General features: G+C 74.2%; 46 protein-coding genes and 1 pseudogene (1 of these 47 running past the window's edge). 32 read left to right on the plus strand and 15 right to left on the minus strand.

Annotation, left to right across the window (positions count from 1 at the left end; all coding sequences use genetic code 11):
- Window positions 1-527: 527 nt before the first annotated feature.
- Window positions 528-1,295: an imidazole glycerol phosphate synthase subunit HisF gene (gene hisF, locus ACGF4F_RS31715; protein WP_393083208.1), complete on the plus strand. Its 768-nt coding sequence runs from the start codon at window positions 528-530 to the stop codon at window positions 1,293-1,295.
- Between the two features lie 153 nt (window positions 1,296-1,448).
- On the opposite strand, the gene ACGF4F_RS31720 is transcribed toward hisF, so the two are convergent.
- A complete protein-coding gene (locus tag ACGF4F_RS31720; RefSeq protein WP_393083211.1) occupies window positions 1,449-1,910 on the minus strand; it encodes a hypothetical protein in 462 nt (153 codons plus the stop codon).
- Between the two features lie 140 nt (window positions 1,911-2,050).
- Window positions 2,051-2,728, minus strand: a complete 678-nt coding sequence (locus ACGF4F_RS31725; RefSeq protein WP_357435225.1) for a hypothetical protein — start codon at window positions 2,726-2,728, stop codon at window positions 2,051-2,053.
- A gap of 58 nt (window positions 2,729-2,786) precedes the next feature.
- Here ACGF4F_RS31725 and ACGF4F_RS31730 point away from each other — a divergent pair, with 58 nt between their 5' ends.
- The 3 genes from ACGF4F_RS31730 (at window position 2,787) to ACGF4F_RS31740 (ending at window position 8,190) form a co-directional block, all read left to right on the plus strand.
- On the plus strand, window positions 2,787-4,244 hold the full coding sequence (locus ACGF4F_RS31730) for a PLP-dependent aminotransferase family protein (RefSeq protein ID WP_357435226.1): 1,458 nt from the start codon (window positions 2,787-2,789) through the stop codon (window positions 4,242-4,244).
- Between the two features lie 58 nt (window positions 4,245-4,302).
- Window positions 4,303-6,759 (plus strand): low temperature requirement protein A, encoded by a 2,457-nt coding sequence (locus ACGF4F_RS31735; protein WP_393083214.1) that lies wholly within the window; start codon window positions 4,303-4,305, stop codon window positions 6,757-6,759.
- A gap of 117 nt (window positions 6,760-6,876) precedes the next feature.
- Complete coding sequence (locus ACGF4F_RS31740) at window positions 6,877-8,190, plus strand: low temperature requirement protein A (protein ID WP_393083217.1); 1,314 nt, start codon at window positions 6,877-6,879, stop codon at window positions 8,188-8,190.
- Between the two features lie 82 nt (window positions 8,191-8,272).
- Here ACGF4F_RS31740 and ACGF4F_RS31745 read toward each other — a convergent pair whose 3' ends face one another.
- From ACGF4F_RS31745 to ACGF4F_RS31755, 3 genes are all read right to left on the minus strand, one after another.
- Window positions 8,273-10,099 carry an AMP-dependent synthetase/ligase gene (locus tag ACGF4F_RS31745; protein ID WP_393083219.1) on the minus strand — a complete coding sequence of 609 codons (1,827 nt, stop codon included), beginning with the start codon at window positions 10,097-10,099 and terminating at the stop codon, window positions 8,273-8,275.
- Between the two features lie 140 nt (window positions 10,100-10,239).
- Window positions 10,240-11,190 (minus strand): terpene synthase, encoded by a 951-nt coding sequence (locus tag ACGF4F_RS31750; protein ID WP_393083223.1) that lies wholly within the window; start codon window positions 11,188-11,190, stop codon window positions 10,240-10,242.
- A gap of 126 nt (window positions 11,191-11,316) precedes the next feature.
- A complete protein-coding gene (locus tag ACGF4F_RS31755; protein WP_357435233.1) occupies window positions 11,317-11,946 on the minus strand; it encodes a TIGR03085 family metal-binding protein in 630 nt (209 codons plus the stop codon).
- A 215-nt stretch (window positions 11,947-12,161) separates the two neighbouring features.
- On the opposite strand from ACGF4F_RS31755, the gene ACGF4F_RS31760 reads away from it, so the two are divergent.
- On the plus strand, window positions 12,162-14,036 hold the full coding sequence (locus ACGF4F_RS31760; protein ID WP_393083226.1) for an ABC transporter ATP-binding protein: 1,875 nt from the start codon (window positions 12,162-12,164) through the stop codon (window positions 14,034-14,036).
- 55 nt (window positions 14,037-14,091) lie between these two features.
- Window positions 14,092-15,876 carry an ABC transporter ATP-binding protein gene (locus tag ACGF4F_RS31765; RefSeq protein WP_393083229.1) on the plus strand — a complete coding sequence of 595 codons (1,785 nt, stop codon included), beginning with the start codon at window positions 14,092-14,094 and terminating at the stop codon, window positions 15,874-15,876.
- Window positions 15,877-15,958: 82 nt separating this feature from the next.
- On the opposite strand, the gene ACGF4F_RS31770 is transcribed toward ACGF4F_RS31765, so the two are convergent.
- The 3 genes from ACGF4F_RS31770 to ACGF4F_RS31780 all read right to left on the minus strand — a co-directional run bounded on the left by ACGF4F_RS31770 (window position 15,959) and on the right by ACGF4F_RS31780 (window position 18,175).
- A complete protein-coding gene (locus tag ACGF4F_RS31770; protein ID WP_393083232.1) occupies window positions 15,959-16,570 on the minus strand; it encodes a TetR family transcriptional regulator in 612 nt (203 codons plus the stop codon).
- A 71-nt stretch (window positions 16,571-16,641) separates the two neighbouring features.
- Window positions 16,642-17,397, minus strand: a complete 756-nt coding sequence (locus ACGF4F_RS31775) for an ABC transporter permease (protein ID WP_393083235.1) — start codon at window positions 17,395-17,397, stop codon at window positions 16,642-16,644.
- Between the two features lie 58 nt (window positions 17,398-17,455).
- Window positions 17,456-18,175 (minus strand): ABC transporter ATP-binding protein, encoded by a 720-nt coding sequence (locus tag ACGF4F_RS31780; protein WP_393083238.1) that lies wholly within the window; start codon window positions 18,173-18,175, stop codon window positions 17,456-17,458.
- A 105-nt stretch (window positions 18,176-18,280) separates the two neighbouring features.
- On the opposite strand from ACGF4F_RS31780, the gene ACGF4F_RS31785 reads away from it, so the two are divergent.
- The 6 genes and pseudogenes from ACGF4F_RS31785 to ACGF4F_RS31810 all read left to right on the plus strand — a co-directional run bounded on the left by ACGF4F_RS31785 (window position 18,281) and on the right by ACGF4F_RS31810 (window position 23,225).
- Window positions 18,281-18,670, plus strand: a complete 390-nt coding sequence (locus tag ACGF4F_RS31785; protein WP_357435242.1) for a MerR family transcriptional regulator — start codon at window positions 18,281-18,283, stop codon at window positions 18,668-18,670.
- Complete coding sequence (locus ACGF4F_RS31790; RefSeq protein WP_393083241.1) at window positions 18,667-19,671, plus strand: aldo/keto reductase; 1,005 nt, start codon at window positions 18,667-18,669, stop codon at window positions 19,669-19,671. The genes ACGF4F_RS31785 and ACGF4F_RS31790 overlap by 4 nt, the downstream gene beginning before the upstream one ends.
- Window positions 19,672-19,831: 160 nt before the next feature.
- A pseudogene (locus tag ACGF4F_RS31795) lies at window positions 19,832-20,482 on the plus strand (phosphoribosyl-AMP cyclohydrolase); the annotation flags it as partial.
- 180 nt (window positions 20,483-20,662) lie between these two features.
- Window positions 20,663-21,097 carry a phosphoribosyl-AMP cyclohydrolase gene (gene hisI / locus ACGF4F_RS31800; protein WP_073833941.1) on the plus strand — a complete coding sequence of 145 codons (435 nt, stop codon included), beginning with the start codon at window positions 20,663-20,665 and terminating at the stop codon, window positions 21,095-21,097.
- Window positions 21,094-22,647 carry an anthranilate synthase component I gene (locus tag ACGF4F_RS31805; RefSeq protein WP_357435246.1) on the plus strand — a complete coding sequence of 518 codons (1,554 nt, stop codon included), beginning with the start codon at window positions 21,094-21,096 and terminating at the stop codon, window positions 22,645-22,647. The genes hisI and ACGF4F_RS31805 overlap by 4 nt, the downstream gene beginning before the upstream one ends.
- Window positions 22,644-23,225: a Trp biosynthesis-associated membrane protein gene (locus tag ACGF4F_RS31810; RefSeq protein ID WP_357435247.1), complete on the plus strand. Its 582-nt coding sequence runs from the start codon at window positions 22,644-22,646 to the stop codon at window positions 23,223-23,225. Before ACGF4F_RS31805 ends, ACGF4F_RS31810 begins: the two co-directional genes overlap by 4 nt.
- On the opposite strand, the gene ACGF4F_RS31815 is transcribed toward ACGF4F_RS31810, so the two are convergent.
- Window positions 23,218-23,493, minus strand: a complete 276-nt coding sequence (locus tag ACGF4F_RS31815) for a hypothetical protein (protein WP_357435249.1) — start codon at window positions 23,491-23,493, stop codon at window positions 23,218-23,220. The genes ACGF4F_RS31810 and ACGF4F_RS31815 overlap by 8 nt on opposite strands.
- A gap of 386 nt (window positions 23,494-23,879) precedes the next feature.
- On the opposite strand from ACGF4F_RS31815, the gene trpC reads away from it, so the two are divergent.
- The 3 genes from trpC (at window position 23,880) to trpA (ending at window position 26,840) form a co-directional block, all read left to right on the plus strand.
- Window positions 23,880-24,683 (plus strand): indole-3-glycerol phosphate synthase TrpC, encoded by an 804-nt coding sequence (trpC, locus tag ACGF4F_RS31820; protein WP_357435327.1) that lies wholly within the window; start codon window positions 23,880-23,882, stop codon window positions 24,681-24,683.
- Between the two features lie 38 nt (window positions 24,684-24,721).
- Window positions 24,722-25,960, plus strand: a complete 1,239-nt coding sequence (gene trpB / locus ACGF4F_RS31825; RefSeq protein WP_357435251.1) for a tryptophan synthase subunit beta — start codon at window positions 24,722-24,724, stop codon at window positions 25,958-25,960.
- Window positions 25,961-26,036: 76 nt separating this feature from the next.
- Window positions 26,037-26,840, plus strand: a complete 804-nt coding sequence (gene trpA / locus ACGF4F_RS31830) for a tryptophan synthase subunit alpha (RefSeq protein ID WP_387271982.1) — start codon at window positions 26,037-26,039, stop codon at window positions 26,838-26,840.
- Between the two features lie 201 nt (window positions 26,841-27,041).
- Here the strand turns inward: trpA and ACGF4F_RS31835 are convergent, their stop codons facing one another.
- Complete coding sequence (locus ACGF4F_RS31835) at window positions 27,042-27,566, minus strand: NUDIX hydrolase (RefSeq protein ID WP_393083247.1); 525 nt, start codon at window positions 27,564-27,566, stop codon at window positions 27,042-27,044.
- Between the two features lie 102 nt (window positions 27,567-27,668).
- Between ACGF4F_RS31835 and lgt the strand changes: the two genes are divergently transcribed.
- Together lgt and ACGF4F_RS31845 are read left to right on the plus strand one after the other, a co-directional pair.
- Complete coding sequence (gene lgt / locus ACGF4F_RS31840) at window positions 27,669-28,862, plus strand: prolipoprotein diacylglyceryl transferase (protein ID WP_393083250.1); 1,194 nt, start codon at window positions 27,669-27,671, stop codon at window positions 28,860-28,862.
- 11 nt (window positions 28,863-28,873) lie between these two features.
- The gene (locus ACGF4F_RS31845) at window positions 28,874-30,061 is read left to right on the plus strand and encodes an NAD(P)/FAD-dependent oxidoreductase (protein ID WP_357435257.1); all 1,188 of its coding nucleotides are present in this window, start codon (window positions 28,874-28,876) and stop codon (window positions 30,059-30,061) included.
- 22 nt (window positions 30,062-30,083) lie between these two features.
- Here ACGF4F_RS31845 and ACGF4F_RS31850 read toward each other — a convergent pair whose 3' ends face one another.
- Entirely contained in the window at window positions 30,084-30,929 is an 846-nt protein-coding gene (locus tag ACGF4F_RS31850; RefSeq protein WP_393083253.1) for a GNAT family N-acetyltransferase, read from the minus strand.
- A gap of 148 nt (window positions 30,930-31,077) precedes the next feature.
- Between ACGF4F_RS31850 and gltB the strand changes: the two genes are divergently transcribed.
- From gltB to ACGF4F_RS31865, 3 genes are all read left to right on the plus strand, one after another.
- Entirely contained in the window at window positions 31,078-35,805 is a 4,728-nt protein-coding gene (gene gltB, locus ACGF4F_RS31855; RefSeq protein WP_393083256.1) for a glutamate synthase large subunit, read from the plus strand.
- On the plus strand, window positions 35,798-37,306 hold the full coding sequence (locus ACGF4F_RS31860) for a glutamate synthase subunit beta (RefSeq protein WP_393083259.1): 1,509 nt from the start codon (window positions 35,798-35,800) through the stop codon (window positions 37,304-37,306). Before gltB ends, ACGF4F_RS31860 begins: the two co-directional genes overlap by 8 nt.
- A gap of 200 nt (window positions 37,307-37,506) precedes the next feature.
- Window positions 37,507-39,129, plus strand: coding sequence for an MFS transporter (locus ACGF4F_RS31865; protein WP_393083262.1), 1,623 nt, complete (start codon window positions 37,507-37,509; stop codon window positions 39,127-39,129).
- 210 nt (window positions 39,130-39,339) lie between these two features.
- Here the strand turns inward: ACGF4F_RS31865 and ACGF4F_RS31870 are convergent, their stop codons facing one another.
- A complete protein-coding gene (locus ACGF4F_RS31870) occupies window positions 39,340-40,803 on the minus strand; it encodes an MFS transporter (protein ID WP_393083265.1) in 1,464 nt (487 codons plus the stop codon).
- 347 nt (window positions 40,804-41,150) lie between these two features.
- On the opposite strand from ACGF4F_RS31870, the gene ACGF4F_RS31875 reads away from it, so the two are divergent.
- Window positions 41,151-41,744 carry a helix-turn-helix domain-containing protein gene (locus ACGF4F_RS31875; protein WP_357435266.1) on the plus strand — a complete coding sequence of 198 codons (594 nt, stop codon included), beginning with the start codon at window positions 41,151-41,153 and terminating at the stop codon, window positions 41,742-41,744.
- A gap of 171 nt (window positions 41,745-41,915) precedes the next feature.
- On the opposite strand, the gene ACGF4F_RS31880 is transcribed toward ACGF4F_RS31875, so the two are convergent.
- Window positions 41,916-43,343 (minus strand): alkaline phosphatase PhoX, encoded by a 1,428-nt coding sequence (locus ACGF4F_RS31880; protein WP_393083269.1) that lies wholly within the window; start codon window positions 43,341-43,343, stop codon window positions 41,916-41,918.
- 1,140 nt (window positions 43,344-44,483) lie between these two features.
- On the opposite strand from ACGF4F_RS31880, the gene ACGF4F_RS31885 reads away from it, so the two are divergent.
- The 5 genes from ACGF4F_RS31885 to ACGF4F_RS31905 all read left to right on the plus strand — a co-directional run bounded on the left by ACGF4F_RS31885 (window position 44,484) and on the right by ACGF4F_RS31905 (window position 49,074).
- On the plus strand, window positions 44,484-46,169 hold the full coding sequence (locus ACGF4F_RS31885; RefSeq protein WP_393083388.1) for an FtsK/SpoIIIE domain-containing protein: 1,686 nt from the start codon (window positions 44,484-44,486) through the stop codon (window positions 46,167-46,169).
- Window positions 46,170-46,236: 67 nt separating this feature from the next.
- Complete coding sequence (locus ACGF4F_RS31890; protein ID WP_393083272.1) at window positions 46,237-47,139, plus strand: hypothetical protein; 903 nt, start codon at window positions 46,237-46,239, stop codon at window positions 47,137-47,139.
- Between the two features lie 190 nt (window positions 47,140-47,329).
- On the plus strand, window positions 47,330-47,593 hold the full coding sequence (locus ACGF4F_RS31895) for a DUF6244 family protein (protein WP_148796684.1): 264 nt from the start codon (window positions 47,330-47,332) through the stop codon (window positions 47,591-47,593).
- Window positions 47,594-47,600: 7 nt separating this feature from the next.
- Window positions 47,601-48,047 carry a hypothetical protein gene (locus ACGF4F_RS31900; RefSeq protein ID WP_393083275.1) on the plus strand — a complete coding sequence of 149 codons (447 nt, stop codon included), beginning with the start codon at window positions 47,601-47,603 and terminating at the stop codon, window positions 48,045-48,047.
- 229 nt (window positions 48,048-48,276) lie between these two features.
- Window positions 48,277-49,074, plus strand: a complete 798-nt coding sequence (locus ACGF4F_RS31905) for a lipase family alpha/beta hydrolase (protein ID WP_393083278.1) — start codon at window positions 48,277-48,279, stop codon at window positions 49,072-49,074.
- An 82-nt stretch (window positions 49,075-49,156) separates the two neighbouring features.
- Here ACGF4F_RS31905 and ACGF4F_RS31910 read toward each other — a convergent pair whose 3' ends face one another.
- Window positions 49,157-49,780, minus strand: a complete 624-nt coding sequence (locus tag ACGF4F_RS31910) for a hypothetical protein (protein WP_393083281.1) — start codon at window positions 49,778-49,780, stop codon at window positions 49,157-49,159.
- A gap of 148 nt (window positions 49,781-49,928) precedes the next feature.
- On the opposite strand from ACGF4F_RS31910, the gene ACGF4F_RS31915 reads away from it, so the two are divergent.
- The 5 genes from ACGF4F_RS31915 to ACGF4F_RS31935 all read left to right on the plus strand — a co-directional run bounded on the left by ACGF4F_RS31915 (window position 49,929) and on the right by ACGF4F_RS31935 (window position 54,754).
- Complete coding sequence (locus tag ACGF4F_RS31915; protein WP_393083284.1) at window positions 49,929-50,294, plus strand: YciI family protein; 366 nt, start codon at window positions 49,929-49,931, stop codon at window positions 50,292-50,294.
- A 240-nt stretch (window positions 50,295-50,534) separates the two neighbouring features.
- The gene (gene pyk, locus ACGF4F_RS31920; RefSeq protein ID WP_357435279.1) at window positions 50,535-51,983 is read left to right on the plus strand and encodes a pyruvate kinase; all 1,449 of its coding nucleotides are present in this window, start codon (window positions 50,535-50,537) and stop codon (window positions 51,981-51,983) included.
- Between the two features lie 179 nt (window positions 51,984-52,162).
- Window positions 52,163-53,032 carry an acyl-CoA thioesterase gene (locus tag ACGF4F_RS31925; RefSeq protein WP_393083391.1) on the plus strand — a complete coding sequence of 290 codons (870 nt, stop codon included), beginning with the start codon at window positions 52,163-52,165 and terminating at the stop codon, window positions 53,030-53,032.
- Between the two features lie 71 nt (window positions 53,033-53,103).
- A complete protein-coding gene (locus tag ACGF4F_RS31930) occupies window positions 53,104-53,574 on the plus strand; it encodes an Rrf2 family transcriptional regulator (protein WP_357435281.1) in 471 nt (156 codons plus the stop codon).
- A 205-nt stretch (window positions 53,575-53,779) separates the two neighbouring features.
- On the plus strand, window positions 53,780-54,754 hold the full coding sequence (locus ACGF4F_RS31935) for a sulfite exporter TauE/SafE family protein (RefSeq protein ID WP_393083288.1): 975 nt from the start codon (window positions 53,780-53,782) through the stop codon (window positions 54,752-54,754).
- Window positions 54,755-55,175: 421 nt separating this feature from the next.
- Here ACGF4F_RS31935 and ACGF4F_RS31940 read toward each other — a convergent pair whose 3' ends face one another.
- Window positions 55,176-55,766 carry a hypothetical protein gene (locus tag ACGF4F_RS31940; protein ID WP_393083291.1) on the minus strand — a complete coding sequence of 197 codons (591 nt, stop codon included), beginning with the start codon at window positions 55,764-55,766 and terminating at the stop codon, window positions 55,176-55,178.
- A gap of 620 nt (window positions 55,767-56,386) precedes the next feature.
- Between ACGF4F_RS31940 and ACGF4F_RS31945 the strand changes: the two genes are divergently transcribed.
- Window positions 56,387-57,671, plus strand: the 5' portion of a protein-coding gene (locus ACGF4F_RS31945; RefSeq protein WP_393083294.1) for an RNA-guided endonuclease InsQ/TnpB family protein. It continues 65 nt past the right edge of the window; 1,285 of the gene's 1,350 nt are visible here — the first part of the coding sequence; its start codon is at window positions 56,387-56,389; its stop codon lies off the right edge, out of view.

A 57,671-nucleotide genomic window follows, 5' to 3' on the forward strand; every position in this document is an offset into this window, starting at 1 on the left:
CACGGCGCCTGGCGGCGCATCGCCGCCCGCGGCCTCACCCACCAAGCCAAAACCGTCACCGACAAGACCAGCGGACACATGGTGATCCGCACGGTTGTCGACGAGCTCGAGGCCAGCGCCGTCGTCACCCCGAGCTCCCATGCCAGCCGGGGGGACCGGTCGAAGGCCGGCCCCACCCGGCCCCGCACCCCACGCCCCGCACCCCACGCCCCGCGCCCAGGCGACGCAGGGCACCCTCCCCCACCCGGCCCCACGGCCGGGTGGGTAAGCGTCCGGAGGGACACGCACCAACGGACCGGATGAGGCTGCCCCGCGCAGCCCACCGACACCAGGGCGTAAACACGATCAGCACACCCACCGCCGGCCACCGGCCACGAGGAGCAGCACTGGGCGCGGGATTCCATCTCCACGCCCACGCGACTCCACCACGGTGGGAAACGATCCCGGAAACTCAATCCGACTCAGGATCGCTAAGCTGATCAGGGACGCTGGCCGCTGGCGGAAACGGGGAAGGATAGGCTCGCGACATGACGGTGGCGGTACGGGTGATCCCCTGTCTGGACGTGGACGCCGGACGGGTGGTCAAGGGGGTCAACTTCGTCGACCTCCGGGACGCCGGCGACCCGGTCGAGCTGGCGGCCGCGTACGACCGGGCCGGCGCGGACGAGCTGACCTTCCTCGACGTCACCGCGTCCGTCAGCGACCGGGGGACCATGCTCGACGTGGTCCGGCGCACCGCCGAGTCGGTCTTCATCCCGCTCACCGTCGGCGGCGGCGTACGCACGGTCGCCGACGTCGACACGCTGCTGCGGGCGGGCGCGGACAAGATCGGCGTGAACACCGCCGCGATCGCCCGGCCGGAGCTGATCGCCGAGATCGCCGACCGGTTCGGCCGGCAGGTGCTGGTGCTCTCCCTCGACGTGCGGCGGGCGCCGGACGGCACCACGCCGAGCGGCTTCGAGGTGACCACCCACGGCGGCCGCCGGGGCACCGGCCTCGACGCGGTCGAGTGGGCCCGGCGCGGCGCCGAGCTGGGTGCGGGAGAGATCCTGCTCAACTCGATGGACGCCGACGGGACCAAGGCCGGCTTCGACCTGCCGCTGATCCAGGCCGTCCGGGCGGCCGTCGACGTGCCGGTGATCGCGAGCGGCGGGGCCGGCGCGGTGGCGCACTTCCCGCCGGCGATCGGCGCGGGCGCCGACGCGGTGCTCGCGGCCAGCGTCTTCCACTTCGGCGAGCTGACCGTCGGCGAGGTCAAGGACGCCCTGCGCACCGCCGGCCACCCGGTCCGCTGATCCACCCACCGGCCCGCCCTGACCGGACCCGGGTCGCCGCGCTGGCGGTGTCGTGCCGGCCCGGACACCGCCAGGTCGCCGAGCTGGCGGTGTCGTGCGGGTCCGGATGCCGCCCGGGTCGCCGAGCTGGCGCGGCCAGACGGGGCGGCGTGCTCAGGGGCGGCCGGAGTGGCCCTCGGGGGAACGGCGCGGCATCGGGATCGACCGGACCACGTACTCCTGGACGGCGGCGGCGTGGTCGTCCTCGGCGAGGCTCCAGTCGGACGTGCCCGGCGTGTGTCGGCGGGTCAGCACGCCTTGCACGGTGTCGACGGTGGTCCCCAGCCCGGCGCTCGGCCGGGTGCGCCACAGCCGCTCGCCGTCCGGGGTGATCCGGAACCAGCCGTCGGATACGGTGACCAGGCCCGCGCCGAGGAGCCGGCGGACGGCGCCCTCGACCTCGTCCCGCTCTGGGATGGACCGGTTGAGGTGGTCGGCGGTGGAGAGGACGTCAGCCAGGCGGACACCCTCCGGGCGCCGGGTGGCGGCCGCCCGGCGATGCCGTCCGGCACCGCTCGCGATCACCAGCGAGACGAAGATCCAGGCGTCGGTCCAGCGCCATCCGTTCTCCCCCATGAACGAATGATGCCCGGCGTTGCCGGCGGAGAAAACACCTGGTTTCGACGCCGGCCGTCGGCGCAGCTCAGCCGGGGTGCGGTCCGGCCCATCCGGTGGCGGTCGGCGTGGCCGGGGTGGCACCGCGTGGTGACCCCGGCTCAGGCCGCCTCGCCGGCCGGGCGCGGCGTGGGGCCCACCGCCGGCTCCACGGCGGGGCCCTCCGACTGCTGCGGGGGCACCGCGAAGAGCGGGATGAACAACTGGGCGAGCGGCCCGATGGCGAGCGCGTACGCGACCGTGCCGACGCCGACCGTGCCGCCGAGCAGCCAGCCCAGCGCCAGCACGGTCACCTCGATGACGGTCCGGACCAGCCGGATGGAGCGGCCGGGGCGGCGGGCGACGTACCCGGTCATCAGGCCGTCGCGCGGGCCAGGGCCGAAGGCCGCCCCGAGGTAGAGCCCGGTGGCCGCGCCGTTGGCGACGATCCCGACGACCAGCAGGCAGATCCGGAGCGGCAGGCCGCCGCCGGCCGGCACCAGGGCCAGGGTGGCGTCCACCACCAGCCCGATCACCACCACGTTGCTGACCGTGCCCAGGCCGGGGCGTTGCCGCAGCGGGATCCACAGCAGCAGCACCAGGGCGCCGACCGCGATGGTGACCGTGCCGAAGGAGAGCCCGGTCTGCCGGGCGAGGCCCTGGTGGAACACGTCCCACGGGTCGAGGCCGAGGCCGGACCGGATCATCAGGGCCATGCTGACGCCGTAGAGCGTGAGCCCGGCGTAGAGCTGGGTCAGTCGCCGGGCGGGCCGGTACCGGAAATTGCCAATCGGTGCCATGCATGCCACCCTAGGGTCCAATCTCGCCCGCGACAGAGCCAATTCCGGAGGGGTGGCCATGACGAGTCAGGTGCGCGGTGTCCAATTGGCTCGGCTCCTCGGCCAGTGGCATGCGCTGCCCGGCCGCCGACGCAGCCCCGACTACGCCGCACTCGCCGCCGCGGTCCGCGGCCTGCTCGCCGACGGCCGGCTCCCCCTGGGGGTACGCCTGCCCGCCGAGCGGGAGCTGGCGGAGGCGCTGCGGATCAGCCGTACCACGGTCACCGCCGCCTACCGGGAGCTGCGCGAGAGCGGCCACCTGGCCAGCCGGCGCGGGGCCGGCAGCTGGACCATGCTGCCCGGTACCCACCGGGTGGCCAGCACCGGGCTGTGGACCCCGCTGGACGACCGGGACATGATCGACCTCGGGGTGGCCGCGCTCGCCGCCCCGCCGCAGCTCGTCCCGGCCGCCCGGGCGGCCACCGAGGACCTGCCCCACTACCTGGGCGGGGCCGGCTACCACCCGACCGGCATCATCGAGCTGCGCGAGGCGGTGGCTCGGGCGTACACCGAGCGGGGGCTGCCGACCAGCCCGGAGCAGATCATGGTCACCAGCGGCACCCAGCACGCGCTGGACCTGGTGCTGCGGCTGGCCCTGTCGCCGGGCGGCGGGGTGCTGGTGGAGTCCCCGACCTACCCCAACGCGCTCGCCGCGCTGTCGGCCCGCCGGGCCCGGATCAGCACCCACGGCCTCGCCATGGACGACCTCGGCTGGGACGCCGACCTGCTGCTGGGCAGCATCCGGCAGGCCCGGCCGAAGCTGGCGTACCTGATCCCCGAGTTCCAGAACCCGACCGGCCACCTGATGGCGACCGAGTTGCGCGAGCGGCTGGTCGCCGCTGCCCACGCCGCCGGGACCGACCTGGTGATCGACGAGTCCTTCGTGGACCTGCCGCTGGACGGCACCCCGCTGCCGCCACCGGTCGCCACCTTCGACCGGCACTCCCGGGTGATCAGCATCGGCGGGATGAGCAAGCCGTACTGGGGTGGCCTGCGGATCGGCTGGGTCCGGGCGTCCGCGCCGCAGGTGCAGCGGCTGGCCGCCGCCCGGGTCGGCGTCGACATGGCCAGCCCGGTCCTCGACCAGCTCGTCGCGGTGCACCTGCTCGCCGAAGCGGCGACCATCGTGGCCGCGCGGCGGGCGCAGCTCGCCGCCCAACGGGACGCGCTGGTCGGCGCGCTGGCCGAGCGGCTGCCCGACTGGCGGGTCAGCGTGCCGCGCGGCGGCGTGACGCTCTGGGTCGAGCTGGACGGCCCGGTCTCCAGCGCCCTGGCCCGGGCCGCCGAGGAGGTCGGCGTACGCCTGGCGCCCGGACCCCGGTTCGGCCTGGACGGCACCCTCGAGCGGTTCCTGCGGCTGCCGTTCACGCTGCCCGCCGCCGACCTGGTGGAGGCCGTCGGCCGGCTCGCCGCGGTCCGCTACGACCTCGACCGGACCGGCCGCCCGCAGTGGCGGGAGCCGTCCGTCATCGCCTGAGCCGGGCGGGCTTGCCGGATGCCCCGCGCGGGGCACCGCCGCCGGGCAGACTCAAGCGATGGCCAGCGGTAGGTCGAGGGGACTGTCCGATCGGTTCCAGATGGTCGCCGAGAGCGGCGGGGTGACCCGGCTGGAACTCTTCCTCGACCTGGTTTTCGTCTACGCCTTCCTCAACGTGACCAGCGTGGCCGCTGCCCATCCCGACCTCTTCGGGATCGTGCGCGGTCTGCTGCTGCTCGCGCTGCTGTGGTGGTGCTGGGTCTCCTACGCCTGGCTCAGCAACTCCATCCGGTTGGACCGGGGGATCATGCCGATGGTCGCCTTCGGCCTCATCGCGATCATCTTCGTGGTGGGCGTGGCGATTCAGGAGGCATTCGTCGACCGGCCCGGTGGGCTGCCCGGCCCGCTCATCTTCGTGCTGGGCTACCTCGCCGCGCGGGCCGGCGCCCTGGCGGTCGCGATGATCTGCGCCCGGTCCGACCCGGTCTCCCGGCAGCGGGTCCGGCGCGGCTGGCTGCCCCTGTTCGGTGCCGCCCCGCTGCTGCTGCTCGCGGCGCTGCTGGCCAGCCGGTTGATCGATGTCGAGATCCATCCGTGGGCCCGCCTGGGGCTGGTGCTCCTGGCGATCCTCATCGAGTACCGCGGTGGGATCCTCACCGGCGCGGTCGGTGGGCGCGACATCCCGGTACGACACTGGGTCGAGCGGCATTCCCTGATCGTCATGGTCGCGTTCGGCGAGACCATCATCTCCGTCGGGGTCAGCCGGGGCATCGGCTCCACCGCACCGATCACCTGGCCGCTGGTCGCCGCCATCCTGCTCAGCATGAGCGTCGTGGGTGTGCTCTGGTGGACCTACTTCGACCTCGCCCGGTTCGCTGCCGAACTCGCCCTTGAGCGGGTGTCCGGGGCGGCCCGGATACGGCTGGCGCGGAACGCGTACAGCTTCCTGCACCTGCCGATGATCGGCGGTCTGATCCTGCTCTCGCTCGGCCTCGAGAAGGCGGTGGGGGCCGTCGGCGAACCGGCGCCGCTGCCCGCGCTGTCCCTGCTCGCACTGTACGGCGGCGTGATCCTCTACCTGGTTGGGCTGCTCGCCTTCGAAGGGCGCACGATGCACATCGTGGGCCGGGGGCCGCTACTCGGCCTCGTCCTGCTCGCCCTCGGCATACCGGTGGCGGCCCAGGTGCCGGCGCTGGCCGCGCTCGCGATTCTCGCCGGCCTGGTGGCCGTGCTCGTGCTCGCCGACCGTACCGTCTTCCGGGACCGGCACCAGGTCCTGCACCGCGCGATCCAGCCCGCCGTCCAGCGGGCCGTCGGTGTCGCCCCGAAGGAACTCTTCTTCGATCTGGTCTTCGTCTACGCGTTCATCCAGGTCACCAGCCTGATGGCCGCCGATCCGACCTGGCACGGGCTGGTCCGCGGGCTGGCGGTGCTGGCCGTACTCTGGTGGGCCTGGAACGTGTTCGCGTGGCTGTCCACCGCGCTGCGCACCGACGAGCCGGGAGCTCGCCTGGTTTACGTCGCCGTCGCGGCGAACATCCTCATCATCGCGATCGCGATCCCGGTGGCGTTCTACGACCCGTCGCCGGTCGGGCTGTATGGGCCGCTGATTTTCGCGACCTGCTACGGCGTCGTCCGGCTGCTGCACCTGGGCTCGTTCTGGGTGGTCGCGCGCGGCAATCCCGGCTTACGCCGCCAACTGCTGCTGCTCGCCCTCGCGGCCGGGCTGGCGACGCTCCTGCTGCTGAGCGCCGCGCTGCTGCCCGAACTGGTCGGCGCGCGGGGACCCTACAGCCCGCTGCGGATCGCCCTGTGGCTGGCCGCCATCGCCGTCGACTACAGCAGTCGGTACCTGGTGAAGGTCAGTCAGTGGCAGATCAGTTCGGCCAGTCACTGGGCGGAGCGCTACGGCCTGATCGTCATCGTCGCGCTCGGCGAGGCGATCATCGCCACCGGACGTGCGATCGCCGACCAACCGATATCCGGGCTGGTGGTCATCGGGGCGATCCTCGGCACGGCGCTGGTAGGGACGCTGTGGTGGACGTACTTCGACATCGACGCCATCGCCGGGGAACGCGCCGTGGAGACCGCTGCGGGGGGCGACCGCAGCCGGCTGGCCGCCGACGCGTACACCTTTCTGCACCTGATCATGGTGGCCGGCATCGTGCTGGTCGCGCTCGGTCTGGGCCAGACGCTCGCGCTGGCGCACCGCAGGCCCGGGCTGGCCGCGGGGTTGCCCACCCTGGCCCACCTCGCCCTCTACGGCGGGGTGATCCTCTATCTGATCGGCGATCAGGCCTTCTGGTGGCGGACGCAGCACCGCATGCGGTGGATCCGCGGCATCACGACCCTGGTGTTCGTCGCGCTGGTCCCGCTGGCCGCTCCGTGGGCCGGGCTGGTGGGCCTCGCTGTCCTCGTCACCGTCGCCATCATCTTCTTGATCGTCGAAGCGGTGCGTACGGCGCAGCTCAGACGGGTGCTGCGCGAACCGCTGGTCCCCGAGGCAGGCCCGTAGCGGGTGCCGCTGACCGCCCCGCACCCGGTCAGGACGGCGGGCGCAGGATCGCCGCCGGCACCGGCCAGCCTGCCCGGATCGCGCTCGGTGGGCCGCACCGGCTGCGACACTGCGCGAGTGAGGAACAGCGGCGGCACCCGGTGGGCGAGCGTGGTCCGGCTCGGCGCGCCGGGGTCCCGGGTGACGCGGCTGGAGCTCTTCTTCGACCTCGTCTTCGTCTTCGCGTTCCTCACCGTCACCGGCCTGACCGCGAGCCAGCCCAGCTGGGTCAACCTGTTCCATGCCCTGCTCGTGCTGGCGCTGCTCTGGTGGTGCTGGCAAGGTTTCGCCGGCCTCGGCAACCTGGTCCGGGCCGACCAGGGCGTGCTGCCGGTGGTCGGCTTCGTCATCGGGGCCGCCACCTTCCTGCTGGTGCTGAGCATTCCGGGCGCGTTCGTGGACCAGCCCGGCGGACTCAACGGCCCGCTCGTCTTCGCGGTCTGCTACTTCCTGGTCCGCGGCCCGCAGCTCGCGGTCTTCGGCTGGGTGGCCCGGTCCGATCCGGCCCAGTTCCGACTCTGGCTGCGGCTCGCCGCCCTGCCGGTGGCCGCCACGGTGCTGCTGGTCGCCGCCGGGCAGGTGCCGCCCCGGGTCACCTCCGGAGCCCTGGCGGCCGCCATCCAGCTCAGCCTGTGGACGGCAGCGGTGCTGGTGGAGTACGTGGCGGGCATCATCCTCGGCGGCTCGTACTGGGTGGTGACCTCGGCCGGGCACTGGGCGGAGCGGCACGCCCTGATGGTCCTGCTCGCGCTCGGCGAGTCGATCATCGCGCTCGGGCTAGGTCCGAAGGCGATCAGCGCGCTGCCGCTGACCGGGCCGGTGATGACCGCCGCGGTGCTCGGCGTCGCGATCGCCGCGGTGCTCTGGTGGGCGTACTTCGACACCCTCGCCCCCGGGGTCGAGCAGCGGCTGCACGCGGCCCGGGAGCCGGCGGCCCGGGCCCGGCTGGCCCGCAACGCGTACACCTACCTGCACCTGCCGATGGTCGCCGGGATCATCTTCTTCGCCCTCGGGCTCAAGGACCTGCTCGCCGAGTCGGCCTCGTCCAGCACACCGTCCTGGGGGGAGCCGCTCGGCGCCTTCTGGGTGACGGTCCTCTACGGCGGGGTCGCCGTCTACCTGCTCAGCCTCGCGGCCTGCGCGTTGCTGGTGCTGCACGCCGTGCGCTGGCCGTTGCTGGGGGCGACGGTGGTGATCGTGGCGGTGGCCCCGGCGGCGGCCGGGCTGCCGGAACTGGTGGCGGTGGTGCTGCTGGCGGTGCTCTGCGTGGCCGCCATCGTCGCCGAGACGCTGCGCGAGGACGGTCGGCGGCGCCAGATCCGGCAGCTCGCGCTGGAGGAGCAGATCGCCGTGGAGATGGAGCAGACCCGGTGGCGCCAGCACCACCTGTGACCGCGGCCGACGACCGCCGGAAGGACCGGCGGCCGTGCCCCGGGACGGTGGGGCACGGCCGCCGGACGGTACGGATCCGCCGCTACAGCTCGGCCAGGGTGCCCGCGTACATCTTCTCGATCTCGGCGGCGAAGTTGCTCTCCACGCCCCGGCGCTTGATCTTCAGCGACGGGGTGACCTCACCGTCCTCGATGGTGAGGTCACGGGGGAGGATGGTCACCTTCTTGATCGTCTCCCAGCGGTTCAGCTTGGCGTTCAGCTCCGCCACGTAGCCGTCGACCATCGCCTGGGCCTCTGGCGAGGTGACTATCCCGGTGTAGTCGCGACCCTCCAGCGGGCCGCCGGCCGCCCAGCCCTTGATCGCGTCCGGGTCGAGGGTGACCAGCATGGTGCAGTAGTTGCGCGCCTGCCCGATCACCACGGCCTGCGAGGTGTACGGGCAGATGGCCTTGAACATGCCCTCGATGTGCGACGGTGCGATGTACTTCCCGCCCGAGGTCTTGACCAGGTCCTTCTTCCGGTCGGTGATCCGCAGGTAGCCGTCGTCGTCCAGGCTGCCGATGTCCCCCGTGCGGAAGAAGCCGTCCTCGGTGAACGCGGCGGCGGTCTCCTCGGGCAGGTTGTGGTAGCCGCGCATCACCGGCCGGCCGCGGACCAGGATCTCGCCGTCGCTGTCGATCCGGCACTCCAGGTCGCCCATCGCCTTGCCGACGGTGCCGATACGCAGCCCGCCCGGCGGGTTGACGAAGTTGCCGGCGCTGGTCTCGGTGAGGCCGTACCCCTCGGAGATGGGCAGGTTGGCGGCGGCGAAGAAGGTGCCGATCTCCTTGCTCAGCGGGGCCGCGCCGGAGACGAGCACCCGGATCCGGCCGCCGAGCCGGGCCTGGAGCTTGCTGAAGACCAGTTTCTCGGCCACCGCGTACCTCAGCTTCAGGCCGAGGGGGAGCGGCTTGCCGGCCTGCTCCAGTGCGACCTTCTCCTTGCCCACCGCGACGCCCCAGGCGAAGATCTTCGCCTTCGCGCCCCCGGCGTCCTGGGCCGTGGTGACCACCTTGTTGTAGACCTTCTCGAAGACCCGGGGCGCGCCGCACATCAGCGTCGGCCGGACCACCCCGAGCAGCTCGACCAGCTTCTCCACCCGCCCGTCGACGTACGTGGGCAGGCCGACGTGGGTGACGCCGCAGAGCAGCGTCTTGCCGAAGGAGTGCGACAGCGGCAGCCAGAGGTACTGGAGGTCGTCGAAGTGCAGCAGCCCCAGCTCGGCCTGCGCGACTCCCTCCCAGCACCAGCCCCCGTGCAGCAGCTCGACGCCCTTGGGCCGGCCGGTGGTGCCGGAGGTGTAGATGAGGGTGGCCAGGTGGTCCGGGCCGATGCCGGCGACCAGCATGTCGATCAGGTCCGGCTCGTTCTCCAGTGCCCGGGCTCCCCGCGCCTCCAGCTCGGTCAGGGTGAGTTGCGGGACCGCCGCGGCCGGGTCGGGCTCGCCGTCGAAGAGCACCACGTGGGTCAGCGCCGGCAACTCCGCGCCGGCGACCTTCGCGGCCTGGGTCGGGTTCTCGGCGAAGAGGATCCGCGACCCGGAGTCGGAGATGATGTAGGTGGCGTCCTCCGGCTCGGTGGTCGGGTAGACGGTGGTGGTGGCCCCGCCCGCGCACATGATGCCGAAGTCGGCGATCACCCATTCGAGCCGGGTGTTCGCCAGGATCGCCACCGGGTCCTCCAGGCCGACGCCGAGCCCGTGCAGCCCGGCCGCGACCGCCTTGGCGCGCCGCCCGACCTGCTCCCAGCTCAGCCACACCGGCCCCGAGTCGTCGGCGGCGGGGTGGGCGAACGCGGGACTGGCCGGGGTGGCCGCCACGCGTTTGAGGAACATGTCGGGGATGGAACGGTACGGTACATCGAGAGCCATCGCTGAAGCCGCCTTCAGGGTGGAGGGACGTGACGGAGGTCACGCCATTCTGCGGTTACCGAAGAGTATTGCCTCCACCGGGGCGGCGGCTAGCCCTGGTGCCAGCGGCGACCGGCGTCCCCGGGCGGGGACCGGCCCGGTCAGGCGTACCGGGACGCGGCGAGCGACCAGTCGTAGGTGGCCCGGATCCAGTTCCGCCGGGTGGTCAGGAAGGCCAGGACCGCCTCGTCGCCCCCCGCGGCCAGCGCCGACTCCCGTTCCCCGTACGCCGCCAGCGCCGCGTTGAACCGGGCGGCCGCCGCGCGCAGCGCCGACTCCTCGTCCTGCTCGGTCTCGCCGGCGATCGTGGTGACCAGGTTGTGGCCGTCCGGCGCGCTGCTGCGCTCCTTGCCGTAGGAGAAGAGGTCGTTGCACCAGCAGACCAGATCGGCGGCGAGGTCGTCCACGGCGGCCAGCGCCGGATCCGCCCCCCGCCCCGGCTCCGGCACCGCGTCGTACGCCAGGTCGGTGAGGGTGAAGCTGGGTCGGGCCCCGCCGGTGTGCCGGCGCATCTGCACGTACTCGGCCACCCCGGGCACCCGCCGGTGCTCCCGGTTGGCCGCCTCCCAGAGCAGCGCCAGCAGGTACTCCCGCAACTGGCTGACCAGCCGCAGCAGCAGGGCCGGCCGCTGCCGGGCGCGCGCCCGCCGGCACAGGTCGTGCAGCGCGACGCCGAGCGGCCCGGCGCCGACCGGCGCCGGCGCGTCCGGGTCGCCCTGCCGGTCGAGCACCTCCAGCAGGCCCGCCACGGTGGGCGCGAGCCGGGTCGGGCTGGCGCCCAGGCCGTCCTCGTCGCAGGCGTCGTCCATCACGAACAGCCAGGAGATCAGGTCGGTGAGCAGGCGCAGCCGGTCCAGCGGCCCACCCGGGCAGGCCCGGCCGGCCAGTTCCGCCGGGTTGGCACCGGCCAGCCGGCGCAGCCCGGCCGGATCGTCGATCAGGCCCAGCTCGCGTACCCAGCAGGCGCTCTCCCCGGCGGCCAGTTCGACAGCGGGGTGCCGGCGCGCCGGGAAGGGGGGTTCGCGCAGTGCCGAGACCGCGAAGCTCCGCATCCGTCCCCCTGTCCCGCCGCCCTCGGTAGTGGGGCGGTGGCCGAGAGCGTACGACAGGAATGATCAGCCGTGGTGGTCGGGTCGTGGGCGGTTTCACCTCTCGTGGTGACCGTTTCCGCCCATCCGTCAGAAGCCCAGGCTGGCCGCCCGCAACCGTTCGGCTGGCGCGGACGGGCCGTCCACCTGCACCCGCGCCACCCGCTGCCGGCCGGAGAGGAAGAGCACCAGCTCGCCGGGCGCGCCCACCACCCGCAGCCGGTCGCCGCCCCGGCCGACGGTGCGCTCGCCGAACCCCGGCGCCTGGACCAGCAGGTCCGCCGGGAAGCGGCGCAGCGCCAACCGGGCCATCCCCGCGGCCCGCTTCCAGAGCACCGCCTGGAACCCCGCCGGCAGGTCCCGCGGCAGCCACCCCGGCTGCGCCCGGCGGACGTCCTCGTGGTGGATGAAGAACTCCAGGGTGTTGACCAGCTCGTCGGTGAGCGGGTTGCTGACCGGGCTCCACACCGGCGGGCGGCGCACCCGCGCCACCAGCTCCGCGTACGGCCCCGCGGCCGTGCGCCGGCGGACCGCCTCACCGTACCGGCGCAGCGGCCGCAGCAGGATGCCGGCGGCGGCGTCCGGCCGGCGCTCGCGCACCGTCAGGTGCGCCGCGAGGTCGCGGGTGCGCCACCCCTCGTCGATCGTCGGCGCGTCCGGTCCCAGGTCCAGCAGCAGATCGGCGAGCGCCTCGCGCTCCGATCGGGCGTACCGCGGCATGGCCCGATCGTAGGCCGGTGGCGGCCCGGCCACCGGGACGGCACGGCCGGCGGCGTCGCGCCGGCGGCCACCCGTCGGGCGCGGCGTCACGAACCGCCCTGGTCAGGGTGGCCGGTGCGGGAAGGTGACGTCGGACATACGCCCTCCGGGTCGGCGGATCTGGCGCCGAGCGGTAAGGATGAGGGAGAAAATTGCGGCTTACGGCGGGGGAGAGCGTGGCGAGCGGGACAAGTCGGGACGTGCTCGGCAGCGGACTGCGGGTACTCGGCCGGGCCATCCGGGAACAACCCCGGATCTTCGCGGTCGCGGTGGCCGGCAGCGTGCTCTTCGGCCTCATGGTGATCGCCAGCGCGTACGTCGTCGGCGGGGTGGTCGGCAAGGTGGTGGTCCCGGCCGTCGCCCGCGGCTCGGTGGCCGGTGGCGTCCTCGCGCTGGCCGCGGCCGCGCTGTTCGGGATCAGCGTGCTGCGGGTGGTCGGCATCTTCGGCCGCCGGCTCGGCGCCGGCTACATGCAGTACCGGCTCCAGGCCGCCTACCGCCGCCGGGTCACCCGCCGCTACCTCGACCTGCCGCTGGCCTGGCACCACCGTAACGCCACCGGCACCCTGCTCTCCAACGCCAACTCCGATGTCGAGGCGGCCTGGTATCCCATCGCGCCGCTGCCGTTCGCAGTCGGCACCCTGGTGATGCTGGTCGGCGCCGTGGTCTCGCTGTTCCTCACCGACTGGGCGCTCGCCCTGGTCGGCCTCGCCGTCTTCCCGGCGCTGTTCGCCCTCAACGTGGTCTACTCCCGCCGGATGGCCCCCCGCCAGGCCCGCGCCCAGCGGCTGCGCGCCGAGGTCAGCGGCATCGCGCACGAGAGCTTCGACGGCGCGCTGGTGGTCAAGACGATGGGTCGCGAGGCGCAGGAGACGGACCGGTTCGCCGCCCGCGCCGGGGAGCTGCGCGACGCGCTGATCTCCGTCGGCAAGCTGCGTGGCGTCTTCGACCCGATGCTGGAGACCCTGCCCAGCCTCGGCACCCTGGCCGTACTGGTGGTCGGCGCGGTCCGGCTCCGGCAGGGCGCGATCGACGTGACCGAGCTGGTCAGCGTCGCCTTCCTGTTCACCGTGCTGGCCTTCCCGGTCCGGGCCATCGGCTGGGTGTTGGCCGAGCTGCCGCGCAGCGTCGCCGGCTGGGACCGGGTGCGCCGGGTCCTCGACGCCACCGGCGAGATGCCGTACGGCGAGGCGACGCTCGACCCGGCCACGCCCACGCCGGCCACCCTCGCCTTCCGTGACGTCCACTTCGGCTACGAGCCGGCCGAGGCGCACCTGCCCGGCGCGGAGGTGCTCGGCGCGGTCTCCTTCACCGTGCCGGCGGGGAAGACCGTCGCCCTGGTCGGGCCCACCGGGGCCGGCAAGTCCACCATCGCCTCGCTCGCCGTCCGGCTGGTCGACCCGGGCACCGGCACGGTCACCCTGGACGGCGTCGACGTCCGCGACCTCACGGCGGCCTCGCTCGCCGCGAACGTGGCCCTGGTCGCCCAGGTCCCGTTCGTCTTCGACGACACCGTCCGGGCCAACATCGCCCTGGACCGGCCCGGCGTCGGTGACGAGGAGGTCTGGGCGGCGCTGCGGCTCGCCGAGGCGGACGGCTTCGTCGCCGCGCTCCCCGACGGGCTGGACACCATGGTCGGCGAGCGGGGCACCTCGCTCTCCGGCGGCCAGCGGCAGCGGCTCACCCTGGCCCGGGCACTCGCCGGCCGGCCGCGGCTGCTGGTGCTCGACGACGCCACCAGCGCCGTCGACCCCCGGGTGGAGGCGGCCATCCTGGCCGGGCTGCGCACCCCGGCCGACGGCGGGGCACCCGCGTCGATCCTGGTGGTCGCGTACCGCCGGGCCACCATTGCGCTCGCGGACGAGGTGATCTACGTCGAGCACGGGCGGGTGCTCGCCCGCGGCACGCACACCGACCTGCTCGCCACCGTGCCCGGCTACGCCGACCTGGTCACCGCGTACGAGCAGGCCGAGCAGGAACGCGAGCAGCCCCGCCCGTACGACGAGGTCACCCCGCTGACCTCCGGCCTGGAAGTCGAGGTTGACCGGTGAGCGCGAGGAGTGCAGCGGAGCGGAGCCCCGCAGTCGCGAACGAAAGGCGGGCCCGGTGAGCACGACTGTGGAGGCGGATCGGCCGGCCGAGGCGCCCGAGTCGACCTGGCGGACGCTGCGGCGCGGACTCGCGCTCTCCCCGGAGCTGAAGACCGGGTTGGCCGGCACGCTCGGGCTGGCGCTGGTCTACATGATCGGCCGGGTCGCCGTGCCGGTGGCCGTGCAGCGCGGCATCGACCACGGCATCGTCGGTGGCCTCGACCTGGACGTGGTCACGCTGACCGTGGTCGCCACCGCCGCCGTGCTGGTGGTCACCACCGCCTGCGGCTACCTGATGATGCGCCGGCTCTTCACGGTGAGCGAGACCGCCCTCGCCGGGGTGCGTACCCGGGCCTTCCGGCACGTGCACGACCTGTCCATGCTGCACCAGCAGTCCGAGCGGCGGGGCTCGCTGGTCTCGCGGGTCACCAGCGACGTGGACCAGATCACCCAGTTCCTCCAGTGGGGCGGCGTGATCCTGATCGTCAACCTGGGCCAGCTGGCGGTGACCACGGCCGTGATGCTGGCGTACTCCTGGCAGCTCACCCTGGTGGTGCTCGGCGCGTTCGCCCCGGCGGTGCTGGTGATCCGGCTGCTCCAGCGCCGGCTGGCCGCCGCGTACGGCCTGGTCCGCCAGCGGATGGGCACGCTGCTCGGCACGATCGGCGAGAGCGTGGTGGGCGCCCCGGTGATCCGGGCGTACGGGATCGCCGGGCGGACCGCCCGGCGGCTGGACGCGGCGATCGAGGGGCAGCGGCAGGCCCAGCAGCGGGCCATCCGGATCAGCATCATGGGCAGCTCGGTGGGGGAGCTGGCCGCCGGCCTGGCGCTGGCCGGCGTGGTGGTGGTCGGGGTCAACCTCGGGGTGGACCGCACGTTGTCGATCGGCCAGCTCACCGCGTTCCTGTTCCTGGTGACGCTCTTCATCCAGCCGGTGCAGATCGCCACCGAGGTGCTCAACGAGGCGCAGAACGCGATCGCCGGCTGGCGCCGGGTGCTCGACGTGCTGGACGTCGCGCCGGACGTGGCCGACCCCGAGCAGGGGCGGGAGCTGCCGCCCGGCCCGCTGGACATCCGTTTCGCCGGGGTGACGTTCGCCTACCCGGGCGGGCCGCCGGTGTTGCACGACGTGACCCTGGAGATCCCGGCGAAGAGCCGGGTGGCCGTGGTCGGCGAGACCGGCAGCGGCAAGACCACCTTCGCCAAGCTGCTCACCCGGCTGATGGACCCCACCGAGGGGGAGGTGCTGCTCTCCGGCGTGTCGCTGCGTCAGGTGCGCTTCGACTCGCTGCGCTCCCGGGTGGTGATGGTGCCGCAGGACGGTTTCCTGTTCGACACGACGGTGGGGGAGAACGTCCGCTTCGCCCGCCCCGAGCTGACCGACGCGCAGCTCACCGCCGCCTTCACCGAGCTGGGTCTGGCCGACTGGCTGGACGGGCTGCCGGCCGGGCTGGACACCCCGGTGGGGGAGCGCGGGGAGGCGCTCAGCGTCGGCGAGCGGCAGTTGGTCGCGCTGGCCCGGGCGTACGTCGCCGACCCTGACCTGCTGGTGCTGGACGAGGCGACCAGCGCGGTCGACCCGGCCACCGAGGTGCGCCTCCAGCGCACCCTGGACGCGGTCACCCGGGGCCGGACCACGCTCGCCATCGCGCACCGGCTCTCCACCGCCCAGGCCGCTGACGAGGTGATCGTGGTGGACCGGGGCCGCATCGTCCAACGCGGCCCCCACGACGAACTGGTCCAGGACCCCGATTCCGTCTACGCCCTGCTCTACGCCTCCTGGCTGGAACAAACCCGCTGACCCCGGCCGCTGCCCGCCCTGCCCCGTGTGGATCAAGGATTTCGCGTCCGGGTCACGCCGTCCGGAGACGCGAACTTCTTGATCAACTTTCCGTGGCTGGGGTGGGCAGCGGGCCGGTGAGGTAGCGCTGGACGGTGGGGCCGATCGTGGCGACCAGGGCCTCCGGGGTGGCGGAGGCGACCGGTTCGAGCCGGATGACGTATCGCATCATGGCCAGGCCGATCATCTGGGTGCCGACCAGCCCGCCGCGCAGCGGCAGCTCGGCCGGGTCGACGTCGAGCTGGTCGAGCACCCGGCGCAGCACCTGGGTGACCAGGAACTCGCGCAGCAGCCGCGCGGTCCACTCGTTGCCGACCGCCGAGCGGAGCAGGGCCACCGCCGCCCCGCCGACCGGGGAGTCCCAGACCGCCAGGAAGGTGCGGACCAGCCGCTCGCCCACGCCGTCCGGGCCGCCGGCCAGCACGGCCGGGAGCAGGTCAGCCGGGTCGACCGGGATGGCCACGGTGGCCCGGAACAGCTCCTCCTTGGTGCCGAAGTAGTGGTGCACCAGGGCCGGGTCCACCTGAGCGGCGGCGGCGATGGCCCGGATGGACGCGCCGTCGAAGCCGCGCTCGGCGAACGCGGTCCGGGCCGCGTCGAGGATCGCCTCCCGCGTGCCCGGGTTGCCCGGTCGCCGTCCGGTACGCCGTGCCATTGCCGCCCTTCGCTCGTTCCGTCATCCCCGTTCGTGGCCCGGTCCCGGCCGGGACCGGGCCACGAACGGCGTCAGCCGCTGCGCCGGCGCAGCGTCGCCGCGGCGAGCACCAGCGCCAGCAGCGCCGCCCCCGCGACGATCGCCACGTCCCGCCACATCGTCGTGGTCGGCTCGGCGTGCGCGCCCACCTCCTGCAACGCCTCGACGGCGTACGACAGGGGCAGCGCGTCGCTGATCGCCTGCAGCCAGCCGGCCATCTGTCCCCGGGGCACGAAGAGCCCGCAGAGCAGCAGCTGCGGGGCCACCACCACCGGCATGAACTGCACGGCCTGGAACTCGGTCCGGGCGAAGGCGGAACAGAGCAGCCCGAGCGCGACCGCGAGCACCGCGTTGATCGCGGCGATCATGATCACGAGTGCGCTGCTGCCGGCGGTGCTCAGCCCGAACACCCAGTACGCCACGGCCGAGGCGATGGTGGCCTGCACCACGCCGGCCAGGCCGAACGCGATGCCGTAGCCGAAGAGCAGGTCGAGCTTGCCCAGCGGGGTGGTGAGCAGCCGCTCCAGGGTGCCGGTGGTGCGCTCCCGCAGCATGGCGATGCTGGTCACCAGGAACATGATGATGAACGGGAAGAAGCCCAGCATGATCAGCGCCACCCGGTCGAAGACCGTGGGCTGCCCCGGCGGGTGGGGCTGGTCGACGTACATGAAGTAGACCAGGGTGAGCAGCACGGCCGGCACCACCACGAGCAGCGCGACGGTGCGCCGGTCGTGCCGCAGCTGACGCAGGATGCGCCCGATGGTGGCGGCCAGGATGCGGGGGTTCACGACCGGGCCTCCCTCGTTCGCGACTGCGGGGCTCGCCGCCCCGGTTCCCTCCGCGCCCTCACCGGTCCTCCTCGCGAGATCTGATCAGCCGGAGGAACGCCTCCTCCAGGTCCTGCACACCGGTGGCGGCGCGGACCGCGTCCGGGGTGTCGTCGGCGATCAGCTGACCGTCCCGGATCAGCAGCAGCCGGTCGCAGCGGGCCGCCTCGTCCATCACGTGGCTGGACACCAGCAACGTGGTCCCGGTGGCGGCCATGGCGTGGAACCGGGCCCACAGGTCGGCCCGGAGCACCGGGTCCTGGCCGACGGTGGGCTCGTCGAGGATGACCAGCTCCGGCGCACCGACCAGGGCGCAGGCCAGCGAGGCGCGGCTGCGCTGGCCGCCGGAGAGCGTGCCGACCAGCTGGTCGGCGGCCTCGGCCAGGCCCACGTCGGCCACCGCGCCGTCCGCCTCGGCCCGGCCGCGCCCCTGCAGCGCCGCGAAGTAGCGCGCGTTCTCCCGGACGGTCAGGTCGGCGTAGACGCTGGGCGCCTGGGTGAGGTAGCCGACCCGGTGGCGCAGCTCCGCCGTGCCGGCCGGTCGGCCGAGCACGGTGACCGCGCCCGAGTTGACGGTCTGCACCCCGACGATCGCGCGCATCAGGGTGGTCTTGCCGCTGCCGCTGGGCCCGAGCAGTCCGGTGACCGCGCCGCGCGGCACCGCGCAGGAGATGCCCTGGAGCACCCGCCGCCGGCCCCGGTCGACCACCAGGTCACGGACCACGACCGCGTCGTCCATGCCCGCCTCCAAAACTCATCAGGTGTTGAACTCAACGCTAGTTGAGTTATGCCGCCCGGCGCAACGGTTGACTTCGAGTGCGCTCGAACTGGAAGCCTGGGGTGCGTGGACATCAGCACGCGGGAGATGAGCCTCACCGTGGGTGAGGCGGCGGAGCGGGTCGGCCTGACCACCTACACGCTGCGCTGGTACGAGCAGGAGGGCCTGGTCGCCCCGGTCGGGCGGGACTCCGCGGGCCGTCGGCGCTACACCGAGTCCGACGTCAACTGGCTGCTCCTGCTCACCCGGCTGCGGCGGACCGGGATGCCGGTGCGGGACATGCGCCGCTACGCCGAGCTGGCCCGGCAGGGCGATCGGACGCTCGGCGCCCGGCGGGCGCTGTTCGAGGCGCACCGCGCCCGGGTGCTGGCCCGGATGGCCGAGCTGGAGGAGGACCTCAGGGTGCTCGACTACAAGATCGACGCGTATCGCCGGGCGGAGGAGGAACTGGCATGAGCCGACGACGAATGGGCGCGAGCGGACCCGAGGTCTCGGCGATCGGCCTGGGCTGCATGGGCATGAGCTTCGCGTACGGGGGCGCCGACGACGCCGAGTCGACGCGTACTCTGCACCGAGCCCTCGACCTGGGCGTCAACCACCTGGACACCGCCGACATGTACGGCTTCGGGGCGAACGAGCGGCTGCTCGCCCCGGTGGTGCGGGCCCGCCGGGACGAGGTGTTCCTGGCCACCAAGTTCGGCAACCGCACCACCGGCGACAGCTTCGGCGGCACCGGCACGCCCGGCGCGTACGTGGACAGCAGGGCGGCCTGGGCGAAGCAGGCATGCGACGCCTCGCTGGGCCGGCTCGGGGTGGACACCATCGACCTGTACTACCTGCACCGGCGCGACCCGGCGACGCCGATCGAGGAGACCGTCGGCGCGATGGCGGACCTCGTCCGGGCCGGCAAGGTGCGGCTGATCGGCCTGTCCGAGGTCAGCCCGGCCACCCTGCGCGCCGCCCACGCGGTGCACCCGATCGCCGCCGTGCAGATGGAGTACTCCCTGTTCAGCCGGGACGTCGAGGGGGAGATGCGGGCCACCTGCCGGGAACTGGGCGTGTCCCTGGTGGCGTACTCGCCGGTCGGGCGGGGGCTGCTCACCGGCACGATCACCAGCCGGGAGCAGCTCACCGGCAACGACTGGCGGGCCGGGGCGCCCCGGTTCGCCGAGGGCAACCTGGACGCCAACCTCAAGCTGGTCGACCAGGTGCGGGCGGTCGCCGACGAGGTCGACGCGACGCCGGCCCAGGTGGCGCTGGCCTGGCTGCTCGCCCAGGGTGACGACATCCTGACCATCCCCGGCACCAAGCGGGTCCGCTACCTCGAGGAGAACGCGGCGGCGGCTGACCTCCGGCTCAGCCCGGAGCAGTTGGCCCGACTCGACGAGGCGGTGCCCCCCGGCGCGGCCGCCGGAGAAAGGTACCCCGAGGCAGCAATGAGATTCATCGGTCGATAGCTATCGCATCGGACATCCGGTCAGCCAGCGGTCATTGCGCCGAAGATCGGACGTCCGGCACCATGTCGCCGTGGGACCCGCTCCGCTGCCCGAGTCCGGATTCCTCGACGACTGGGCCGTCCGCCTTCGGCAGGCCGCCGACCGACCGGTCGTCGGCATCATGCTGCGCGGCAGTCACGCCCGCCTGGCCGCCACCGAGCACAGCGACGTGGACGTGGACGTGCTGGTCGTGGCCGACGAGGAGTACTCCGGCGACGACCCGGAGCAGCCCACGGCGGACCCCGCCCTCGTCCCGTACGCGGCACACCAGGCGTATCTGGCCGAGTTCGGCGGTCGCCTCGTGCACGTCTCGGTGGCCGCCCGGGACGTCCGGTCCTGGGTCCGCCGGCTCGGCCAGCCGGCGGACTGGGCGTTCGGGCTGCCGGTCACCGCGCCGGCCCGGCTGATCTGGGCGGTGCCGGAGTGGCGCCGCCGGATCGATCTGCCGGTGCTCTGCCAGCCCGCCGAGGAGCCGCGGCTGGAGGAGTTGATCGCCACCCTCGGCAAGGTCGCCGCCGCCCGGCGGGCCGACGACCCGTTGGGCGTCCGGCTCGCCGCCGCCGACCTGGCCCGGCTCTGCCCGTCCGTGCTGCGGCTGGTCAACCCGTCGGTCCGGGTGGTCTCCCGCCGGGACGCGCTCGCCGCCGCGCTGGACCTGCCGGTCGCCCCGCCCGGCTACCGCGACGACATGCTGCTCTGCCTGGGGCTGCGCCCGGGCGCCGTCGGCGAGCTCAGCGCCGCCGCCGGCCGGTTGGTCAGCGGCATCGTCCCGCTGATCCGCCCGCACGCCGAGGAGATCGCCGTGACGGCCGGCGCGGACCTGGCGGAGGCCCTGCTGGACGGCCGGCTGGACCGTTATCTGGGGCAACTGACCGGCGCGCTCGACGGTCCCGCGCCCGCCTCCCGGGACACGTCGACGGTGCCGGCGCCGCGTGCGGGAGAATGGCTCACTGTGCCCGCCTCTGACGCGCCGGTGACCGGCGCCCCCGCCAGCTCCGGCGGCGCCGCGGCCCCTGGCCCGGCCCGACCGTCCCGGCTCGACCCGGCGATCGCCGCCCGGCTGCGCCGGACCCCCGACGGCCTGGTGGCCGCGGTGGTCCGGCAGTACGACTCGGGCGAGGTGCTGATGGTCGCCTGGATGGACGACGAGGCGCTGCACCGCACGCTGACCACCGGCCGGGCCACCTACTGGTCGCGCAGCCGGCAGGAGTACTGGGTCAAGGGCGCCACCTCCGGCCACCACCAGTACGTCCGCTCCGTGGCGCTGGACTGCGACGGGGACGCCCTGCTGGTCAGCGTCGACCAGGTCGGCGTCGCCTGTCACACCGGCCAGCGGACCTGCTTCTTCACCGAGCTGCCGGTCAGCTCCCCGGAGGCGACCTCATGACGGACGGCACGGTCAGCCCCGACCCGGCCACCTTCGCCGACCTGGCGGCCCGCTGGCGGGTCGTGCCGGTCACCCGCCGACTGCTCGCCGACGCGGAGACCCCGGTGGGCGTCTACCGCAAGCTGGCCGGCGGCCCGGGCACGTTCCTGCTGGAGTCGGCCGAGCAGGGCGTCGGCTCGGCCGGGATGGCCTGGTCCCGCTACTCGTTCATCGGCGTCCGCAGCAGCGCCACGCTGACCGAGCGGGACGGCGCGGCGGTCTGGGCCGGCGCGCCGCCGGCCGGCGTACCGGCCTCCGGCGACCCGGTGGCGGTGCTCCGCGAGACCGTGGCCGCCCTGGCCGGCCCCGCCTGGGACCCGGCCAGCGGCATGCCGCCGCTCACCGGCGGCATGGTCGGCTACCTCGGGTACGACCTCGTCCGCCGCTTCGAGCGGCTGCCGGAGCTGACCGAGGACGACCTCGACGTGCCCGAGCTGGGCCTGATGCTCGCCACCGACCTGGTGGTGCTTGACCACTACGACGGCTCGGCGATCCTGGTCGCCAACGCGGTCCTGCCCCCGCTCGACGCGCCCGACCGGGAGGCCCTGGTCACGGCCGCATACCACCACGCGGTGGGGCGGCTGGACGCGATGACCGGCGCGCTGTCCCGACCGATTCCGCCCATGATCTCGACGGTCGCCCGGCCCCCGCTCGGCGACGTGGTCAGCCGTACGCCCGACGGCGGCTACCCGAAGGCGGTGGCGGCGGCCCAGGAGGCGATCCGGGCCGGCGAGTGCTTCCAGATCGTGCTCAGCCAGCGCTTCGAGCGGCCGACCCACGCCGATCCGCTCGACGTCTACCGGGTGCTGCGCACCACCAACCCCAGCCCGTACATGTATCTGCTGCGCTTCGACGGCTTCGACATCGTCGGCTCCTCGCCGGAGGCGCACCTCAAGGTGAGCACCGGCGCGGACGGGCGGCGGCGGGCGCTGCTGCACCCGATCGCCGGTACCCGACCGCGCGGCGGTTCCCCCGAGGCGGACGCCCGGCTCGCCGCCGAGCTGCTCGCCGACCCGAAGGAGCGCTCCGAGCACGTCATGCTGGTCGACCTGGGCCGCAACGACCTGGGCCGGGTCTGCCGCCCGGGCACCGTCGAGGTGCCCGAGTTCGCCACCATCGAGCGGTACAGCCACGTCATGCACATCGTCTCCACCGTGGTGGGCGAGCTGCGCGCGGATCGCACCGCTTTCGACGCGCTCGCCGCGACCTTCCCCGCCGGCACCCTCTCCGGGGCGCCGAAGGTGCGGGCCATGGAGATCATCGAGGAGCTGGAGCCGGTCCGTCGGGCCCTGTACGGCGGCACCGTCGGCTACTTCGGCTTCGGCGGCGACCTGGACATGGCCATCGCCATCCGTACCGCGCTGATCCGGGAGGGCCGGGCGTACGTGCAGGCCGGCGCGGGGGTGGTGGCCGATTCCGATCCGGCCGCCGAGGAGCAGGAGACCCGGAACAAGGCCGCCGCGGTGCTCGCCGCGATCGCCGCCGCCGAGACCCTCCGGCCGGCCCGATGACCGCACCGACCACCGGCTCGCCCGCCACCGGTTCGCCCGCCGCCCGGGGCCGGCGCGAGCTGGCGTACGCGGTGCTGCTCTGCCTGGTCGGGGCCGGCCTGGCCCTCTGGGCGGTGACCCGGACGTGGTCGGTCGAGCTGACCGCCCGGGGTTCGCTGCCGCCCACCCGGCACACCCGCACCGGCACGGACCTGCTGCCGTGGGTCTCGGCGCTGGCCCTGGTCGGGCTTGCCGGCGGCGGCGCGGTGCTGGCCACCCGGGGCCGGGTCCGACGGCTGCTGGGCGGCCTGCTGACGCTGGTCGGGCTGGCCGTGGCGGCCGGCGGCGGCTACGGCCTGACCGCCCTCGCCGGGGTGAGCCGGCAGTGGCCGGCGCTGGTGCTGGTCGGCGGGCTGGTCGCGGCCGTCGGCGGCGTGCTCACCGCGCTGCGGGGCGCGGGTTGGCCGGCGATGGGTGCCCGCTACGAGCGGCCGGTCCGCTCGGCGGCCCCGTCCGGCCCGGACCGGCCGGCGGTCGAGCGGGGCACCCGGGACGCGTGGGAGGCGCTGGACCGGGGCGAGGACCCGACGGTCAGCTGACCGGCTGGGCGTCCCGCGCGCCGCGCCGCTCGGTGGCCACGGCGCGGGCGGCGGCCAGTTCGGCCACCAGGCGGTCCAGGTCCCGGCGCTGCGCGGCCCGGGCCCGGTCGGCGCAGACCGCCTCCCAGGCGTTGCCCCGGGCGGTCCGCATCCGGGCGTCGCCGATCACGGCGCGTTCCAGGGTGTGTACCACGCCGACGGCGAGCGAGGCGACGGTCCGGGAGATGGTGGTGAACCCGATGGTCTGGTTCGGCCCGTTGGCGCTCATGGTCACCTCGTACGAGATCGTTGGCGACGATTGGCAGCCGCCTCATCGAGTCTGCCCGAGGACGATGCTGCCGGGCGCACGTTTCGCCGCCGTGACGCCCCGGTCAACTGTCGGGGAGCCGGGGCGACCAGCGCAGGGTCGTTCGTCCTTGAGCTTGGTCACAGCATCGAGGAACGTCGCGGGGTGGCGCTGCGTGACATCGTGTTCACCGGAAGTCGGCCATCATGCCACAGCCCATTTCGTGAGGAGCGCCATACCCCCGGGACTTGTCGCCAGGTGGCGCCCCCTAGCATCGGCCCATGACACCCGGAGAGGGGAGTCCGTTGGTGACTGCTGAGCATGCGCACGCGGAGGGGGACGAGGCCGGTCCGGCGGCGTCCGCAAACGTGCTCGACGAGATCCTGGCCGGCGTCCGCGAGGACGTGGCGCGGCGACAGGAGCAGGTTCCGCTGGAGCGGATCCGCGAGCTGGCCGCTGCCGCGCCGCCGCCGCTGGACGCGTACGCGGCCCTGCGTCGGCCCGGCGTGGCCGTCATCGCCGAGGTGAAGCGCTCCTCGCCGTCCAAGGGGCGGCTGGCGGAGATCGCCGACCCCGCCGACCTGGCTGGCGACTACGCGGCTGGCGGCGCCCGGGCGATCAGCGTGCTCACCGAGGGCCGCTGGTTCGGCGGGTCGCTGGACGACCTGGCCGCCGTGCGGGCCGCGGTGAACATCCCGGTGCTCCGCAAGGACTTCGTGGTCTCCAGCTACCAGGTGCACGAGGCACGCGCGCACGGCGCCGACCTGGTGCTGCTGATCGTCGCCGCGCTGGAGCAGAACGCCCTCGTCGGGCTGCTCGAGCGGATCGAGTCGCTCGGCATGTGCGCGCTGGTCGAGGTGCACAACGAGGAGGAGGCCGACCGGGCCCTGGAGGCCGGCGCGCAGGTGATCGGGGTCAACGCCCGTGACCTGCGTACCCTGGAGGTCGACCGTTCGGTCTTCGAGCGGATCGCGCCCGGCCTGCCGAGCAGCGTCGTCAAGATCGCCGAGTCCGGCGTACGCGGCCCGCACGACCTCATCCGGTACGCCTCGGCGGGCGCCGACGCGGTCCTGGTCGGCGAGGGCCTGGTCACCCAGAAGAGCCCCCGCGAGGCGGTGGCCGAGCTGGTCAACGCCGGCAACCACCCGGCCACGCCCCGCCCGGTGCGCTGATCCGCCCGGCACCTGACACGCAGCGAGAGGACACGCCGATGAGCGCCGACCCGGCAGCCCCGGCCGCCCAGGTTCCCGACGCCGCCGGTCACTTCGGCCGGTTCGGCGGCCGGTTCGTCCCGGAGGCGCTGGTCGCGGCGCTCGACGAGCTGGACGCGGCGTACCGGAAGGCGATGACCGACGAGACCTTCCGGGCCGAGTTCGACGGCCTGCTGCGCGGCTACGCCGGCACCCCGTCGCTGCTCTACCCGGCCACCCGGCTCTCCGCCCGGGCCGGGGCGCGGATCCTGCTCAAGCGGGAGGACCTCAACCACACGGGCGCGCACAAGGTGCGCAACGTGCTCGGCCAGGCGCTGCTCACCAAGCGGATGGGCAAGGCCCGGGTGATCGCCGAGACCGGCGCCGGGCAGCACGGCGTGGCCACCGCCACTGCCGCCGCGCTGTTCGACCTGGAGTGCGTGGTCTACATGGGCGAGGTCGACACCCAGCGCCAAGCGCTCAACGTGGCCCGGATGCGGATGCTCGGGGCCACCGTAGTGCCGGTCACCACCGGCTCGCGGACGCTGAAGGACGCGATGAACGAGGCGATGCGGGACTGGGTCGCCAACGTCGACACCACCCACTACCTGATCGGCACCGCCGCCGGCCCGCACCCGTTCCCGGAGATGGTCCGGGACTTCGTGCGCGGCATCGGCGAGGAGGCCCGCCAGCAGTGCCTCGACCTGACCGGCGCGCTGCCGGACGCGGTCGCCGCCTGCGTCGGCGGCGGCTCCAACGCGCTCGGCATCTTCCACGCCTTCGTGCCCGACAGCGGAGTGCGGTTGTACGGCTTCGAGGCCGGCGGCGCGGGCGTGGCGACCGGCCGGCACGCGGCCAGCATCACCGGCGGCTCCTCCGGGGTGCTGCACGGCACCCGGACCTACGTGCTGCAGGACGCCGACGGGCAGACGATCGAGTCGCACTCGATCTCGGCCGGCCTGGACTACCCGGGCGTCGGGCCGGAGCACGCCTGGCTGCACGACCAGGGCCGGGCGACCTACCTGCCGGTCGACGACGACGAGGCGATGGCCGCGTTCGAGCTGCTCTGCCGCACCGAGGGGATCATCCCGGCGATCGAGAGCTCGCACGCGCTGGCCGGCGCCCTGAAGATCGCCCCGCAGCTCGCCGCCGAGCTCGGCCGGGAGCCGGTCATCATCGTCAACCTCTCCGGCCGGGGCGACAAGGACGTGCACACCGCCGGCCAGTACTTCGGCATCCTTGACAGGGAGACAGCGTGAGCGAGCGGAGCGAGCGAACCATTCAGCTCAGCAGCGCGGCGGCTCGCGCCGCCGCGGAGCGAAGCGAGGCGGTGGCGTGAGCCGCATCGGGGTCGCCTTCGACAAGGCCCGCGCCGACGGGCGGGCTGTGCTGGTCGGCTGCATGCCGGCCGGGTTCCCGACCGTCGACGGCAGCATCGCCGCGATGAAGACCATGGTCGAGGCGGGTGTTGACGTCATCGAGGTGGAGATCCCGTACTCCGACCCAGTGATGGACGGCCCGGTCATTCAGCGGGCCAGCGACCTGGCCCTCGCCGGCGGGGTGCGGATCGCCGACACCCTGCGGATCGTCGAGGCCGTCGCGGCGACCGGCGCGCAGGTGGTCATCATGACCTACTGGAACCCGATCGAGCAGTACGGTGTCGACGCGTTCGCCCGGGACCTGGCCGCCGCCGGCGGCACCGGCCTGATCACCCCGGACCTCATCCCCGAGGAGGCCGGCGAGTGGCTGGCCGCCTCCGACGCGTACGGCCTGGACCGGACGTTCCTGGTCTCCCCGTCGTCCACCGACGCGCGGTTGCGGATGACCGCCGAGCACTGCCGCGGCTTCGTCTACGCCACCGCGCTGATGGGCGTCACCGGTGCCCGGTCGCAGACCTCCGAGGCGGCGCCGATCCTGGTCTCCCGGCTGCGCGAGGTCACCGATCTGCCGGTCGGTGTCGGGCTGGGCGTGGGGACCGGGGCGCAGGCCGGCACCGTCGCCGGGTACGCCGACGGCGTCATCGTCGGCAGCGCGCTGATCCGCTGCCTGCTCGACGCCCCGGACCAGGCCACCGGGCTGGCCGCGCTGCGGGCGCTGAGCGCCGAACTCGCCGAGGGCGTCCGCAACCCGGTCCGCTGAGTCGCCCGGCTGGAATCGCCGGCCGACAGGCCGGCTCCGGTCCGGCGAGTGGCGCCGGGGTGCTGCGGCGGTGGCTGCAGAGCGAAGGCGCCACGGATCCCCCGTCCGGGTGACAGGATCGTCACACTGTGTCATGCGACACGAGCGGCCATGGCAGGTCCCGGCTGGCACCGCGCCGCGCCGTGGAGGGTGCAGGGCCCGTCAGCGCGGGACGGCGTTCTCGCCGTCGACCGGCGCGCTGCGCGGTTCACCTCGGGGCCCGGGCGGGACCCGGTCCGGTCGCGGCTCCCGCAGCACCCCCGACCGGCCCGCCAGGGCGTCGGCCACGGCGGCCCGGGTGGTCGGGGTCAGCGCCTCAGGAAGCCCCTCGGGCGGGTACCAGCGCAGGTCACAGCCGCCGACCGGGGTGGCGGCCGGGGCGTCCCCCCGCACCCGGGCGCGGAACACGTGCACCAGGACGTCCGGCAGGGCGCCGGAGCGGCCGGCCGGGGGCCGGGGCATGCCGGGCTCACCGAGCCGGTAGAGGCCCACCAGGTCGACCAGGTCGACCGCCCAGCCGGTCTCCGCGCGGATCTCGCGTACCGCGGCGGTGAGCGGGCTCTCGTCGCGGCGCGGCCGGCCACCGGGCAGCGCCCACCGCCGGCCGGGCCCGGACCGGCGGCAGAGCAGCACCTGTCCGGCCTGGTCGGTGACGACCGCGGCGACCGCCCAGGTGAGCGAGCTCATGGACAAAGAGCCTACGGCCGGGCAAAGCATAAGTCATCCGAGGCGTCAAGCCGGCGAACCGGGGTGCCGGGAGTGCGGTCCGCAGCGGTACCGTGTTCACCCGTGACCCTCGCCCCGATGACCCCACTGGCGGCCCTGCCCAGCCCCAGCACCGCCGTCTGGCAGCTCGGACCCGTTCCGGTCCGGGCCTACGCGCTCTGCATCATTGTCGGCATCGTGGTGGCCTGCGTGGTGACCGAGTACCGGCTGCGCCGGCGCGGCGTCGCCCCCGGCGCCGTGCTCGACATCGCCGTCTGGGCGGTGCCCACCGGCATCGTCGGCGCCCGGCTCTACCACGTGATCACCTCGCCCGAGAAATACTTCGGCGCCGGCGGTGAGCCGCTCAAGGCGTTCGCCATCTGGGAGGGCGGCCTCGGCATCTGGGGCGCCGTCGCCGGCGGCGCGCTCGGTGCCTGGATCGCGGCCCGGCAGCTCGGCATCCCGTTGACGGTGGTGGCCGACGCGTTGGCGCCGGGCCTGCCGCTGGCCCAGGCCGTCGGCCGGCTCGGCAACTGGTTCAACAACGAGCTCTACGGCGGCCGGACCAGCCTGCCCTGGGGGCTGGAGGTCCACGTGATGGACCCGGACCACCCCGGGCACGCGCTGCGCGACGACGCGGGCAACCCGGTCCTGCTGCCGGGGCTCTACCAGCCGACCTTCCTGTACGAGGCGCTCTGGAACATCGGCGTCGCCGCTCTGGTCTTCCTCCTCGACCGGAAGCTGCGGTTCGGCCGGGGCCGGGCCTTCGCGCTCTACGTGATGGGCTACACGGCCGGCCGGTTCTGGATCGAGCTGATGCGCACCGACGAGGCCAACCACATCCTCGGCCTGCGGCTCAACGTCTGGACCGCGGCGCTGGTCTTCCTCGGCGCGCTGGTCTACTTCGTGCGCGTCCGCGGGCCCCGCGAGTACCTGGTCCCGGTCGGTGTCCCCGCCGCCCCGGTTCCGCCCGCGGGCGGCGACGTGTCGCAGGTCGACCTCTCCGCGCGGGAGGCCGGGCCGCGGCCGGTCGCCCCGGAGGGCTACCGGGTGGTCAGCGAGGAGCAGTTCCACGAGTACCGGGAGACCGGCGTCGTACCGGAGGAGGAGCCGGCCGCGGAACCGGCGGCCGGCACGGAGTCCGGGCACGCGGCCGACGAGACCGTCGAGTCGACCGTAGCCGGGTCCGCCGACGCCGCCGGGGAGCGGCCGGCGGCCGGCGGCGCCGCGGACCGGGCCGACGCCACCGCCGCCAGCCCCGCCGACCGGGACAGCTGAGCGGGGACGTCATGCGTACCGCGGTGGTGGTCGGCGCCGGCCTCGGCGGGCTGGCGGTGGCCGGCGTGCTGGCCCGCTCCGGGTGGCAGGTCACCCTCCTCGAACGGTCCGACCGGGTCCGCCCGGAGCCGACCGCCGTCGTGCTCTGGCCCAACGGGGTACGCGCGCTGCGCGCCCTCGGGCTCGGCGCCGGGCTGGACGCCATCGCCACCCCGCTGCCCGACGGCGGGATACGCCGCCCCGACGGGCAGTGGCTGGTGCAGCCCCGCCCCACCCCGGCCGAGCGGATGCCGGTCGTGGTGCACCGGGAGGACCTGCACGACGCGCTCATCGCCGGCCTCGGTGACCAGGTGGAGCTGCGGACCGGGGTGACCGTGCGGACCGTGCGGGCGGTTTCCGGGGAGCGCCCGGCGGTGGGCGACGGCCGGCAGACCGTGACCGCGGACCTGGTGGTGGCCGCCGACGGCACCGACAGCGAAATCCGCCGGCAACTCGCCCCGGAGTCGGCGGTGGTGAGTTCCGGCTGCGCCGCGTGGCGGGCGGTGATCCCCTGGTACCGGGCCCCGAAGCTGCCCGACGACCAGCCGGTGCCCGGGGAGACGCTGGGCGCGGGTTACCGCTTCGTGGCCGCCTCGCTCGGCGACCGGGGCGCCGCGGGCGCCGCCCGCCGGGGCGGCATCTACTGGGTGGCCACCGCCGCCGGCGCGCCCCGCCCGGAGCCCGCGGAGACCCAGCTCGCCCTGCTCAAGCGCTGGTACGCGGGCTGGCCCGCGCCGATCGCCGAGCTGCTCGACGCCACCGGGCCGGCCGACCTGGTGCAGCAGGAGATCCGCGAGCTGCGGCCGCTGCCCAGGGCGTACGGCTTCCCGGCCGGGCCGGGCGGGGTGGTACTGCTCGGCGACGCCGCGCACGCCATGCCCCCGCACCTCGGGCAGGGCGCCTGCCTCGCCTTCGAGGACGCGGCCACCCTCTCCGTGCTGCTGCGCGAGTCGCGGCTGCCCGACGCGGTGGCCGCGTACGACCGGCTGCGCCGGCCCCGCGCGGCGACCATGGTGCGGCAGACCCGCCGGATGTCGGCGGTCCTGCAGACCCGGGGTCGCCTGGCGCTGCGCGCCCGCGACGCGGCCCTCGGCACGATCAGCCCCCGGCTGCGCAACACGGCCGCCTCCGCGGCCGCCGCCTGGCACCCACCGACCTGACCCGCCCGGAGGACGGGCGGGGTCAGCCGATGAGGGCGGCCGGCTCGGCGATGCAGGCGGTGCCGATGCGGCGGAAGCCGACCCGCAGGTAGACCCGGGCGATGTCCTCGCTGCCGGCGGAAAGGAAGATCAGGTCGGTGCCGGCGGCGCGCAACTCGTGGGCGAGCGTCGCGGTCACCGCCGCACCGAGGCCGCGCCGGCGGGCCGCCGGCAGGGACGCCACCCCGGCGATCTCCGCCACGTCGCCGACCCGCATGGCCATGCCGCTGGCCAGCGCCCCCTGCTCGGGGGTCTCGGCGAGCACCGAGATCCGCCGGCCGTCGGCGATCCGGGTGGCGTCCTCCTCCAGCGTGGCCACGTCCAGCCGGGACACCGCGGCGTCCCGCTCGGCCGGGCCGGCGTCGCCGCGGGCGGTGCCGCCGTTGGCGAAGCCGATCGCGGCGACTGCCCGCCGCACCGCCACGTCCGCCGCGAAGCCCGGGTCCGCCGGGTCGAGGACCCGCACCGGTACGTCGCTGAGCGCGGCCGGGTCGGGCAGGCGCGCCGGGTCGAGCACCATCAGCGGTGCCTCCAGCACGGTCAGCCCCGCCGAGCGGGCGACGGCGAGCAGGTCCGGAGTGATCTCGTGCACCCACTCGAACGCCTCCGGCAGGCCCAGCTCCCGTTGCCGGGCCCGGACGGCGGTCACGTCGGCGAGCGAGGGCGGTGCGGTGGCGTCGAGCCGCGGGCGGGCGTAGAACGGCCACCCGGCGCCGTCCCGGACGAAGAGCACCAGTGCGCCGAATTCCTCGGTACGCGCCCCGTCGCGGGGCACCGCGTCGTAGAACCGCTCCAACCGGTCGAGCACGTCAGTGCGTACGACATCCACCGCGCGAGACTACATGTCCCACGTTGTGGAAGGTGTGATCAATCTGAACTGGCCTTGCGCCGGAAGCCCTAACGTAGACTCAATAAGACCCACGTAGGGCCGACGTCGTCCCGACCATGATCCAACCTGAGTGACGACAGGAGGCCCGGTGGCCTTTCCGTACCCTCTCAGCCCGCAGCCGGCCCCCCGCGCGACGGGGCTTTACGACCCCGCGCAGGAACACGACGCGTGCGGCGTGGCCTTCGTGGCCGACCTGCACGGACGCCGGTCGCACGAGGTCGTCGCGAACGGTCTCGGGGCGCTCTGCCGGCTGGACCACCGGGGCGCCCGGGGCGCGGAGCCCAACACCGGCGACGGCGCCGGGGTCATGATCCAGGTGCCGGACGCGTTCCTGCGCGCGGTCGTCGACTTCCCGCTGCCGCCCGCCGGCCAGTACGCCACCGGCCTGGTATTCCTCCCCGACGACGACGCGGCCGAGGCCCGGGCCCGCCAGGTGGTGGAGAAGTACGCCCTGGTCGAGGGGGCCGTCATCCTCGGCTGGCGGGACGTCCCCACCGACCCGAGCGGCCTCGGCGAGACGGCCCTCGCCGCGATGCCCCGGGTCCGGCAGGTCTTCCTCGCCGCGCACCGGCTCACCGACTCGCCCGCCGGCCCGGCCGGTTCCCCGTTGACCGGGCTCGACCTGGACCGGGTGGCGTTCTGCGTGCGCAAGCAGGCCGAGCGGGAGAGCGCCGAGCGGGGCGTGCCGGCATACTTCCCGTCGCTGTCCGGGCGGACCATGGTCTGGAAGGGCATGCTCACCCCCGACCAGCTGCCCGCGTTCTACCCGGAGCTGACCGACGAGCGGGTGGTCAGCGCGATCGCCCTGGTGCACTCGCGGTTCTCCACCAACACCTTCCCGTCCTGGCCGCTGGCCCACCCGTACCGGTTCATCGCGCACAACGGCGAGATCAACACGATCCGCGGCAACCGGAACTGGATGCAGGCCCGGGAGGCGCTGCTGCGCACCGCCGACATCCCCGGCAACATCCGCCGGGTCTTCCCGGTCTGCACCCCCGGCGCCTCCGACTCGGCCAACTTCGACGAGGTGCTCGAGCTGCTCCACCTGGCCGGGCGGAGCCTGCCGCACGCGGTGCTGATGATGATCCCGGAGGCGTGGGAGAACGACCCGGACATGCGCGCCGACAAGCGCGCCTTCTACCGGTTCCACGCCAGCCTGATGGAGCCGTGGGACGGTCCGGCCTCGGTCGCCTTCACGGACGGCGAGATCGTCGGCGCGGTGCTGGACCGCAACGGGCTGCGCCCCGGCCGCTGGTGGCGCACCGCCGACGGGCTGGTCGTGCTGGGCAGCGAGGCGGGCGTGCTCGACCTCGACCAGGCCACCGTGGTCGCCAAGGGCCGCCTCCAGCCGGGGAAGATGTTCCTGGTCGACACGGTCAACGGCCGGATCGTCCAGGACGACGAGATCAAGACCGAGCTGGCCGCCGCCCGGCCGTACGACGAGTGGCTGCACGCCGGCCTGATCGAGCTGGACGAACTGCCGCCGCGCGAGCACATCGTCTACACCCACGACTCGGTGCGCCGCCGGCAGCAGACCTTCGGCTACACCGAGGAGGAGCTGAAGATCCTGCTCGCCCCGATGGCCCGCAGCGGTGCGGAGCCGATCGGCTCGATGGGCACGGACACCCCGATCTCGCCGCTGTCCACCCGGCCGCGGCTGCTCTACGACTACTTCCACCAGCTCTTCGCCCAGGTCACCAACCCGCCGCTGGACGCGATCCGGGAGGAGCTGGTGACCAGTCTGGCGTCCACCATCGGGCCGGAGGGCAACCTGCTCGACCCGGGCCCGGCGAGCTGCCGGCAGATCGTGCTGCCGTACCCGGTGATCGACAACGACGAGCTGGCCAAGATCCTCTCCATCGACGAGGACGGCGACCTGCCCGGGTTCAAGGCGGTCCGGGTCTCCGGGCTCTACCGGGTCCGGGACGGCGGGGCCGGCATCAAGGCCCGGCTGACCGAGATCTGCCGGCACGTCTCCGAGGCGATCGAGGACGGGGTCCGGATCCTGGTGCTCTCCGACCGGGACTCCAACGCCGACCTGGCCCCCATCCCGTCGCTGCTGCTCACCGCGGCGGTGCACCAGCACCTGGTCCGCGAGCAGACGCGCACCCAGGTGGCGCTGATCGTGGAGTCGGGCGACTGCCGCGAGGTGCACCACGCGGCAGTGCTGATCGGCTACGGCGCGGCGGCGGTCAACCCGTACCTGGCCTTCGAATCGGTGGAGGACATGATCTCCACGGGCGCGCTGGTCGGCGTCGACCCGGAGAAGGCGGTCCGCAACTACGTGAAGGCGCTCGGCAAGGGCGTCCTGAAGATCATGTCCAAGATGGGCATCTCGACGGTGTCGTCGTACTGCGGCGCCCAGGTGTTCGAGGCCGTCGGCCTGGACACCCGCCTGGTCGAGCGCTACTTCCGGGGCACCCCGAGCACGATCAGCGGGATCGGGCTGCACGAGATCCACGCCGAGGTGGCCGCCCGGCACGCCCTGGCCTGGCCGGCCGCCGGGGCCCAGCCGTCCGACCGGCTCGAGGTCGGCGGCGAGTACCAGTGGCGCCGCGAGGGCGAGCTGCACCTGTTCAACCCGGAGACGGTCTTCCTGCTCCAGCACGCCACCCGCAGCCGCCAGTACGACATCTTCCGCCGGTACACCGCTAAGGTCGACGAGCTGGCCGCGCAGGCCGGCTCGCTGCGCGGCCTGTTCACCCTGCGCACCGGCGTACGCCCGGCGGTGCCGGTGGACGAGGTGGAGCCGGCCCGCGAGATCGTCAAGCGGTTCGCCACCGGCGCCATGTCGTACGGGTCGATCTCGGCCGAGGCGCACGAGACCCTCGCCATCGCGATGAACCGGCTCGGCGGCAAGTCCAACACCGGCGAGGGCGGCGAGGACGTCGACCGGCTGCACGACCCCGAGCGCCGCTCGGCGGTCAAGCAGATCGCCAGCGGCCGCTTCGGCGTGACCAGCGAATACCTGGTCAACGCCGACGACCTCCAGATCAAGATGGCCCAGGGGGCGAAGCCCGGCGAGGGTGGCCAGCTTCCCGGCAACAAGGTCTGGCCGTGGATCGCGCGTACCCGGCACGCCACGCCGGGCGTCGGCCTGATCTCCCCGCCGCCGCACCACGACATCTACTCCATCGAGGACCTGGCCCAGCTCGTCCACGACCTCAAGTCCGTCAACCCGCGCGCCCGGGTGCACGTCAAGCTGGTCAGCGAGGTCGGGGTGGGCACCGTGGCGGCCGGCGTCGCCAAGCTCAAGGCCGACGTCATCCTGATCTCCGGCCATGACGGCGGTACCGGCGCGTCCCCGCTCAACTCGCTCAAGCACGCGGGCACCCCGTGGGAGCTGGGGCTGGCCGAGGCGCAGCAGACGCTGCTGCTCAACAAGCTCCGCGACCGGGTCACCGTGCAGGTCGACGGCCAGCTCAAGACCGGCCGGGACGTGCTGATCGCCGCGCTGCTCGGCGCGGAGGAGTTCGGCTTCGCCACCGCCCCGCTGATCGTCGAGGGCTGCGTGATGATGCGGGTCTGCCACCTGGACACCTGCCCCGTCGGCATCGCCACCCAGAACCCGGTGCTGCGCGAGCGTTTCACCGGCAAGCCGGAGTTCGTGGAGAACTTCTTCCTCTTCCTCGCCGAGGAGGTCCGTGGATACCTGGCCGAGCTGGGCTTCCGCAGCATCGACGAGGCGATCGGGCACACCGAGCTGCTCGACGTCACCCCGGCTGTCGACCACTGGAAGGGCCACGGCCTCGACCTCAGCCGGGTCCTGCACCTGCCCGAGCTGCCCGCGGGCGCGGCCCGGCGCGGCATCCGGGCCCAGGACCACGGCCTGGAACTGGCCCTGGACAACCAGCTCATCGCCCTGGCTGCGCCGGCCCTGCGGGATGCGGGGTCCCGGGCGGCCGGCGCCGAGGCGCGGGACGCCGCACCGGTCACGCCGGTCCGGGCCGAGCTGGCGATTCGCAACGAGCACCGCAGCGTCGGCGCGATGCTCGGCGGCGAGGTCACCCGCCGGTTCGGCGGCGCCGGCCTGCCCACCGACACCATCGAGTTCCTGCTGCACGGCACCGCCGGCCAGTCGTTCGGCGCGTTCCTGCCGCACGGGGTCACCCTGCGCCTGTACGGCGACGCGAACGACTACGTCGGTAAGGGCCTCTCCGGCGGGCGGATCATCGTCCGACCGGACCCGACGGCGCCGTTCGCCGACGCCGCGGCCGGGCCGGGGGAGCGGGCCGAGGACCAGATCATCGCCGGCAACACCCTGCTGTACGGGGCCACCGACGGCGAGATGTTCCTGCGCGGCCGGGTCGGCGAGCGGTTCGCGGTGCGCAACTCGGGCGCGGTGGCGGTCGTCGAGGGCGTCGGCGACCACGGCTGCGAGTACATGACCGGCGGCACGGTGGTGGTGCTCGGCCCGACCGGCCGCAACTTCGCCGCCGGCATGTCCGGCGGCACCGCCTTCGTGCACCGGCTCGACCGGCGGCTGGTCAACCCGGAGCTGGTCGACCTGTCGCCGCTGCGCGACGAGGAGCGGGACCTGCTGCACGACCTCGTCCAGCGGCACTTCGCCGAGACCGACTCGGCGGTCGCGGAGGAGTTGCTCAAGCGCTGGTCGGAGGCGGTGGAGGAGTTCACCGCGGTGGTGCCCCGGGACTACCGCCGGGTGGTGGAGATCATGCGGGCCGCCGAAGCCGCCGGCCGTGACGTCGACGACGCGGTCATGAAAGAACTGACGGCGCCGGCTGAGCCGGCCCAACCGGCGCTGCCGGTGCCGCCCGCCCCGCGGGCGGTCGCCCAGGAGGTGGCTCGTGCCTGACCCGAACGGTTTCCTGCGCTACGACCGGCGGCTGCCCGCCCGCCGGCCGGTGCCGGTGCGGATCATGGATTGGCGGGAGGTGTATCCGCCGGCCGGCGAGGAGCTGATCCGCGAGCAGGCCACCCGGTGCATGGACTGCGGCATTCCGTTCTGCCACGACGGCTGCCCGCTCGGTAACCGCATCCCGGACTGGAACGACCTGGTCCGGACCGGCAACTGGGACGCCGCCGTGGAGTCGCTGCACGCCACCAACAATTTCCCCGAGTTCACCGGCCGGCTCTGCCCGGCTCCGTGCGAGGCGGCGTGCGTGCTCGGCCTCGGCGGCCAGCTGCCGGTCACCATCAAGCAGGTCGAGGTGGAGATCGCCGACGCCGCGGTGGCCCGCGGCGGGCTGCGCCCCCGCCCGGTGTCCGCGCCGACCGGGAAGTCGGTCGCCGTGGTCGGCTCCGGGCCCGCCGGGCTCGCCGCCGCGCAGCAGCTCGCCCGCGCCGGGCACGCCGTCACCGTGTACGAGCGGGACGACGCGCTCGGCGGCCTGCTCCGGTACGGCATCCCCGACTTCAAGCTGGAGAAGCAGCACATCGACCGGCGGCTGGCTCAGCTCGCCGCCGAGGGGGTGCGCTTCCGTGCCGGGGTGAACGTCGGGGTCGACGTGACCGCCGAGCAGTTGCGCGCCGAGCACGACGCGGTGCTGCTCGCCTGCGGCGCGCTGCAGGGCCGGGACGTCCCCGAGACGCCGGGCCGGCAGCTGCGCGGCGTACACCAGGCGATGGCGCACCTGGTGGCGGCCAATCGGGTCGTCGCGGCGGCCGGGGAGGGCAAGCCCGCCCTGGCCACGCTCCCGGACGGGACTCCGATCGACGCGGCCGGCAAGCACGTGGTGATCATCGGCGGTGGCGACACCGCCGCGGACTGCCTCGGCGTGGCGCACCGGCAGGGCGCGGCCGGGGTCCACCAGCTCGACCTCTACCCGGAGCCGCCGGCCGGCCGGGACGCCGCCCGGGACCCGTGGCCCACCTGGCCGTGGATCCTGCGCGACTACCCGGCCCACGAGGAGGGCGGCGAGCGGGTCTTCGCCGTGGCGGTGCAGGAGTTCGTCGATGACGGCACCGGCCAGGTCAGGGCGGTCCGGATCGCCGAGGTGAGCGTGGAGAAGCGGGACGGCCGGCGGATCGTCTCCGTGCTGCCCGGCTCCGAGCGGGAACTGCCCGCCGACCTGGTGCTGCTGGCCATCGGCTTCGAGGGGACCGAGGAACAGCCGTTGCTGGCCCAGCTCGGGGTGACCCGCAACGCCCGGGGCGCGGTCGACGCCCGCTCCGACTGGCAGACCGACGTCGACGGGGTGTTCGTCGCCGGGGACATGCACCGGGGCGCCTCGCTGATCGTCTGGGCGATCGCCGAGGGGCGGGCCGCGGCCGCGGCCGTCCACGCGTACCTCGGTGGGGTGGGCGAGCTGCCCGCGCCGGTGGATCCCGCCCGGCAGCCGCTCGCCGCGCGCTGAGCCGGCGCGGACACCGACCCCGCGGTCCGGGCCGAGCCGGCCCGGACCGGGGTGCTCACGTTGGTCGTCCGGTTCCCGCCCGGCCCGTGAAACGCCTCACGAACAGCGGCAATGAGGTTTGCGGGCGGTCAGACTTGGCGGCTGGCCGGACCTGCGGGGTCCGGCTTTCGTCGTGTCACCCACTGGACGGGGAAATCCTCATGGCCCTCGGCGCCACGTTCGCCGCGCTGCGCCACCGCAACTACCGGATCTGGGCCGCCGCCGGGTTCGTGTCGGTCATCGGGACCTGGATGCAGGTTCTCGGCGTCAACTGGTACGTGCTGGCGCAGACCGGGTCCGCCACCTCGATGGGGCTCACCGTCCTGTTGCAGGCGCTGCCCAGCCTGGTGCTCAGCGTCTGGGGCGGCGCGCTGGCCGACCGGCTGCCCGCCAAGCCGCTGCTGATCGGTGCCCAGGCCGCCCACGCGCTGCTCGCCGCCGGGCTGGCCATGGTCGCCGTCACCGGCACCGGCGGCCTGCCGGCCATCTACGCGATCTCCCTGGTCACCGGCGCGGTGTCGGCGATCGAGGGCCCGGTGATGGGCCGCTGGTGCTCGACCCTGGTGGACCGGGAGAGCCTCGGCAACGCGCTCGCCCTCGGCTCGCTCACCAACTCGGCCGGCCGCATCCTGGGCATGAGCGTCGGCGCCGTCGTGGTGGCCGCCGTCGGCCCCGCGCTGCTTTTCGCGATCAACGCCGCCAGCTTCGTCGCGGTGGTGGCGGCCCTGTTCGCCGTACGCGAGGAGGAGCGGCACGGCGCACCGGACGACGGCTTGCGGTCGCGGCGCGGCGCAAGACGGGCCGAGCTGGAGTTGTCGGAGGCCGAGGCGGTGCCGGCGGACCGCAGCATCCGAGCCGGCTTCCGGTACCTGCTGCGGCAGCCGGTGGTGCTGGTGGCCCTGGCGCTGTCCTTCGTGCTCGGCAGCCTGGGCCGCAACTACCAGGTGACCATGGCCGCGATGAGCGACGGTCCGCTGCGCGGCGGCGCGTCCGGGTACGGCTTCCTCTCCACCGTCTTCGCGGTCGGTACGGTGCTCGGCGCGCTGGTCGCGGCCCGCCGCCGGGAGCTCGGCTACCGGGTGCTGGTGGGGGCCGGCCTGCTGGCCAGCGCCCTGCAGATCGTCGCCGGGCTGGCCCCCGGCACACTGAGCTTCGCCGCGGTGATGCTGCCGGTGGCGGCGGCGGCCGTGATCATCGACACCACGGTCGGCGCCCGCGCCCAGCTCGACACCGACTACGCCATGCGGGGGCGGGTGCTGGCCGCCCTGGCGGTCACCGGCTCGGTCTCCGCGGCCGTCGGCGCGCCCCTGCTCGGCTGGCTCGCCGAGCACGCCGGACCCCGGCAGACCCTGGTGCTGGCCGGCACGCTCACTACCGTCGCCACCGTGGCGGCCGGGGTGGCCCTCGACCGGCTCCGGGAGCGGCGGCTGCGGCGCCGGCTCAGCCTGGTGCTCGCCGCGCCCGCCGTGCGCCGCCGCGCCGCCGCCACCGCCCGCGTCGTCCGGCCGGCGAGCGTCCCGGCGGTCGCCCGCCCGGTGGCCGCGGCCGGCCCCGTCGCCCCGATGGCCGCCGAGGGCCCGCGCCCGGTTCCGGCGTCCCGCCCGGTGGGGCTGCGCCTGCCCGGCACGCGGTTCGCCGGGCTGCGCCCCCGGGCTGGGCGGTTCGCGGCCGGCCCGTCCGCCCGCACGGCCCACGAGTGCGCCGCCTGCGCGTCGCACCGGTCGCGCCGCCGGTCCCGGGCCACGGCATTGGTTCACGCGGCCGACTGCGCCCTCGCCGGCTGACCCGGCCGGACCCGCTACCGACCTGACGGCATCGGGCCCTTCAAGATCCCGCTCGATCCAGGAAGTAGTGGCCTCCCGCCCGGGAGGCCACTACTTCCACGTTCGAGCGCGACCTGCGGGCCGGTGCGGCTACTCCGGCGGAACGCGCTGACCGGCGCGTGGGTGGCGGCGCGCGGGTGAGTCGCCCGCGCTGTCAGCCCCGGAGTCGGATCAGCGTCCCGCCGTCGCGAGTTCGCCGGTCAGCTCCGGCCCGGCGCTCCCCGGCGACAGCTCCGCGCGCCGTTCACGCATCGCCGGCCGCCCGGCCGGAACGATCAGCGCGGCCATCGCGGCGGCTAGCGCGATCCCGGTGAGCACCAGGAACCCCAGGGTGAACCCGGCCTCGCGCGGCAGCCCGCTCGCCTGCGGGTGGGCGGTGATCACGCCGCTCACCACCGCGGCACCGATCGCGCCGCCGATGGTGCGGATGTTGGCGTTCATGCCGGTGGCCACCCCGGTCTGCCCGGGCGGCACGCTGGCCACGATCAGGTTGGCCATCGAGGCGAACGCCAGCCCGATGCCCAGGCCGACCAGTCCCCCGGCCACACCGATCTCCCAGCGGGTGTCGTGGGCGACGGTCAGCATCGCCGAGGCGAGCACGTTGCACACCGCGCCGGTCGCCAACTGTGCCTTGGCGCTGAACCGGCCCTGCAGCCGGCCGGCGGCGAGGCCGGCGACGAACATGGCGACCAGCATCGGCAGCATCAGCAGCCCGGCCTGGGTGACGCTGGCGCCGAAGCCGTATCCGGCGCTGGTCGGGATCTGCACGAACTGCGGCAGGAAGGCGTAGACGGCGAACATCGAAGCGCCGTAGAGCAGGGCGACCAGGTTGGTCGTCCAGACCCCGGGCAGGCGCATCATCCGCAGGTCGATCAGCGGGTTCGCCGAGCGGGCCTCGGCCACCAGCCAGGCGACCAGGAGCAGGCCGGCGAGCACCAGCAGGCCGGTCACCCGACCGGAGGTCCAGCCCCAGGCGGCGCCCTTGCTGATCGGCAGCAGCAGCGCCACCAGCCAGCCGGAGAGCAGCAGGGTGGCCGCCCAGTTGATCCGGCCGGGCGTACGGACCGGCGACTCCGGCACGAACCGGTGCGCGGCGAGCGCGGTGAGCCCGACGACGACCAGCGGGATCCAGAACAGCCACCGGTACCCCAGGGCGGCGACGATCGGACCGGCCAGGACGACGCCGAGGCCGCCACCGGCGGCGACGATCGCCGAGATCGCCGCGACGGCGGAGCCGACCCGCGCGGCGGGGAACTCGTCGCGGATGATGCCGAACGACAGCGGGAAGACCGCGCCTCCGACGCCCTGGACCACCCGGGCGACGATGAGCACGCCGATGCTGGGGGCAACGGCCGCCAGCAGGCAGCCGAGCGCGAGCGCGGCGAGGGAGACGACCAGCATCCGCTCCTTGCCGACCATGTCGCCGACCCGGCCGAGGACCGGGGTGAAGATCGACGCGGAGAGCAGGTAGGCGGTCAGCACCCAGGTCACGGTGTTCTGGGAGGTGTGCAGGTCGTGCTGGATGGTGGGCAGCACCGGGGTGATCAGCGACTGGAGCATCGCGAAGAAGCCGGTGCCGGCCGCGAGGACGAGGAAGGTCAACCGACGCGAGCCGCGTCGGATGGTTTCGGTCACGGAGGGAACTCCCGTTCGCGTACGAAAGAAAGGTCTGCCGGGGGCGACGGTCGGTCGCCCGGGTGTGCGGTCGACGTGACCGCGGGGCCGCTCGCGCGGATCGGGGGACGGCTCGCGCAGGGGCGCGGCCGGGGCGATCTGCCGCGGTGGCGGCCGGGACTGCCGGTGTTCAGCCGAATGCGGGCATGGTGGGACCTCCTGGGTCCGGTGTCTGGATGGCCGATCGCGCAGGTGGGGATCGGCCCGAAATCCGGAGTAAGCTATCCGGAGGCATGGCTCCGGTCAGTTCCGGAGGGGTGCCTCCACTAACCTATCGGAGGGGTGCCTCCGGTTGCAAGGCAGGAGAGGTGACGCCCGTCATGGCCAGCGGCGACCAGCTGGGGGAGGTCCTTGCGCGCCGCCCGAAACGAGCGGATGCCCGGCGCAACTACGACGCGTTGATCGCCGCCGCGCGGGAGGTCTTCGGGGAGTGCGGTGCGGGCGCCTCGCTGGAGGAGATCGCCCGGCGGGCCGGGGTCGGCATCGGGACGCTCTACCGGAACTTCCCCAACCGGCGTGACCTGTTCGAGGCGGTCTACGTCGAGGAGGTGGGAGCGCTCAGCCGGTCCGCCGCCGACCTGGCGGACCTCCCGCCCTGGGATGCCCTGGTCGCCTGGCTCAACCGGTTCGTCGCCTACGTCGGCACCAAGCGAGCCCTCGCCGAGGAGCTGGTGCACGACTCCGAGGTGTTCCGCAGCTGCCGCACCGAGATCTACGCCGCGGGCGAGCCGTTGCTGCGCCGCGCTCAGGAGGCCGGGGTGGCCCGGCCGGACGCCAGCTTCGACGACGTGGTGCGGCTGATCAGCGGGATCACGGCGTACCAGTTCCCCGAGCCGGCCCAGCGCGACCGGGTGCTGGCCATCGCCCTGGACGGCCTGCGCCACCCGGCTGCGCGCCCCTGACGCCCGGGAAGGTCCGCGCGCCGGGTCCGGTCGCGTCGAGCGCAGCCGGGCCGTTGGGCCGGGTCGGCGGTGCCAGGCCGGCAGCCGCCGAGGCCAGCACCGGACGGCTGGGGTGGTCCTGCCAAGCCGGCGGCCGGCGGCCCCTCGGGAACTGCCGGCCGCCGCCGGTACTCAGGAGTGGTCAGCCGCCAGGTCGGCGTTGCTCGGCCGGCCCCACGGGCCGGTGATCGCGAAGACGTAGCCGGGGGACTGGATGTTGGCGAACAGAATCTTCCCGTCGGCGCTGAACGTCGGCCCGGTGAACTCGCTCTCGTTCAGCTCGTTGCGGGCCAGCGGGTACGCCTTGCCCTGCTCGGTCACCCCGACCAGGTGCGACAGGCCCTCGCCGTCCTCGGCCAGGATCACCCCGCCGTACGGCGACACGGTGATGTTGTCCGGGCCGTCGTAGTTGCCGGTCTCCTCGTCCGGGTTCTGGTTCACCCCGAAGATGGTCTTCAGCGTGACGGTCTCGGTCCGCGGGTCGTAGAACCACACCTGGCCGTCGTGCTCGTTGACGCTGCCGTCGGAGTGCCGGGCGAAGCTGGCCACGAAGTACGCGCCGCCGTCGGCCCACCAGGCGCCCTCCAGCTTGCGGCTGCGGGTCACCTGCTCGTCGGCGAACTGCTTACGCACCGAGACGGTCTTCGCGTCCCGGTCCGGCACGTCCACCCACTCCACCTTGTAGCGGGTGCCCGGCGTGGTCGCCTCGGACAGGTCGGCGACGTGCTGGCTGCCCAGGAAGCACTTCATCGCCTGGAGGCTGCCGGCAGTGTCCCCGTCGGGACGCTGCGCCAGCGCGCGCAGCGCGCCCTTGCCGCCGCGGAAGCCGGCCGGCGGCGTCCAGCGGAAGTAGAGCCCGTTCGGCCCGCCGGCGTCCTCGGTCAGGTAGATCGCGTGGGTGTACGGGTCGACGGCCACCGCCTCGTGCGCGTACCGACCGAGGAACTTCAGCGGCACCGGGTCCAGGTTGGCGGACCGGTCGTGCGGGTCGACCTCGAAGGTGTAGCCGTGGTCCTTCAGGTACCGCCCGCCGGCCTTCTGCTCGGTCTCCTCGCAGGTCAGCCAGGTGCCCCACGGGGTGATGCCGCCGGCGCAGTTGTTGTGCGTCCCGGCCACGCTGACGTACTCGCGCAGCCGCCGGCCCTGGGCGTCCACCTCGATGGTGGTGGTGCCGCCGCGGGCACCGGGGTCGTAGGTGAGGCCGGCCAGCGCGGGCACCGGGAAGGGCTCGCTGCCGCCGATCTCGTGGTTGTTGACCAGCACCGAGCCCTCACGGCCGAGGAAGCAGCCGGTGCCGTCGGCGTCGCTCGGGGTCGGCTGCCCGGACTCCAGCAGGGTCACGCCGGCCTGCGCCACGATGGTGTACGAGAAGCCGGGCGGCAGGGCCAGCAGGCCGGCCGGGTCCGGAACGAGTTCGCCGTAGCCGACCGCCGGGCGGGCCGCGGCCCGCGCCGCCGCCGGTCCCGCGATGACGTCCAGGTTACCGGCCACCACGATGCCGAGGGCGCCAGCGGCACCGCCGCGCAGCATGGACCGGCGGGAAATGGGGGAGGAGCTCACGTCGTCGCCTTCCTGTTCACGATGCTTCCGTCAGCAGGCAAACGGCGGCCGGGGAACGCCGCCGACGCGGCCGGGGTCCGCGAGGTGAACAGTAGACAAATCCTGAAAACGCGTCACGTACTGTGCCGGCTCGGCGGGCTTCCGTTAGGGTTCCCTCGATCGGGACCGCGACGGCGTCGGAGGGACGGGACGGTGGGCAGGCTCGCGACGGCGTACGGGCAGGCGGTCGCCTTCCACCGGCAGGCCGTACGGCGCTGGGAGGCCGCGCGGCGGGCGCTCGCCGCCGCCGGGCCGGTCGCCCCCGGCAGCCCCGAGCTGGTCGCCCGGCTGGCCCGGCTCGGCGCCGAACTGGCCGCCGCCGCACCAGGCGCCGCCCGCCCGGTCACGACCCCGGTGCCGGTCCGCATCGGCGAAGCGACCACCCTGGACGGTCGCTTCCCGGTGCTGGTGCCGCTGGCCGGCGGCACGCACCTCGCGGTCGACACCGACGCCCGCGATCCGCGGGTCGGTGAGCTGCTGCGGGCCGTGGTGGTGCGGCTGCTCGCCGCCGCGCCGGCCGGCACGGTCCGGGTCGCCGGCATCGACCCCGCCGCGTTCGGCGCCGCGTTCCTGCCGCTGCGCCCGCTGCTGGACGCCGGGGTGCTCGGCCCCGCCGCGACCACCGCCGCCGAGGTGGCCGCCCTGCTCGACGAGGCGGAACGGCACGCCCGCAGCGCCCAGCAGGCGGTCCGGGACGACCAGGAACTGCTGCTGGTGGTCGCCGCGTCCGCCCCGCCGCCCCGCGAGCTGGCCCGGCTCGCCGCGCTCACCCACGCCGGTCCGGCCGCGGCGGTCTGCGTGCTGCTCGCCGGCTACCCCGCCGCCGGTCCCGGCGACCCGCCACCGCCGCTCGGCGCCACCACCCAGCTACGGCGGGGCGACCGGTACGCGCTGGTCGGCGACCCACCCGGCCAGCCGTTCAGCGCCGACGGCAGCGGCCTGCCCGCCCCGGTGGTGCTCGACGGCGACCCGGCGCACGCCACCGTCACCGGGCTGGCCCGGCAGCTCGCCGCGGCCACCCGCCGGGCCGAGGCGGTGACCTTCGCCGACCTGCTCCCGGCCAGCCGCTGGGCCGAGTCGTCCGCCACCGGGCTGCGTACCGTGCTCGGCCGGTCGGTTCGCCAACTCCAGCTCGGCGCGTCCGACGCCGCGCCACGATCTGCAGCCGGCGCTGAAGTCGTCGGCCAGCCGATCACGGTCGCCTTCGACGACGCCACCCCACACTGGCTGGTCGGCGGGCGGACCGGCGCGGGCAAGACGGTGTTCCTGCTCGACGTGCTCTACGGCCTGGCCGCCCGGTACGCCCCGACCGAGCTCCAGCTCCTCCTGCTCGACTTCAAGGAGGGCGTCAGCTTCACCGAGTTCGTCCCCACCGAGCGCGACCCGTCCTGGCTGCCGCACGCCCGCGCGGTCGGCATCGAGTCCGACCGCGAGTACGGCGTCGCCGTGCTGCGCGAGCTGCGCGAGGAGCTGACCCGCCGGGCCGACCTGCTCAAGCGCCACGGCGTCACCAAGCTCGCCGACCTGCCGGCCGAGCACCGGCCACCCCGGATCGTCACCGTGGTCGACGAGTTCCACGTGCTGTTCGCCGGCAACGACGCCCTCGCCCGGCAGGCCGTCGACCTGCTGGAGGAGTTGGCCCGCAAGGGTCGCTCGTACGGCCTGCACCTGGTGCTGGCCAGCCAGAGCACCACCGGCATCGAGGCCCTGTACGGCCGGGCCGAGGCCATCTTCGGCCAGTTCCCGCTGCGGGTGGCGCTCCCCGGCGGGAGCGGGATGCTCGACCCGCTCAACGACGCCGCGCAGGCGCTGCGGGTGGGGACGGCCGTGGTCAACACCGCCGGGGGCGCGGCCGGCGCGAACACCGAGGTCCGCTTCCCCGACGCGCACGCCGCCGGCGCCGACCTGGCCACCCTCCGGCACGAGCTGTTCCAGGCCCGGCCGGCGGGCACGCGCCCGCCCATCGTCTTCCGCGGGTACGAGACGCCGCGACTGGCCGCCGACCCCACCTGGGCCGCGCTGCGGCCGGGCACCGAGCCGCCGCTCGCGCTGGTCGGCCGGACGGTGGACGTGGCCGGCAGCACGGCAGCCTTCCGCCTGGAAGCCAACCCCGGCCGGCACCTCGCCGTGGTCGGCACCGCCTCGGCCGGGGTGGACGTGCTCCGCTCGGCCACCCTCAGCCTGGCCCGGCAGCAGGCCCCCGGCACGGCCCGCTTCCTGCTCGCCCCCCTGGCGTCCGGCACCACCGATGCCGCCGACGACCTGGCGATGACCCTGGCCGCCGCCGGGCATCCGGTCCGCCGCCTCGACGCGGCGGCACTGCGCGCCCAACTCGCCGAGCTGGCCGCCGGACCCGGCGGTGAGCGACCGGGCGGCCCGTCCGGCGCCGCGGCTGGCTCGGGGGGTGATGCGCCCGGGCGCACCTATCTCGTGGTGTTCGGGGTGGACGCCGCCTCCGGCGTGCTCGCCGCCACCGACCCGGCCACCTTCCGCTCCGGGCACGACGACCTGCGGGCCGTGCTGCGCCAGGGGCCGGCGCACGGGGTGCACCTGCTCGGCTGGTGGCGCGGGCTGCGCCGACTCGGCGACGACCTCGGCGGTACGCAGAACCGCGACGACCTGGCCTGCCTGGTCGCGCTGAACGTGTCCGGCGCGGACCTCGGCCTGCATCTGGGCTGGCACGACCTCGGCTACGTCCCGCGTGACGGGCGGGCCCTGCTGGTGGACCGACACGACCAGCGGACCACCCTGATCGTGCCCTTCGTCGGTGACGGAGGCGACGCGTGAGCGAGCGAACCATTTGGCTCGGTAGCGTGGCGCCTCGCGCCGCCGCGGAGCGGAGCGAGGCGGCGGCGTGAGCGGATTCGAGGAGTACGCGGCCCTGGCCCGGGAACTGTCCGCGCGGCAGCGCGGCGAGGAGCAGGCCGTCGCCGCAGAGGCGGAACGCCGCCGGTCCCTGCACACCGCCGTCGACCAACTCGGCCAGCGGCTCGCCGCCCAGGGTCAGCGCCTCGACCAGCTCGGCCGGGCCGCCGGACTGCCGGCTTCGCCGCCGGCGGACCCGGCGGACCGGGTCCCGGCACAGGGCGGACCGGCGATCCCGGCTGGGCCGGCACCGGCCTGGTCGACGCCGACCGGTGTGTCGAGTCTGGCCGGACCCGGGCCTAGCACGGGGCCGGGGGCCGTACCGCCGCCGGCGGGCGCACCGCGCCTGGCGGGGGCACCCGGACCCGCGCCCGGAACCGGGGCGGGGGCGACCGGCGGCGCAGCCGCCGCGCCGGGGCGGCCGGGCGTCGGGGCGTACCCGGAAAATGCCGTGCCCGCCCCCTCGGCGGAGGCGGACCCGGCGGCGGAACTGGCCGCGGCCCGGCAACTGGTCGACGAGGCCGACCGGTACGGGCAGCAGGCCGAGGCGATCGCGCACCGGCCCGCGCTGCTGCCGACCTGGTCGCCGCCGGCTCGGGCCGTCGCGGTCTACGTGGCGTGCGCGCTGGCCGGCTCGGTGCTGATGCTGGTCGCGCTGGTGGGTTCGCAGATCCCGGCCACCGGGCTCGATCTGGTGGCCGCCGCCTCGTGCGCGGGCGTGCCGCTGCTGTCGTTCCTCGCCGGGCAGCTGGTGCTCGCCCGCTGGGGCCGGCCGCCGGTCAGCTCCGACCCCCCGCCGTCGCGGTACGTCCCGCTCGGCTTCGTGATCTGTGCGCTGTTCTCCCCGTCGCTGTTCTGCGTCTACCTCCTGGTGTTCCGCCTGATGCGCTGACCGGGTCCGGCCGGCGTGATCGGGTGGTCGCGGGGCGTGCGGTGATCTCGTAGGCTCCTCAGTGGCCGGTGCGGCGGTGCCGGTCGGGCGACGCGGCGGGACGGGGAGGGCGCGTGAGCGAGCGGAGTGAGCGAACCATTCAGTTCAGCAGCGTGGCGCCTCGCGCCGCCGAGCGGAGCGAGGCGGTGGCGTGAGCGCAGCCCAGATCATCGCCAGGCTGGCGGCGGCGGCGCAGAAGCTGGACGAGGCGAAGGCCAAGACGGCGGCTGCGGCCCAGGACGCGGCCGAGGCGCGCGCGCTGGTGGCCGGCGCGCTGGAGGGCGTGGCGGCGGGGCCGTTGCTCGGCGTGATCGATGCCTATCGGCAGGCCCTGGCCCAGGCCGCCCAGGGCGGCGAGCCTGCCCGGCAGCATGTCCAGGAGACCATCGCCAAGGTCCAGGCGCTGGGAAACTGAGCCCGGGATGAGCGATCGGGACGGGTCCGTCGCCCGCGACGGCGGTGAGCTGGACGGCTTCCACGTCGGTCACGTGCCGGCCGGTGCCGGCACCGAGGTGTCGGACTTCGCCAGCGAGTGGGACGAGGTCAGCTTCGCCACCCGGGTCTGGGAGCGCCAGGTCGCGGAGGGCTACCGGGTCGACCTGCGGGTGCACGTGCTCCGCGGGGAGCGGCTCATCGACCTCACCGCGTTGCACGATTTCCTCGCCGACTACCACGAGCGCGACCCGGCTGGTGGGGAGTGGGTCGAGTTCGCCCATCCCGACGGCCCCGGCCTGATCGGCGTGGGGGAGGCGTTCTGGCTGGTCGAGCCGGGCGTCGCGGTCGACGTGCTGGCCGACCCGGAGCGGTGCGACCGGGCCGGGCTGGCGGCGACCGCTCGCGCGATCACCCGCGCGACCGCCTCGGCGTGAGCGCCGCCGTCGGTTCGGCGGCCCGGGACCGGTCCGGCGCGTCCCGCTAATCCACAGGGGACAGTTGCCCGGTACGCCGGTTTGTGCGTTTCGCGGAACAACGGGTTACCAGCGCGTAACTTTTCATTGACGTATGTGAAATCTGCCACGCATCATCGTTCCCACGATCGATCGGATCCCTCACCCGTCCCTCCCGGTTCCCCGGGTGCCTCCCATCGGAGGTGCAGCCATGCTGCTCCGAAAGATCCTGGTCGCCACCACCACCGTCGCCGCCCTGCTGCTCCCCGCCACCGCCGCCCAGGCCGCCGCAGCGGGTGCCACCACCCCCGCCGGCGCCACCGAGACCGTCGGCCGCACCGCCGCGGCCACCGGCAACCCCGTCATCGTCGTCGGGGGCCTGATCGGGGTCTCCATCGCGTACGAGCCGATCGCCGCCCGGCTGCGCGCCGACGGCTACCGGGTCTCCATCTACCAGCTCCCCGACCTCGGCTTCGGCGACATCCGGGAATCCGCCCGCGCGCTCTCGTCCTACGTGGACCAGGTCCGCGCCGCCACCGGGGCGGCCAAGGTGGACCTGGTCACCCACTCCGAGGGCGGCCTGGTCTCCCGCTGGTACGTGAAGTTCCTCGGCGGCGCCGACACGGTCGGCCGCTACGTCAGCCTGGGCACCCCCCAGCAGGGCACCTACGTCGCGAACATCGTGAAGTTCCTCGGCCTGGGCAGCTGCGCCGGCATCGTCGCCTGCCAGCAGATGTCGGTCGGCTCGGGTCTGCTCGCCGACCTCAACGGCGGTGACGACACCCCGGGCGCGGTCCGCTGGACCACGATCCGGACCTGGCAGGACGAGCTGGTGATCCCGGTCGACAACGCCACCCTCGCCGACGGCGCGACCAACGTGCTGATCCAGTCGTCGTGCCCACTGCGAGTGGTCGGCCACCTCGGTCTCGTCCTCGACGGCACGGCCTACAGCATCGTCCGGCAGGCGCTCGCCGGCGCCGCCATCCACCCGAACTGCTTCGCCATCTGATCCGAGCACCCGACGGGCGGCCGACTGCCGCCCGCCGGTCCGGCCGTGGATCACGTCAGCGGCCGTCCTCGGGGCAGCATGCTCACGGCGTGACGTGCAGCGCGCCGGGCAGGTCGACCGGGTCGGTGTGCCGGAACGCCGCTGTGAGCGGGCGGCAGCGGAGGTTGAGGGCCGCCAGGATCGCGGCGTGCTGCCGCTCGGCAAACAGCCGGGGCGCGTCGCCGAGCGGGACCTCGCCCCGCAACGCGGCGCCCAGCGCCGCCACGTCGACCGCACCGACGCCGAGGGGCGCGAACACCCCTGGGTCGGCGCCGCCGGGTCCCGGCGGCGGCGGGGCGTCGACCGGGTACAGCGTGCCGTCGAAGCCGGCCAGGAACTCGTTGTCGTCGTCGTCCCAGTACTCCGAGACGTAGGACCGGTCGGACACGTACCCGTGCGCCTCCGCGCCGTCGACGAAGATCCGGGCGCGCATCACGTCCGAGTCGAAGACGTCGAAGGAGACGGCAGGGCTGCCCGTGCGGCTGCTGACCAACTCGGCCACCGCGTCCGCGTCGGCCCACCCGTATTCGTCCTCCTCGCGGGGGATCACCGCCCACCGGCGGTCACCCGCCGGCGCGACGTACGCCTCCCATCGGGCCTCCGCCAGCGCGGCCCGGATTGGCGCCAGCTCCCCGGTGGCGAGGACGGTCTGGTAGCTCGTGCCCATGGCCGGCGAGGGTAGGCCGGGGGTACGACGGGACGAACGGCGCGGCGGGTCGGGAACCCGGCGGCGCCCCGGGCAGTTGGGCCGAGCGACCGCGGCGGCCGTGCGAGCCGTGCGACGCTGGGCCGGGGCGTACGTCTGGAGGTGCGACATGACCGGAACACCGCAGGTCGACTTCGCGCTCGACACGTACGAGTGCATCGTGCTCTACCCGGGGCCGTCCGGCCGGGCCCTGCCCGAGGAGACGGTGCAGCGGTTGCAGGCCGAGCACCAGGAGCACATGCAGGCGCTGCTCCGGCGGGGCATCATCCTGATCGACGGCTCGGTGGACGGTCCGGCCCGCGAGCCGGACCCGCCGATCGGCTTCGGCCTGGCGCGCACCGGCTCGGTGGACGACGTGCGTACCGTCATGGAGGCCGACCCGGCGGTGCAGGCCGGGCTCTACCGGGTGGACGTGCTGACCTTCCTCTGCCCGGCCGGCTCGCTGGAGTTCCCGCTGGCCCAGGCGCAGCGCTGAGCGCGGTGGGGCAACGGTCGACGCCGCCTCGACCGGCGCTCGCGGGTGGGTCGGGAGCGCCCCGACGGGACATGGTGGCGGGGGGTACGATTTCCGCCGCGCGGTCGCCGATGCCCGCCACCCACGACGTTCCGGCCGCGGTTCCTCTCCGCCCGCCGCGCGGGGATGGCCCGTCGTTGGACAATTCCGCACTCTGAAAGGGGTCGGCCGGCAGGTCGACCCGGAGGAGAGACTAGCCTGATGGGCGTGACACGCCGCGCGAAGATCGTCTGCACCCTCGGCCCCGCCACCTCGTCCCCGGAGCGCATTCGGGGCCTCGTCGAGGCGGGCATGAACGTGGCGAGGCTCAACTTCAGCCACGGCAGCCACGCCGACCACGAGGCGGTCTGCCGGCTGGTCCGCGAGGCGGCCGAGGCGGCGGGGCGCCCGGTGGCGGTCCTCGCGGACCTGCAGGGCCCGAAGATCCGGCTCGGCCGGTTCGCCGACGGCCCGCACGAGTGGCGCACCGGCGACTCCGTGGTGATCACCGGTGACGACATCCTCGGCACCAAGGACCGGGTCTCCTGCACCTACCGCAAGCTGCCGCAGGAGGTGAAGCCGGGTGACCGGCTGCTGATCGACGACGGCCGGGTCGCGGTCGAGGTCAGCGACGTCACCGGCAACGACATCCGCTGCCTGGTCACCGAGGGCGGCGCGGTCTCCAACAACAAGGGCGTCTCGCTGCCGAACGTGGCGGTCAGCGTCCCGGCCCTGTCGGAGAAGGACGCCGAGGACCTGCGGTTCGCCCTCGGCCTGGGCGTCGACCTGATCGCGCTCTCCTTCGTGCGCTCGCCGGAGGACATCAAGCTGGTGCACGCGATCATGGCCGAGGAGGGCGTGCAGCGCCCGGTCCTGGCCAAGGTCGAGAAGCCCGAGGCGGTCGACCACCTGGAGGCGATCGTGCTCGCCTTCGACGGGGTCATGGTCGCCCGCGGCGACCTCGGCGTCGAGCTGCCGCTGGACCAGGTGCCGCTGGTGCAGAAGCGCGCCGTGCAGCTCTGCCGGGAGAACGCCAAGCCGGTCATCGTGGCCACCCAGATGCTCGACTCCATGATCGAGAATTCGCGGCCGACCCGCGCCGAGGCCTCCGACGTGGCCAACGCGGTGCTCGACGGCGCGGACGCCGTGATGCTCTCCGGCGAGACCAGCGTCGGCAAGTACCCGGTGCTCACGGTCAGCACCATGGCCAAGATCATCTCCACCACCGAGTCCGGCTCGATCGCCGTGCCGCGGCTGCAGCACGACCCGCGTACCCACGGCGGCGCCCTCACCGTCGGCGCGTCCTCCATCGCCCGGGCCATCGGCGCCAAGGCGCTGGTCGCCTTCTCGCAGACCGGCGACACCGTCCGGCGGCTCAGCCGGCTGCACTGCGACCTGCCGCTGCTCGCCTTCACCCCGGTGCCCGAGGTGCGCAACCAGCTCGCCCTCTCCTGGGGCGTGGAGACCTTCCTGATGCCGTTCGTCGCGCACACCGACGACATGTTCCGCCAGGTCGACCAGGCGCTGCTCGGCCTCAACCGGGCCAACCCCGGCGATCACGTGGTGATCGTGGCCGGCAGCCCGCCCGGCACCCCCGGCTCCACCAACACCCTGCGGGTGCACCAGCTCGGCTCGCTGGTCGACGCCGCCTCGGCCCGAGCGCTGCAGTGAGCGAGCGGGGCGCCCGAGCCATCCGGCTCGGTGGCGAGGCGCCGGCGTGAGCGCGAGGAGTGAGCCGCTTTTGCGAGCCCCGCAGTCGCGAACTGAGGTGACCCCGTGAGCGCGAGGAGTGAGCCGGTTTTGCGAGCCCCGCAGTCGCGAACTGAGGTGGCCCCGTGAGCGAGCAGCCGGTGGCGACCGGCCAGGCCGCGGTCGACCAGCTCCTCGAGGTCCTCGACCTGGACAAGATCGGCGAGATGACCTTCCGGGGGATCAGCCCGCCGGTCGGCCCGCAGCGGGTGTACGGCGGCCAGGTCGCCGGCCAGGCCCTGGTGGCCGCCGGCCGCACCGTCGACCCGGAGCGCTTCGTGCACTCCCTGCACGGCTACTTCGTCCGCCCCGGTGACCCGGCCGAGCCGATCGAATACCGGGTCGAGGACATCCGGGACGGCCGGTCCTTCTCGGTCCGCCGCTCGGTCGCGCTGCAGCACGACAAGCCGATCTTCTTCATGTCGGCCTCGTTCCAACGGCAGGAGGAGGGGCTGGACCACCACGCGCCGGCCCCGCCGGACGTGCCGGGGCCGGACGAGATCCCGACCATGACCGACCGGCTCGCCCGCTACCCGGAGCGCCTCGGCATCTGGGGTCAGATCCCGCGCCCGATCGACGTCCGCTACGTCGGCGAGCCCGGCTGGGTACGCCCCGGCGACCGCCCCGCCGAGCCGCACCAGCGGGTGTGGATGCGCATCGACGGCAAGCTGCCCGACGATCCGCTGCTGCACGCCTGCGCCCTCACGTACGCCTCCGACCTGACCCTGCTCGACTCGGTGCTGTCCGTGCACGGCGAGGTGTGGGGGCCCGGGGGAGTGGTGGGCGCGAGCCTCGACCACGCGCTCTGGTTCCACCGGCGGTTCCGCGCCGACGAGTGGTTCCTCTACGACTGCTGGAGCCCGTCCGCCTCGGGCGCCCGCGGGCTGGCCACCGGCCGGATGTTCACCACCGACGGTCGGCACATCGCCAGTGCGGTGCAGGAGGGCTTGCTGCGCCGCGAGGGCGCCTGACCGGGCCACCGTGCCCGCTCGGGCGAGGGCCGGCAATCCGGCTGGCTGACCAGCCGACTAATCTTGCCGGCATGCGTCTCTCCGCCCGGGTCGACTACGCCCTCCGCGCGGCCGCCGAGCTGGCCTCGGTCGCCGACGGGACGGCCACCGGACGGAGCCGCCCGGTGACCGCCGAGCAGATCGCCCGCGCCCAGGACATCCCGCCGAAGTTCCTGGAGAGCATCCTGCTCCAGTTGCGCCGGGGCGGGATCGTGCACGCCCAGCGGGGGCCCGAAGGCGGCTACTGGCTGGCCCGGCCGGCGGCGGAGATCTCCCTCGCCGAGGTGATCCGGGTGATCGACGGTCCGCTCGCCCACATCCGCGGCCAGCGTCCCGAGGATCTCGGCTACCAGGGAGCGGCCCGGGCGTTGCAGGACGTCTGGATCGCCCTGCGGGCCAGTGAGCGGCAGATCCTGGAGCAGGTCTCTCTCGCCGACGTGGCCAGCGGTGCACTGCCCGGCCGGGTCAACGAGCTCGCCGCCGACCCGAGCGCCTGGAGCTGACCGACCCGGCCGTCCGCCGGCCCGCCCCTCAGCCCGTGACCGGGCTGCCCGCGCTCCGCCCGCCGGTCCCGCCCGGCCGGCTGACCCGCGCCCATTCCGCGCCGTCCGGCGCGTCCCACGAACTGGATGGGGGACTTGACCGGGGCGGTCGCGTACCGCATTGTCGACCAAGTCGATAGGAGATGCCGAAAAGTCGGAGGACCTCGTGCGTAAGCTGCTGATCCTCGCCCTGGTCGGGCTCGCCGCGCAGCTGGTCGACGGCGCGCTCGGCATGGCGTACGGGCTGACCTCCTCCACCCTGCTGCTGTTCGCCGGGGTGGCGCCGGCCGCCGCGTCCGCCTCGGTGCACCTGGCGGAGATCGGCACCACGCTCGCCGCCGGCGTGGCGCACTGGCGGTTCGGCAACGTCGACTGGCGGGTGGTCGCCCGGATCGCGGTACCCGGCGCGATCGGCGCGTTCGCCGGCGCCACCTTCCTCAGCTCGATCTCCACCGAGGCCGCTGCCCCGTGGATGGCCGCGATCCTGTTCACCCTGGGCGCGTACCTGCTGGTGCGCTTCTCCCGACCGCTGCGCGCCAACCGGGCCGCCGGTCGGCTGCGGGGGCGGTTCCTGGGCCCGCTCGGTCTGGTCGCCGGCTTCATCGACGCCACCGGCGGCGGGGGCTGGGGTCCGGTGGCCACGCCCGCGCTGCTCGTCTCCGGCCGGATGGAGCCGCGCAAGGTTATCGGTTCGGTCGACACCGCCGAGTTCATGGTCGCCGGCGCGGCCAGTGTCGGGTTCCTGATCGGCCTCGGCTCCGAGGGCTTCCTGCTGCCCACCGTGGCCGCACTGCTGATCGGTGGCCTGGTCGCGGCGCCGATCGCCGCCTGGCTGGTCCGCATCGTTCCCGCCCAGCTGCTGGGCGCGACGATCGGCGGCGTGATCGTGCTGACCAACGCCCGGACGCTGCTGCGCGCCGGTGAGCTGGCCGGCCCGGTCCCGTTCCTGGTCTACGCGGTGCTCGGCGCCGGCTGGCTGGTCGCGCTGGCGCTGGCCGTGCGGGCGCTGCGCCGCACCCGCCGCGCCCGGGCGGTCGCCGAGGCCGCGCTCGCCGTGCCGGTCGCCGGCGGCCCGGTGGGCCAGGCCGACGCCGCGCCGCCCGAGGAGCCCCGGCGGCTCGCCGCCGCCGTCGAGGGCTGATCCGGGGTACGCCGCCAGCTGCGGTTGCTTGGTGGGCGCCGGGCTTGGGTGACCGGGGTGGCTGTGGGCGGGATTCGGTGGTTGCTCTTGTGGGCTGGTTGCGGTTGTGGGCTGGGGGCGAGGGTGACCGGCTCCGGGCGGTCGCTTGATCCCTGCGCCGGTCACCCTCGCCCCCAGCCCCGTCGTGCGCCCTGCCCGCCCGTGCGTTGCCGTCCTCCTTTCTGGTACGACCTGCTGCCGTGGCCGTCGGGCGCTTCTGCGTCAGCAGTGAGTGCTTCGGGATCGCAGATGGTTTCTGGTCAGCGGTGACGGCGGCTGTCCAGGGTTCGGAGATGCTGCTGGCCGGCACCCGTGTTTGGGGTGCCGGCCAGCAGCGTGTTCACGTTCTTTCGGTTGTCAGCTGTGGTGCTCGGCTGTGTTGTCAGCTGTTCCAGTGCTGGGCGACGAGGTCGGCGGCCTGCTGTTCCCACTGGGCGTAGGCGTCCGGGTAGGCCGACACCTGCACGGTCTGGGCGGCCTTGGTCAGCGGCATGTCCTGCCAGCCGTCGATCTGCTTCAGGCCCTTCTCGAACGCCAGGGTGGCGTACTCGGGGTTGGTGATCTGCTCCGGCGTACCCCAACCCGAGCTCGGGCGCTGCTGGAACAGGCCCAGCGAGTCGTGGTCATTGGCGTCGCCGAGGTGGCCCAGGTTCTCCAGCTTCGACTCCTGCAGACTCGTGGCGATCGAGATCACCGCGGCCCGTTCCGGCAGGCCGGCCTTCTTGGTGGCGGCGATGATCGCCTTCGCGTTCGCGGTCTGCTCGTCGTTCAGGGTGATCTTCGACTGGGCGCCCTGCACACCATGCGGGATCAGCTTGCCCATGTCCGGCTTGTCGGCCTGCACCGCGGTCACCGGCTTCCCAGCAGCGGTGGCCGGGGCGTCGGCGTGAGCGGCGATCGGGCCGGCGAACACACCACCGGTGAAAGCCAGACCAGCAACACCAAGAATGCTCTTACGCAGCATCGAGTTCATGATCAAAGCTCCATTCGGGGGTTGGCGCACACACCGCCCATGGGGGTGGGCAGGGCGCGCAAGCACCGTCAGGCGCTCAAACAAGAGGGGGAAAGTCTTCGACCAGCGGCTCGCGGGGCTAGGGGTTCGCCTCTTCGCGGCGCCGGGACCATGTACAACGACCGGCGGCCCGCCAACATTCCGGGCCCGACCACCCCGGCTCACGGGGCGGCTTCCTCGATCGCGAGTCATCTGCAACGACCGGCGGGCCACCAACATTCCGGCCTGGCCGACCCCGCCTCACGGGGCATCGGTCGCGGGGTTCATGTACAACGACCGGCGGCCCATTGTCATTCCGACCGGGCCCTGGCGACCCGGCTCGCGAGGGCCTACCTCGGCCATGCACCCGTGTTCAACGCCCCCGAGCCGGCCGCCATTCCGGGCCGGGGATGCCCACCGGCCGCCCGCAAACCGGACATCACCCACCACGAGTCCCGGCTAGTGCGGTGTCCACTTACGTTCGCCGGGTTGGCCGCTGCCGGAAATTGTCGTACCCGTCGGGTTGGGTGTGGCTCGTGCCTCGTCGTCGGGATCCCGCCGCGCCCAGGGTGGTGTACCGCACTGCTCGTGTGGCGTTGCGGGTGACGTCGGGGCAGCGGCGGCGGTGCTTCGGCCTGCTGCGCTCGGCCGGTGACGTGTGGGCGTGTGTCCTGGAGATCAACGGGTGGCGGCGCCGCCGCCACGACGCGCCGCTGGTTGGTTATCAGGCGTTGTGCCGGGAGTTGGCTGGGTCGGGGTCGGGCACGTTCGGGGAGTTGGACAGCGCGGGTGCCCGGTCGGTGTTGCGGCGGTTCTCCGATGCGTGGTTCGCGGCGGCGAAAGCCCGCCAGGACGGTGACCTGACGGCGCGGTTTCCGCGGCGTCGGCGGGCGTTGATGCCGGTGCGTTGGTATCACGGCACGTTCACCCTGGACAGGCGGCGGGTGCGTGTCCCGACCGCGCAAGGCGCGTCGCCGTTGTGGATCCGGTTGGCGCGGGAGGTGCCGTATCCGGTCGAGCAGGTCCGCTCGGTCACCCTGCTGTGCGAGGGCGGCCGGCTGTTCCTCGACATCACCGCCGAGGTTCCAGTCGCCGTGTACCCGCCAGGCGAGGGGCCGGACCCGGCCAGGGTTGCCGGGGTCGACCTGGGCATCATCCACCCGTATGCGGTGGCTGGCCCGGACGGTGAGGGCCTGTTGGTGTCGGGGCGGGCGATCCGCGCCGAGCACCGTATGCATCTCGCCGACACCAAAACCCGCCGCCGCGCCGTGGCCTACCGGGCGCCGAAGCCGGGCCAGAAAGGGTCACGGCGGTGGCGGAAATACCGCCGCCGGGCCCGGCTGGTGGAGGGCCGGCACAAGCGCCGGGTCCGGCAGGCCCAACACGAAGCAGCCCGTGAGGTCGTGTCCTGGGCGGTGGAGCAGCGAGTCGGTGTGCTCAGGGTAGGTAACCCGCGCGATGTGTTGGACATCGACGCGGGGCGGCGGCACAACCTGCGGCTGCGGCAATGGCAGATCGGCCGCCTCCTGCAAATCCTGGAAGACAAGGCCACCCTGGCGGGCATCACCGTCGACCCCGTCAACGAACGCGGCACCTCCTCCACCTGCCCCACCTGCCTGCGGCGGGTACCGAAACCCCGCGGCCGGACCCTGTCCTGCCCACACTGCCAGTTCACCGGGCACCGCGACCTGATCGCGGCCGCCATCATCGCCACCCGCACCCCGGGCGGCGGACCCACCACCCCCACAGCAGCCGTCGTGCTGCCGAAGGTGGTCACGCACCGTCGAGCCGGCCGACACCTACCCGGTGCCGGCCAGTCCCGGCGTGATCCCCGCCGCCCACCCCGGGTGTCGAGAGGATCAGTTGGCCCGCGGAGGCCCGCCCCAC

Origin of the sequence: Micromonospora sp. NPDC047740 (genome assembly GCF_043204735.1) — a bacterium.
GTDB lineage: Bacteria > Actinomycetota > Actinomycetes > Mycobacteriales > Micromonosporaceae > Micromonospora.

Coding starts and splice junctions, on each gene's coding strand:
- ACGF4F_RS31910 (WP_393083281.1), bottom strand. CDS start 49,780: ATGGGCACGAGCTACCAGACCGTCCTCGCCACCGGGGAGCTGGCGCCA.
- ACGF4F_RS31730 (WP_357435226.1), top strand. CDS start 2,787: ATGACGAGTCAGGTGCGCGGTGTCCAATTGGCTCGGCTCCTCGGCCAG.
- ACGF4F_RS31930 (WP_357435281.1), top strand. CDS start 53,104: ATGCGTCTCTCCGCCCGGGTCGACTACGCCCTCCGCGCGGCCGCCGAG.
- ACGF4F_RS31725 (WP_357435225.1), bottom strand. CDS start 2,728: ATGGCACCGATTGGCAATTTCCGGTACCGGCCCGCCCGGCGACTGACC.
- ACGF4F_RS31810 (WP_357435247.1), top strand. CDS start 22,644: ATGACCGCACCGACCACCGGCTCGCCCGCCACCGGTTCGCCCGCCGCC.
- ACGF4F_RS31750 (WP_393083223.1), bottom strand. CDS start 11,190: ATGCGGAGCTTCGCGGTCTCGGCACTGCGCGAACCCCCCTTCCCGGCG.
- ACGF4F_RS31770 (WP_393083232.1), bottom strand. CDS start 16,570: ATGGCACGGCGTACCGGACGGCGACCGGGCAACCCGGGCACGCGGGAG.
- ACGF4F_RS31815 (WP_357435249.1), bottom strand. CDS start 23,493: ATGAGCGCCAACGGGCCGAACCAGACCATCGGGTTCACCACCATCTCC.
- ACGF4F_RS31905 (WP_393083278.1), top strand. CDS start 48,277: ATGCTGCTCCGAAAGATCCTGGTCGCCACCACCACCGTCGCCGCCCTG.
- ACGF4F_RS31780 (WP_393083238.1), bottom strand. CDS start 18,175: ATGGACGACGCGGTCGTGGTCCGTGACCTGGTGGTCGACCGGGGCCGG.
- hisF (WP_393083208.1), top strand. CDS start 528: ATGACGGTGGCGGTACGGGTGATCCCCTGTCTGGACGTGGACGCCGGA.
- ACGF4F_RS31735 (WP_393083214.1), top strand. CDS start 4,303: ATGGCCAGCGGTAGGTCGAGGGGACTGTCCGATCGGTTCCAGATGGTC.
- ACGF4F_RS31845 (WP_357435257.1), top strand. CDS start 28,874: ATGCGTACCGCGGTGGTGGTCGGCGCCGGCCTCGGCGGGCTGGCGGTG.
- pyk (WP_357435279.1), top strand. CDS start 50,535: ATGGGCGTGACACGCCGCGCGAAGATCGTCTGCACCCTCGGCCCCGCC.
- ACGF4F_RS31805 (WP_357435246.1), top strand. CDS start 21,094: ATGACGGACGGCACGGTCAGCCCCGACCCGGCCACCTTCGCCGACCTG.
- ACGF4F_RS31755 (WP_357435233.1), bottom strand. CDS start 11,946: ATGCCGCGGTACGCCCGATCGGAGCGCGAGGCGCTCGCCGATCTGCTG.
- trpB (WP_357435251.1), top strand. CDS start 24,722: ATGAGCGCCGACCCGGCAGCCCCGGCCGCCCAGGTTCCCGACGCCGCC.
- ACGF4F_RS31940 (WP_393083291.1), bottom strand. CDS start 55,766: ATGAACTCGATGCTGCGTAAGAGCATTCTTGGTGTTGCTGGTCTGGCT.
- ACGF4F_RS31720 (WP_393083211.1), bottom strand. CDS start 1,910: ATGGGGGAGAACGGATGGCGCTGGACCGACGCCTGGATCTTCGTCTCG.
- ACGF4F_RS31745 (WP_393083219.1), bottom strand. CDS start 10,099: ATGGCTCTCGATGTACCGTACCGTTCCATCCCCGACATGTTCCTCAAA.
- ACGF4F_RS31790 (WP_393083241.1), top strand. CDS start 18,667: ATGAGCCGACGACGAATGGGCGCGAGCGGACCCGAGGTCTCGGCGATC.
- ACGF4F_RS31865 (WP_393083262.1), top strand. CDS start 37,507: ATGGCCCTCGGCGCCACGTTCGCCGCGCTGCGCCACCGCAACTACCGG.
- ACGF4F_RS31900 (WP_393083275.1), top strand. CDS start 47,601: ATGAGCGATCGGGACGGGTCCGTCGCCCGCGACGGCGGTGAGCTGGAC.
- ACGF4F_RS31835 (WP_393083247.1), bottom strand. CDS start 27,566: ATGAGCTCGCTCACCTGGGCGGTCGCCGCGGTCGTCACCGACCAGGCC.
- ACGF4F_RS31915 (WP_393083284.1), top strand. CDS start 49,929: ATGACCGGAACACCGCAGGTCGACTTCGCGCTCGACACGTACGAGTGC.